Annotated in this window: 57 protein-coding genes, 13 tRNA genes and 1 riboswitch (1 of these 71 only partly in view); of the genes, 52 read left to right on the forward strand and 18 right to left on the reverse strand. The window is 72.8% G+C overall.

The genetic code is table 11. The features are described 5' to 3' along the window. The first annotated feature begins 872 nt into the window (after positions 1-872). The 10 genes from D7193_RS15750 to D7193_RS33460 all read left to right on the forward strand — a co-directional run bounded on the left by D7193_RS15750 (position 873) and on the right by D7193_RS33460 (position 1659). A tRNA-Lys gene (locus D7193_RS15750) sits at positions 873-944 on the forward strand. Between the two features lie 6 nt (positions 945-950). After that, positions 951-1023 (forward strand) — tRNA-Arg (locus tag D7193_RS15755). A 6-nt stretch (positions 1024-1029) separates the two neighbouring features. Continuing rightward, positions 1030-1101: transfer RNA gene (locus tag D7193_RS15760), tRNA-Lys, on the forward strand. A gap of 2 nt (positions 1102-1103) precedes the next feature. Then, positions 1104-1178 (forward strand) — tRNA-Met (locus D7193_RS15765). A 2-nt stretch (positions 1179-1180) separates the two neighbouring features. Beyond that, positions 1181-1252 (forward strand) — tRNA-Val (locus D7193_RS15770). Positions 1253-1257: 5 nt separating this feature from the next. Beyond that, a tRNA-Glu gene (locus D7193_RS15775) sits at positions 1258-1331 on the forward strand. A 1-nt stretch (position 1332) separates the two neighbouring features. Then, positions 1333-1409, forward strand: a tRNA-Asn gene (locus D7193_RS15780). Between the two features lies 1 nt (position 1410). After that, a tRNA-Val gene (locus D7193_RS15785) sits at positions 1411-1482 on the forward strand. A gap of 20 nt (positions 1483-1502) precedes the next feature. Beyond that, positions 1503-1576: transfer RNA gene (locus D7193_RS15790), tRNA-His, on the forward strand. 1 nt (position 1577) lies between these two features. Beyond that, positions 1578-1659, forward strand: a tRNA-Tyr gene (locus D7193_RS33460). On the opposite strand, the gene D7193_RS33250 is transcribed toward D7193_RS33460, so the two are convergent. Then, entirely contained in the window at positions 1625-2197 is a 573-nt protein-coding gene (locus tag D7193_RS33250) for a hypothetical protein (RefSeq protein WP_147434409.1), read from the reverse strand. The genes D7193_RS33460 and D7193_RS33250 overlap by 35 nt on opposite strands. A gap of 336 nt (positions 2198-2533) precedes the next feature. On the opposite strand from D7193_RS33250, the gene D7193_RS15800 reads away from it, so the two are divergent. The 3 genes from D7193_RS15800 (at position 2534) to D7193_RS15810 (ending at position 5484) form a co-directional block, all read left to right on the forward strand. Continuing rightward, positions 2534-2606: transfer RNA gene (locus tag D7193_RS15800), tRNA-Arg, on the forward strand. Between the two features lie 5 nt (positions 2607-2611). Then, a tRNA-Cys gene (locus tag D7193_RS15805) sits at positions 2612-2685 on the forward strand. Positions 2686-2886: 201 nt separating this feature from the next. Further along, on the forward strand, positions 2887-5484 hold the full coding sequence (locus D7193_RS15810) for an MXAN_6230/SCO0854 family RING domain-containing protein (RefSeq protein WP_147434410.1): 2598 nt from the start codon (positions 2887-2889) through the stop codon (positions 5482-5484). 199 nt (positions 5485-5683) lie between these two features. On the opposite strand, the gene D7193_RS33255 is transcribed toward D7193_RS15810, so the two are convergent. Beyond that, the gene (locus D7193_RS33255) at positions 5684-5938 is read right to left on the reverse strand and encodes a hypothetical protein (RefSeq protein ID WP_147434411.1); all 255 of its coding nucleotides are present in this window, start codon (positions 5936-5938) and stop codon (positions 5684-5686) included. 677 nt (positions 5939-6615) lie between these two features. Here D7193_RS33255 and D7193_RS33465 point away from each other — a divergent pair. Continuing rightward, positions 6616-6774 (forward strand): hypothetical protein, encoded by a 159-nt coding sequence (locus D7193_RS33465; protein WP_158674813.1) that lies wholly within the window; start codon positions 6616-6618, stop codon positions 6772-6774. A gap of 260 nt (positions 6775-7034) precedes the next feature. Here the strand turns inward: D7193_RS33465 and D7193_RS15815 are convergent, their stop codons facing one another. Further along, a complete protein-coding gene (locus D7193_RS15815; protein ID WP_158674814.1) occupies positions 7035-8381 on the reverse strand; it encodes an alpha/beta fold hydrolase in 1347 nt (448 codons plus the stop codon). A 326-nt stretch (positions 8382-8707) separates the two neighbouring features. Between D7193_RS15815 and D7193_RS15820 the strand changes: the two genes are divergently transcribed. The 15 genes from D7193_RS15820 (at position 8708) to D7193_RS15875 (ending at position 15136) form a co-directional block, all read left to right on the forward strand. After that, entirely contained in the window at positions 8708-8962 is a 255-nt protein-coding gene (locus D7193_RS15820; protein WP_120780204.1) for a hypothetical protein, read from the forward strand. Next, positions 8959-9444 (forward strand): hypothetical protein, encoded by a 486-nt coding sequence (locus D7193_RS15825; protein ID WP_120780205.1) that lies wholly within the window; start codon positions 8959-8961, stop codon positions 9442-9444. Before D7193_RS15820 ends, D7193_RS15825 begins: the two co-directional genes overlap by 4 nt. Beyond that, positions 9441-9776 carry a hypothetical protein gene (locus tag D7193_RS15830; protein ID WP_120780206.1) on the forward strand — a complete coding sequence of 112 codons (336 nt, stop codon included), beginning with the start codon at positions 9441-9443 and terminating at the stop codon, positions 9774-9776. The genes D7193_RS15825 and D7193_RS15830 overlap by 4 nt, the downstream gene beginning before the upstream one ends. Continuing rightward, positions 9776-10378 carry a hypothetical protein gene (locus D7193_RS15835; RefSeq protein WP_120780207.1) on the forward strand — a complete coding sequence of 201 codons (603 nt, stop codon included), beginning with the start codon at positions 9776-9778 and terminating at the stop codon, positions 10376-10378. The genes D7193_RS15830 and D7193_RS15835 overlap by 1 nt, the downstream gene beginning before the upstream one ends. Next, positions 10375-10854 carry an AAA family ATPase gene (locus D7193_RS15840; RefSeq protein WP_120780208.1) on the forward strand — a complete coding sequence of 160 codons (480 nt, stop codon included), beginning with the start codon at positions 10375-10377 and terminating at the stop codon, positions 10852-10854. The genes D7193_RS15835 and D7193_RS15840 overlap by 4 nt, the downstream gene beginning before the upstream one ends. Before the next feature lie 172 nt (positions 10855-11026). Then, positions 11027-11149 (forward strand): hypothetical protein, encoded by a 123-nt coding sequence (locus D7193_RS34600; protein ID WP_277749907.1) that lies wholly within the window; start codon positions 11027-11029, stop codon positions 11147-11149. A 5-nt stretch (positions 11150-11154) separates the two neighbouring features. Next, the gene (locus D7193_RS15845; protein WP_120780209.1) at positions 11155-11466 is read left to right on the forward strand and encodes a hypothetical protein; all 312 of its coding nucleotides are present in this window, start codon (positions 11155-11157) and stop codon (positions 11464-11466) included. Next, entirely contained in the window at positions 11463-11828 is a 366-nt protein-coding gene (locus tag D7193_RS15850) for a hypothetical protein (protein WP_120780210.1), read from the forward strand. Before D7193_RS15845 ends, D7193_RS15850 begins: the two co-directional genes overlap by 4 nt. Before the next feature lie 273 nt (positions 11829-12101). After that, positions 12102-12608, forward strand: coding sequence for a hypothetical protein (locus tag D7193_RS15855; RefSeq protein ID WP_120780211.1), 507 nt, complete (start codon positions 12102-12104; stop codon positions 12606-12608). Then, positions 12605-12808, forward strand: a complete 204-nt coding sequence (locus D7193_RS15860) for a hypothetical protein (protein ID WP_120780212.1) — start codon at positions 12605-12607, stop codon at positions 12806-12808. The genes D7193_RS15855 and D7193_RS15860 overlap by 4 nt, the downstream gene beginning before the upstream one ends. After that, complete coding sequence (locus tag D7193_RS33260) at positions 12805-13026, forward strand: hypothetical protein (RefSeq protein ID WP_147434413.1); 222 nt, start codon at positions 12805-12807, stop codon at positions 13024-13026. Before D7193_RS15860 ends, D7193_RS33260 begins: the two co-directional genes overlap by 4 nt. Further along, positions 13026-13169 (forward strand): hypothetical protein, encoded by a 144-nt coding sequence (locus tag D7193_RS33470; RefSeq protein WP_158674815.1) that lies wholly within the window; start codon positions 13026-13028, stop codon positions 13167-13169. Before D7193_RS33260 ends, D7193_RS33470 begins: the two co-directional genes overlap by 1 nt. Next, positions 13169-13489 carry a hypothetical protein gene (locus tag D7193_RS15865; protein WP_120780213.1) on the forward strand — a complete coding sequence of 107 codons (321 nt, stop codon included), beginning with the start codon at positions 13169-13171 and terminating at the stop codon, positions 13487-13489. Before D7193_RS33470 ends, D7193_RS15865 begins: the two co-directional genes overlap by 1 nt. A 187-nt stretch (positions 13490-13676) precedes the next feature. Then, a complete protein-coding gene (locus tag D7193_RS15870; RefSeq protein ID WP_147434414.1) occupies positions 13677-14426 on the forward strand; it encodes a hypothetical protein in 750 nt (249 codons plus the stop codon). Between the two features lie 152 nt (positions 14427-14578). Next, the gene (locus tag D7193_RS15875) at positions 14579-15136 is read left to right on the forward strand and encodes a hypothetical protein (protein WP_120780215.1); all 558 of its coding nucleotides are present in this window, start codon (positions 14579-14581) and stop codon (positions 15134-15136) included. Here the strand turns inward: D7193_RS15875 and D7193_RS15880 are convergent. The 8 genes from D7193_RS15880 to D7193_RS15915 form a co-directional block, all read right to left on the reverse strand. After that, positions 15133-16074 (reverse strand): tyrosine-type recombinase/integrase, encoded by a 942-nt coding sequence (locus D7193_RS15880; RefSeq protein ID WP_120780425.1) that lies wholly within the window; start codon positions 16072-16074, stop codon positions 15133-15135. The genes D7193_RS15875 and D7193_RS15880 overlap by 4 nt on opposite strands. Positions 16075-16338: 264 nt before the next feature. Then, positions 16339-16410, reverse strand: a tRNA-Val gene (locus D7193_RS15885). 85 nt (positions 16411-16495) lie between these two features. Next, the gene (locus D7193_RS15890) at positions 16496-16963 is read right to left on the reverse strand and encodes a peroxiredoxin (RefSeq protein ID WP_120780216.1); all 468 of its coding nucleotides are present in this window, start codon (positions 16961-16963) and stop codon (positions 16496-16498) included. A 112-nt stretch (positions 16964-17075) separates the two neighbouring features. Continuing rightward, on the reverse strand, positions 17076-17513 hold the full coding sequence (locus tag D7193_RS15895; protein ID WP_120780217.1) for a DUF3052 domain-containing protein: 438 nt from the start codon (positions 17511-17513) through the stop codon (positions 17076-17078). Positions 17514-17625: 112 nt separating this feature from the next. Further along, the gene (locus D7193_RS15900) at positions 17626-20190 is read right to left on the reverse strand and encodes a thiamine pyrophosphate-dependent enzyme (protein WP_120780218.1); all 2565 of its coding nucleotides are present in this window, start codon (positions 20188-20190) and stop codon (positions 17626-17628) included. A gap of 51 nt (positions 20191-20241) precedes the next feature. Continuing rightward, a complete protein-coding gene (locus tag D7193_RS15905; protein ID WP_120780219.1) occupies positions 20242-20721 on the reverse strand; it encodes a MarR family winged helix-turn-helix transcriptional regulator in 480 nt (159 codons plus the stop codon). Positions 20722-21138: 417 nt separating this feature from the next. Then, positions 21139-21543: a YjbQ family protein gene (locus D7193_RS15910; RefSeq protein ID WP_120780220.1), complete on the reverse strand. Its 405-nt coding sequence runs from the start codon at positions 21541-21543 to the stop codon at positions 21139-21141. Between the two features lie 26 nt (positions 21544-21569). Further along, entirely contained in the window at positions 21570-22037 is a 468-nt protein-coding gene (locus tag D7193_RS15915; protein ID WP_147434415.1) for a hypothetical protein, read from the reverse strand. Positions 22038-22372: 335 nt separating this feature from the next. On the opposite strand from D7193_RS15915, the gene aceE reads away from it, so the two are divergent. After that, entirely contained in the window at positions 22373-25117 is a 2745-nt protein-coding gene (aceE, locus tag D7193_RS15920; RefSeq protein ID WP_120780222.1) for a pyruvate dehydrogenase (acetyl-transferring), homodimeric type, read from the forward strand. Between the two features lie 217 nt (positions 25118-25334). On the opposite strand, the gene D7193_RS15925 is transcribed toward aceE, so the two are convergent. Then, the gene (locus D7193_RS15925; protein ID WP_120780223.1) at positions 25335-25781 is read right to left on the reverse strand and encodes an SRPBCC family protein; all 447 of its coding nucleotides are present in this window, start codon (positions 25779-25781) and stop codon (positions 25335-25337) included. 183 nt (positions 25782-25964) lie between these two features. On the opposite strand from D7193_RS15925, the gene D7193_RS15930 reads away from it, so the two are divergent. The 3 genes from D7193_RS15930 to gltX are packed head-to-tail and all read left to right on the forward strand — an operon-like array spanning position 25965 to position 30026. Further along, positions 25965-27293, forward strand: a complete 1329-nt coding sequence (locus tag D7193_RS15930) for a GH1 family beta-glucosidase (RefSeq protein ID WP_120780224.1) — start codon at positions 25965-25967, stop codon at positions 27291-27293. Next, positions 27290-28567: an MFS transporter gene (locus tag D7193_RS15935; protein ID WP_120780225.1), complete on the forward strand. Its 1278-nt coding sequence runs from the start codon at positions 27290-27292 to the stop codon at positions 28565-28567. The genes D7193_RS15930 and D7193_RS15935 overlap by 4 nt, the downstream gene beginning before the upstream one ends. 49 nt (positions 28568-28616) lie before the next feature. After that, positions 28617-30026, forward strand: coding sequence for a glutamate--tRNA ligase (gltX, locus tag D7193_RS15940; RefSeq protein ID WP_120780226.1), 1410 nt, complete (start codon positions 28617-28619; stop codon positions 30024-30026). A gap of 105 nt (positions 30027-30131) precedes the next feature. Here gltX and D7193_RS15945 read toward each other — a convergent pair whose 3' ends face one another. After that, positions 30132-30755, reverse strand: a complete 624-nt coding sequence (locus tag D7193_RS15945) for a copper resistance CopC family protein (protein ID WP_241562992.1) — start codon at positions 30753-30755, stop codon at positions 30132-30134. Between the two features lie 241 nt (positions 30756-30996). Between D7193_RS15945 and D7193_RS15950 the strand changes: the two genes are divergently transcribed. Beyond that, a complete protein-coding gene (locus D7193_RS15950; protein WP_120780228.1) occupies positions 30997-31650 on the forward strand; it encodes a hypothetical protein in 654 nt (217 codons plus the stop codon). 15 nt (positions 31651-31665) lie between these two features. Here the strand turns inward: D7193_RS15950 and D7193_RS15955 are convergent, their stop codons facing one another. Continuing rightward, positions 31666-32007 (reverse strand): hypothetical protein, encoded by a 342-nt coding sequence (locus tag D7193_RS15955; protein ID WP_120780229.1) that lies wholly within the window; start codon positions 32005-32007, stop codon positions 31666-31668. 208 nt (positions 32008-32215) lie between these two features. On the opposite strand from D7193_RS15955, the gene D7193_RS15960 reads away from it, so the two are divergent. The 8 genes from D7193_RS15960 to D7193_RS15995 all read left to right on the forward strand — a co-directional run bounded on the left by D7193_RS15960 (position 32216) and on the right by D7193_RS15995 (position 40762). Further along, positions 32216-33409 (forward strand): sensor histidine kinase, encoded by a 1194-nt coding sequence (locus D7193_RS15960; protein ID WP_120780230.1) that lies wholly within the window; start codon positions 32216-32218, stop codon positions 33407-33409. Then, entirely contained in the window at positions 33406-34107 is a 702-nt protein-coding gene (locus D7193_RS15965; protein WP_174242625.1) for a response regulator, read from the forward strand. The genes D7193_RS15960 and D7193_RS15965 overlap by 4 nt, the downstream gene beginning before the upstream one ends. Before the next feature lie 83 nt (positions 34108-34190). Continuing rightward, positions 34191-35441 (forward strand): PucR family transcriptional regulator, encoded by a 1251-nt coding sequence (locus D7193_RS15970; protein ID WP_120780231.1) that lies wholly within the window; start codon positions 34191-34193, stop codon positions 35439-35441. An 87-nt stretch (positions 35442-35528) separates the two neighbouring features. Further along, entirely contained in the window at positions 35529-36698 is a 1170-nt protein-coding gene (locus D7193_RS15975) for an acyltransferase domain-containing protein (RefSeq protein ID WP_120780232.1), read from the forward strand. A 118-nt stretch (positions 36699-36816) separates the two neighbouring features. Then, positions 36817-37761: a beta-ketoacyl-ACP synthase III gene (locus D7193_RS15980; RefSeq protein ID WP_120780233.1), complete on the forward strand. Its 945-nt coding sequence runs from the start codon at positions 36817-36819 to the stop codon at positions 37759-37761. Positions 37762-37846: 85 nt separating this feature from the next. Then, a complete protein-coding gene (locus D7193_RS15985) occupies positions 37847-38086 on the forward strand; it encodes an acyl carrier protein (RefSeq protein WP_074474691.1) in 240 nt (79 codons plus the stop codon). Positions 38087-38088: 2 nt separating this feature from the next. Continuing rightward, complete coding sequence (fabF, locus tag D7193_RS15990) at positions 38089-39315, forward strand: beta-ketoacyl-ACP synthase II (RefSeq protein WP_120780234.1); 1227 nt, start codon at positions 38089-38091, stop codon at positions 39313-39315. Positions 39316-39373: 58 nt separating this feature from the next. After that, on the forward strand, positions 39374-40762 hold the full coding sequence (locus D7193_RS15995; RefSeq protein ID WP_446686245.1) for an acyl-CoA carboxylase subunit beta: 1389 nt from the start codon (positions 39374-39376) through the stop codon (positions 40760-40762). A 58-nt stretch (positions 40763-40820) separates the two neighbouring features. Here the strand turns inward: D7193_RS15995 and D7193_RS16000 are convergent, their stop codons facing one another. Beyond that, positions 40821-41039 carry a hypothetical protein gene (locus D7193_RS16000; protein WP_120780236.1) on the reverse strand — a complete coding sequence of 73 codons (219 nt, stop codon included), beginning with the start codon at positions 41037-41039 and terminating at the stop codon, positions 40821-40823. 95 nt (positions 41040-41134) lie between these two features. On the opposite strand from D7193_RS16000, the gene D7193_RS16005 reads away from it, so the two are divergent. Both D7193_RS16005 and D7193_RS16010 read left to right on the forward strand, forming a co-directional pair. After that, positions 41135-42046 carry a helix-turn-helix domain-containing protein gene (locus D7193_RS16005; RefSeq protein WP_120780237.1) on the forward strand — a complete coding sequence of 304 codons (912 nt, stop codon included), beginning with the start codon at positions 41135-41137 and terminating at the stop codon, positions 42044-42046. Positions 42047-42114: 68 nt separating this feature from the next. Further along, complete coding sequence (locus tag D7193_RS16010; protein ID WP_158674816.1) at positions 42115-43929, forward strand: NAD-binding protein; 1815 nt, start codon at positions 42115-42117, stop codon at positions 43927-43929. 15 nt (positions 43930-43944) lie between these two features. On the opposite strand, the gene D7193_RS16015 is transcribed toward D7193_RS16010, so the two are convergent. Together D7193_RS16015 and D7193_RS16020 are read right to left on the reverse strand one after the other, a co-directional pair. Then, a complete protein-coding gene (locus D7193_RS16015; RefSeq protein ID WP_120780239.1) occupies positions 43945-45684 on the reverse strand; it encodes a glycoside hydrolase family 3 protein in 1740 nt (579 codons plus the stop codon). Positions 45685-45798: 114 nt separating this feature from the next. After that, on the reverse strand, positions 45799-46290 hold the full coding sequence (locus tag D7193_RS16020; RefSeq protein ID WP_120780240.1) for a DUF3145 domain-containing protein: 492 nt from the start codon (positions 46288-46290) through the stop codon (positions 45799-45801). Positions 46291-46607: 317 nt separating this feature from the next. On the opposite strand from D7193_RS16020, the gene D7193_RS16025 reads away from it, so the two are divergent. The 6 genes from D7193_RS16025 (at position 46608) to D7193_RS16050 (ending at position 53345) form a co-directional block, all read left to right on the forward strand. Continuing rightward, positions 46608-46937 (forward strand): hypothetical protein, encoded by a 330-nt coding sequence (locus D7193_RS16025; RefSeq protein WP_120780241.1) that lies wholly within the window; start codon positions 46608-46610, stop codon positions 46935-46937. Between the two features lie 186 nt (positions 46938-47123). Beyond that, entirely contained in the window at positions 47124-48077 is a 954-nt protein-coding gene (locus D7193_RS16030; protein ID WP_120780427.1) for an alpha/beta fold hydrolase, read from the forward strand. A 124-nt stretch (positions 48078-48201) separates the two neighbouring features. Further along, positions 48202-50319, forward strand: a complete 2118-nt coding sequence (locus D7193_RS16035) for a HelD family protein (RefSeq protein ID WP_120780242.1) — start codon at positions 48202-48204, stop codon at positions 50317-50319. A gap of 111 nt (positions 50320-50430) precedes the next feature. Next, a complete protein-coding gene (locus tag D7193_RS16040; RefSeq protein WP_120780243.1) occupies positions 50431-51345 on the forward strand; it encodes a cation diffusion facilitator family transporter in 915 nt (304 codons plus the stop codon). 139 nt (positions 51346-51484) lie between these two features. Further along, a riboswitch (cyclic di-AMP (ydaO/yuaA leader) is annotated at positions 51485-51616 on the forward strand. A 13-nt stretch (positions 51617-51629) separates the two neighbouring features. Next, positions 51630-52688 (forward strand): coiled-coil domain-containing protein, encoded by a 1059-nt coding sequence (locus D7193_RS16045; RefSeq protein ID WP_479680916.1) that lies wholly within the window; start codon positions 51630-51632, stop codon positions 52686-52688. A gap of 141 nt (positions 52689-52829) precedes the next feature. Then, positions 52830-53345, forward strand: coding sequence for a hypothetical protein (locus D7193_RS16050; RefSeq protein ID WP_120780245.1), 516 nt, complete (start codon positions 52830-52832; stop codon positions 53343-53345). 74 nt (positions 53346-53419) lie between these two features. On the opposite strand, the gene D7193_RS16055 is transcribed toward D7193_RS16050, so the two are convergent. Next, positions 53420-53890, reverse strand: coding sequence for an SRPBCC family protein (locus D7193_RS16055; RefSeq protein WP_120780246.1), 471 nt, complete (start codon positions 53888-53890; stop codon positions 53420-53422). 163 nt (positions 53891-54053) lie between these two features. On the opposite strand from D7193_RS16055, the gene D7193_RS16060 reads away from it, so the two are divergent. Together D7193_RS16060 and surE are read left to right on the forward strand one after the other, a co-directional pair. Next, positions 54054-55034, forward strand: a complete 981-nt coding sequence (locus D7193_RS16060) for a PfkB family carbohydrate kinase (RefSeq protein ID WP_174242626.1) — start codon at positions 54054-54056, stop codon at positions 55032-55034. Beyond that, a protein-coding gene (gene surE, locus D7193_RS16065; RefSeq protein ID WP_120780247.1) for a 5'/3'-nucleotidase SurE crosses the window boundary here: on the forward strand, positions 55031-55076 show its beginning. The gene runs 779 nt beyond the window's last position; only the first 46 of its 825 coding nucleotides appear in the window; its start codon is at positions 55031-55033; its stop codon lies off the right edge, out of view. Before D7193_RS16060 ends, surE begins: the two co-directional genes overlap by 4 nt.

A 55076-nucleotide genomic window follows, 5' to 3' on the forward strand; every position in this document is an offset into this window, starting at 1 on the left:
AGGCAGATCAACGCCCGATCGACGGCTCCACAGCGGCGCGACTTCAACCACGGCCGCAGTTCCGGGAGCAGTTCGCGCAGCTCGTTGATGCGGCACACGTTCCACGTCGCGGTTGGACGCCACTTCTCGTTCCGTGACGGCCGCTCATAAACGCGCCCCATGCCGGTCGCTGAGTGAAGCCGAACGATGGTGTCTAGATCGGTCGAGTTCACTCCGAGAGACACGTCACCTCGGGCGGAGACGCTGATGCAGCCCTCACCTTCGACGATGCCGGCGACCCACGGGATGTGTTCGGCAGACGTCAACTCCCGCCGGGCGGGGAAGGTGGCGACTGGTTGCCCTCCGGCTAACCAGAGGCCGACGGCAGCCGAACGGCGACGATGACCGAGTAGCGGTGCGACTTCCGCGACCAGCCAAGCCGTGTGCGAATGAGCGTTGACGGTCCAGTACCACGAGGGCTTATGTGCACGGTTCCTCGGTGTGTACGCATTGACCGTACCTACCCCCGTCATCTGGTGGGCGTCGCTGATGACGTCCTGGTCCGTCATCTGGACCCGGACGCGGGGTGCACCCTCCTTTACCAGGAAGGTCCCTTCGCCTTCGAGGAGCCCAGCCAGCCACGCTCGCTGGTCTGCACGTAGTTTCTGCGGGGCTGGTCGCTCGCGGTTGCAGGTCGCGCACTGTACTGACTTGCGGTCCATCGGTGCGCCACACGCGCACCGCCACTTCAGCTTCAGACGCTGGTAGCGGCAGGGCTCGCATTCACGCCGCCGGTCAGCTGACCAGTAAGGCTTGCCGCAGGTAGCGCATCTGGGCTGGTTTGTCACCCATACACAATACCCTATGCGTGAGGGCCTTTCCCTCTCCGCCAAGCCTCCGTAGCTCAGAGGAAGAGCAACCGACTCTTAATCGGTGGGCCGGGATTTCGAAATTCCCCGGAGGCACAGTACGCCCCGCTAGCTCAGGGGATAGAGCAGCAGTTTCCTAAACTGCGTGTCGCTGGTTCGATTCCAGCGCGGGGCACAGCACGGGCCGCTAGCTCAGTGGTAGAGCTGCCGACTTTTAATCGGAGTGTCCAGAGTTCGATCCTCTGGCGGCCCACTTGCGGGATGGCGCAGTTATGGAAGCGCGCTGGGCTCATAACCCAGAGGCCGCCGGTTCGAATCCGGCTCCCGCTCCCGCCCCGGTAGTTCAGTGGGAGAACGCCGCCTCGACAAGGCGGAGGTCGCTGGTTCGACACCAGCTCGGGGCACGCAACGCGCGTTCGGTTATGGGTAGGCCCTGGGTCTTTCAAGCCCATGAAGCGGGTTCGAGTCCCGCACGCGCGACCATTCCGGTGTCGCCCAATCGGTAGGGCAGCGGACTGTTAATCCGTACAGGTACAGGTTCGAGTCCTGTCGCCGGAGCCAAGCCCGTGTAGCTCAGCGGCAGAGCACCGCTCCCACACAGCGGGTCGCCCTGGTTCGAGTTCAGGTACGGGTACTGGCCTTCGGGCCGCAGTTGTGGCTGTAGCTCAATGGGAGAGCGGCGGGTTGTGGCCCCGCAGATGCCGGGTCAGTACCGGCCAGTCACCCCAAGCGCGTCGTGAGCGGCTGGTCGCTCCCCCGTCTGTAAAACGGGCGCCTTACGGCACGCCTGGTTCAAGTCCAGGGACGCGCACCGAGACCAAGCGATCGACAGCGATCGTCCGGCGAGACAGCATCCACGGCCGGATGGCGTCGAGGAAGGGCAGGAGGAGGCCCTTTCGATACAGCTGCCACCTGTGCGCGGGTCGGTGGTTCTCTTTGCCCCGCTTCGCGGCCGTGATCGAGCCACCACCTGCGAGCTGCGCCAGCCGCTCAAGGACGTCGAGGTCGGTCGACGTCACCTCCAGGTAGGGCGGCCCAATCCACCCCTCGCCTTCGACCAGCCCGGCCGCCCATGCCGCCCCCGCCGGATCACTTAGGGTGTACGGCCACGAAGGGCTGGGCAGGGTGGGCGGGTTAGTGAAGTTGCTGACGAGGAGCGTTGCAGCCTCCCGTCGTCGTGCGGAGAGCAGCGGACAGATCTTGGTCACCAGCCAAAAGAGGTCGTCGCGCCGCTGAACGGTGAGGATCCACGACGGCTTGTGATGGTCAACCTTCGGGGTATACGGCCGGACCCGGGGAGCAAACGGCAAGTGCTCGGCCAGTGTCTCGATCACGTCGAGGTCGGTCATCTGAACGCGGACTACGCCTCCTCCGGACCGCCTCCGCACGAAGGTCCCCTCGCCCTCGATCAGACCAGCAATCCAAGCCAGCCGGGCCTGATCGGGCTCATCGACAATCGGCGTACTCCCGTACGCGCACGACCGGCACTGCTTGGCCTTCAGAGACTTCGGTGACCCGCACGAGCACGGGGCCTTCGCCTGCTGCCTTCGGTACTCACAGGCACTGCACAGGCGGTGCCTGCTGGTGCGGATGAATCGCCGAGAGCAGCCGTCGCAGACTCGCGTGCCGATTGAGTCGACCATGGAATCACTATAGGCGCAGCAGGTCCCCTTCGCCTGCACCATGCCCTCGTAGCTCAGCGGATAGAGCACCGGCTTCCGGAGCCGGCGGTCGGCCGTTCGAATCGGTCCGAGGGTGCGTACGGTCGCATGCCCGAGTGGTCAGGGAGCCGCCTGCAAAGCGGCGCACCGGGGTTCGAGTCCCCGTGCGGCCTCCACGTGATGCCATCCGCTGTGGACATGCAGCGTAAATCGATAGACGCAACCTCTACCGAGCTGCTATCGTCAGACCTGCGGGGCCGGCTCCCGAGTGTGCTTCCTTCTAACCCTTTCAAATGGCTGAGAACTAGCGCGCTCAATCACCGGCCCCGCACTCATGTCCACGTCCAGATCACCCCGACGAAAGGCCGGTGACCGGCATGGCGACCCAGACCCGCACCCAGACCGCCCGGACCCGGCCGGCCACCCTCGTCCGGGTGCTCCTGCGCCGCCGAGGCACCGTCTACGTACCCGCCGGCACCGACCAGTTCAACCCGGACGCGCGGCCGGGCGTGACCCTGCTCGAAGCCGACCTGGCCGAGCGGGGCTGGCTGCTGTCCCAGCCGCTGCGCGACGCCCTGCTGCGTCTCGACACCGTCGACCTCACTGCCCTCGGCTCTCGGCTGCTCGCCGACTGCGACGAGCTGGTAGGCGGCGGCCGTGACCACACGCCGCTGTTCCGGCGCTTCCCCGACCGGGTGCCCAACGACACCCTCGGCCTGTTCGTCGACCGGATCCTCACCGCCTGGTTCCAGGAGCCCACGCAGCCCTGCGTGCTGTGCTTCGCGGCCGGCACCGTCCGGCCGGTCAACCCGTGCGGGCACCTGGTGTGCGGTGACTGCTTCCGGCCGGCGGACTACTCGGCCTGCCCGATCTGCTACCGGCAGCTCGACCCGGCGGACCCGTACCTGGCCGCCGGCGAGCCGGCCGTCGAGGACCGGCCGCGCGAGCCGCGCGAGGTGACCGGCCCCGCGCCGGCACGCCTCCGGGTGCTGCACCTCGGCGGCGGCCTGCTCGCCCAGGTGCGCGCCGAGGTGCTGTCCCTGCTCGCCCGCCCCACCGCGCTGCCGCCGGCCGACGCCGACGACCTGGCCGTCATGCTGGCCGGCCTCGACCGCACCGACGTGTCGTGGCTGCCCGCCGCCGTGCCGGGCCGGGAGACGAAGGCCCGCCTGCTGGCGTGGCTGCTCGCCGACCCGGTCGACCCGGCCGTGGTGGAGGCGCACGTCACCGCGCTGGTCGACACCGCCACCGACGTGCTGCGGTTCCTCGTCGCCCGTTCGGGCGGTGAGTCGCTGATCGACCGGCCGCGGATCGCGCCGGTCGCCCGGCCGCTGCGCCGGGTGCTGCTGGCCGCCCTCGACCGGATGGGCGTGGTGCAGCTCGTCGAGGACATGCGCCGGCACCGTCGGGCGTGGATCGCCGTCGGTGAGCGGCTGCACCCGGGCGAGCACGCCGGCCGGTGGCCGAATGTTGCGCTGGCGTTCGCCGCGCTGCGCGGCACCACCCTGAACCAGGTGCAGGCCGCAGCGCTCATGCTCAACGACCGCACGGCGAGCGCGGAGCACGTTCATGTCCGTGACGGCCGGGTGCTGATCGCCGTCCGGGCCCGCCGGGTCGAGGAAGCCCTGGCGGCCCGTGACCTCACCGCCGCTCTGGGTGCCCTGCGCGCCCGTCCGGGTGAGCTGCTGCGCCGCGCCGACCACCTGCTGCGCATCGGCGCCGGCCGTCACAACGCGCTGGTCGAGGAGATCGGCCGCGCGGCCCGGCAGGCCGCCCCGGCGGTGATCCTGTCGGCCCTGGGTGAGATCCGCACCCGCGCGGTCGCCCACGACCAGCGGGTGTTCTTCCCCGCCGGCCGCACAGGCACCGCGCACGTCGTCGAGGACGCTCGCTCGCCGCTGGCCCCGCACCTGGTCGGGCAGGCGGAACGGGCGCTGAAGGCCGCCCTGTTCGAGCGTGCCGCTGCGCTGCCGGCCGTCGACCGGGCCGTGGTCGACACCGACTTGGAGGGCATCATCGCCCCGTTCACGGAGCGCACCGCCGCCCGCGCCCTGGTCACCCTGGCCCGCGGTTCGGTCCTGCCGATCCCGGCCGGCCAGGTCGTGCGTCTGTTCCTGCACTGGATGGAGTCGGAGCAGCGGGTCGACCTGGACCTGTCGGTGGCCGTCTACAGCAAGACGTGGGAGCACGTTGGCACCTGCGACTTCACCAACCTGCGGCTGCCCGGGGCCGTGCACTCGGGTGACTTCACCAGCGCCCCGGCACCGCGCGGCGCGTCGGAGTTCATCGACCTGGACGTGGACGTCCTCGCCAAGCAGGGCGGCCGGTACGCGGTCATGTCGGTGCTCAGCTACAACAACGTGCCGTTCCTCGACATGGCGGAGGCGTTCGCCGGGTTCATGGTCCGCGACCAGCTCGGCGGCCGGCGGGAGCCGTTCGACGCGCGTGCGGTGGAGCAGCGGTTCGACCTGACCGGCCCCGGCAAGGTCACCATCCCGTTCGTCGTCGACCTGCACGCTCGGACGATGCGGTGGCTCGACGTCGCCGCGAAGGTGACCGGCACCAACCACGCGGTGCACCGCCACGCCGACCAGTTCTCCACCGTGGCGCGAGCCTTGGTGGCCTCGTTCGAGGCGGGCGGCCGGGTCACCCTCGGGGAGCTGGGCCGGTGGATCGCCGCCGCCCGCGCCCGCGAGGTGATCGTGCGCAGCCCCGCGGGCATGACGCTGTTCCGGCGGGCCGACCACGAGTCGGTGTCGACATTCGCGCTGCGGCTGCGCACCGGGCTCAGCTCGTCGCCGGCCACGGCGGAGGACGCCGCGTCGGCCGCGTTGCAGTTCGTGGCGCGCGGTGACCTGCCGACGCCGGACGGCGCGGAGGTGTACGCGCTGCACCCCGGCCAGCTCGACGCGGGCCGGGTGCGGCTGCTGGCCGCACCGGACGTGCCGGCGATGCTTGCCCCTCCGGGGCCGTAGTCCTGCTCCTGAAGGAGTTCGTTGCTCTCGGCCGGGGCCGCGCGAACGGCCGCAGTTCTGCGGTCAGCGCGTGGCGTTTCGGGTCGATGAGGGGTGAACATTAGGTCCCTGCCCGGAGCCGCCGGCTCGATGATGACGTTGGCGAGCGGGTTGGACGAGGGTCGAAGAAGCTCAATCGGCCCTCGTCCAACCCCGGTCGCTATCGCCGCGCCCTGGCCGATCGGCGCCGCAGCACAACCACGATTCCGCCGACGGCGCTGGCCGCGACCGTGCCGATCGCAGGGATCGCGACCGGAGCGATGCTGGCGATGGCCGGGCCGGTGGCCAGGGCGATCCAGAGCGTCGCCCCGATGGCGGTCAGAGCCACCAGCACAAGGGCCCCGATCAGGGCATAGTCCGTGCTGCCAGCAGCCCCAGTGTCGCGCCGCGGGGTAGCTCTCGTTACCGTTGTCACTTGGTCTCGTTCCTCCTGTTGTTCGGTCCATACGCGGGACTTGCAGTGGGCGTGACCGTTCAAGGCGGCCCCGGGGAGTGACAGTCCCCGGGCGCCAGCCGCCCTTGGCCGAGGTGCCGGCCGATCACGTGTGCCGATGCACCGTATCCGGCACCTTCGACGAATGTGGCCGGAACCCAAGGAAAATTCGGGTCCGGTCTTTTGGAGCTTGAGGCGCACGGGCATGACTCCCGAACCGCCTGGGCGGCACGCGAGCAATGCACCTTGCCCCGGGAGCCCAACGGGTGGTTCGCAGCGGGGTTACCGGTACGGCCACCCGCCCGCGTTCCCGCCGGTAGGCGGGTGCCGCGGGGGGCAGTGCTACGGAATCACACGGACCCGACGGGGAGCCCGGCGTGACTCTCGATAAGCATGCGGGCGTGGTCTGAAGGACTGACGCTTTCGCACCGACACTGTGAGCTAGCCGACCGCGCAGGTGAGCAATGCGGGCAACGACCGACATGGAGGTCTTGCTCGGCCCAGTGCTGTATCGCCAGCTCAGACCGGTAGTTGGCGGCGGACGTGGCACCACCAGCGCGCGGGCGTTCAGGAACCGATCCATCTCGGTGAAGTCGTGTACGGAGAGGGCCCTATGCCGTATCTTGATAGTTGTAATCGCTATTGAGATAGGGGATGCGGTGACGAGGATCGAGTACGACGAGATGGACGACGAGTTCTACTACATCTGCCACGAGCCGAAGTGCCCCCGCCGCACCGGCAAGGGCTGGATGCGCTGGAACGCCGCCAACCGCGACGCCGACTACCACGAGCAGCAGCACGCGGACGGGGTGATCTGACATGCTCGGCGTCGCGACTCTGGGCACCTCGGCAGAGCAGCACATTGAGAATCGGAGAACGGCGAGGCCGGGCATCCCGGTGCTCGGGCGCCCTGTCGGCGCCCTGTCGGCGACCGCGACAAGGCTACTGACGCCTGCTCGCAGGCGTCGCTCCCCGGCTCGTGTCGGATACCGCCTCCGCCGTTCAGCCGTCATCCTTCGGGCGGTACCGACGGCGGGGTTTAGCGTGGTCGTCCCCTGGTCGAACGATTAGACCACTTTTACGGCGACGAAAGCCGGAGGTCCCGATAAAGGCGCAACGACGACGAGGTGGTCGCTGGGCCCTCCCACGGTTGGGGTGGCCCACCGTTCCGGGGGACGAGGTATCGTCCCGACCCGCCATGCGGAAGGCGTACCGGCGTATACGCGGGGCTGTTCACGGGACCGACGTAGTTGGCGAAGCCCCTTATCCACTCGATGGATAGGTCGTGGAGTTTGTGACGGGATGGATCCTGCCACACGATATTGTGCCCGGCGCATTCGATGTCGTACATCATTGCTTTACCTCGTCCGGCAATGGCCCGATAGAGGTGGTCCACCGAAAACGGTCCTCGGCCGTCAGTAGAATCCGCCTTCGCGCGAATGAGCACGTCCTCGGTCCCGGCGATGATGAGTACGGGAATGCCGATATCGGAGGTGGGGGCACCGCCCAGCGGTTCTTTTCCGAGTTGCGGATTTGTTTCTACAAGTTTCTGGTTCCAGCCCCACCAGAACCGTGTCGGGTACAGGGCGATTTCTCCCTGGCCTGGGACTAGATTGGGGGTGCGCTCGTTCGCCATCATGGCGGCCCATAAGTCGTCAATGACGTAGTCGTTCCGTTCCGGAAGGCAGCCCTGCGGCTGCGGCACCGGCGGCTCCGGCCAAATTGTTTTCTTGGTGTGGACTCCCATCGGGGCGCCGTAGAACCTATCCGTGCGGGAAGGATCTGGCGCAGCGAATGGTCGTGGTAGGTCTGCGGGGCCGTTGGGCGGGAATATCGGCGCGAGCAGCAGAAGGGCCCACACCTTTCCCGGGTTCTGCATGGCGTAGGGGCCAACGACATAGGCTCCAGCCGAGTACCCGATCAGAATGACCCGTCCGGCACCTTCGCTGTACCAGTTCGGGTTTTCCTTTATTGCTTCGCTTCGGACATGGTCGACAACGGCGTCGAGTTCCTGCCACTCTGAATCTGAATCGTTGAGATGATAGGGCCAGTTCGGCCCGTATAGCACTCGCCCGAAGGCTTTGATCTGTTCACCCTTCAGGATGTTGGTGAAGTCGGACATCGCATACACGCGGTTGGAGGCACCCATGCACTGTACTTCCATGATCCAAACCTCGGCCTGGCACCTGTCGGCAATCTCCCGCGCCCAGCTGTAATGCCCATCGTTAGCATTGCTCAACAGGTCGAAGGAAACGCGAGCCGGAATCGTCCTGCCGGCCACCATGACAATTTGGGCGGTCGGGGGCTTGCCTGGAGGAAGCGTTGAAGGCCGAATCCGCCGTATCGCGATTTCGGCGGTCCCCCCGTAATTGGATCGATTCTTCGAATTAAGCACGTATACGGAGCTGTCAGTGCTGGTCGCCATGCCGGCCTCCTTGGATCCCGGCGATGTCTCGCGGACGCGGGAGATTTCCCACTGGCGTCGCTCGTATGCGCGCATTGGAAGAGCCGGGCCGCCGCACCCGCGGCGGGCCTGCGGCCCAAAACAGACCCGCCGGTTCGCGTTGAGCAACGCCATCCCGACCACCGGGAGTAGGGCGCCGACCAGCGGGAGCGGGTGGCGCCGCCGCAGGCGCAGTCGATGCTGCCGATCGGGTGACCCTCGCGGGGATTTTGATAGAAGTCATGACTATCAAGCCACGGTGTCGTATCTTGGTAGTTGTAACCGCTACCGAGATCACGGAGGACGTCATGGCCGACTACGCGACCCTCGCCGCCGCCCACCGCGCTGCCGTCTCCCGTGCGGCCGACGCCGGCAAGGCCCTGACGCTGGCACGGCACAGCCTCAACGCCGCAGGCGGCGCGGCCATCGACACCGTCCGGGTCCGGCAGCTCGCCAATGCCGCAGGCCGCGCCGAAGCCGCCTACCGGCAGGCGTGCCGCGAGGCCGACGAGGCGAACGCCGCCGCGACCGCGGCCAACCCGAACGCGGAGCCCCGCCGGTGACCGCGCTGACCTTCCCGGCCGTCGACCTGCGTGCGCTGGACGACGCCACCCTGACCGCGCTCGCCGCCTGGCACGCCGAAGGCGCCGCCGCGACCGCCGCCGAGCAGGCCCGCCGCGCCGCCGTCGCCGAGCGGGTCCGCAAGGCCGCCGCGTGGCGGCTCGCCGACGAGGCCGGGGACGACCCGCGGTGGACACCGCAGCAGTGGGATGGGGCGCGGATCTGCGTCGGCCCGAGGCGCGGGTTCCGAGGCTTCATCGTCGGCCGCTGCACCGACGGCTGCGAGCAGGTTGACGGTCGCCCCCACTGGCAGCTGTACCAAGGGGCGAGCCTGACCCGCGTCGACTGCATCCCCCGCGAGCACCTGCGGCCCGTCCCGACGGTGCGCCGTGCCGGCGGGCCGGGCCGCGTCCGCTGCGACTACCCGTGCCGCTGCTGCATGGGCGACCCCCGTACACGAAAGACCGAGAGGACACGAGCATGACCCTCACCGAACCCGCCACGACCGACATCACCCCGCAGACACCTGCCCTGATCGGACCGCTAACCGCCGAGGAATGGTGCGCCTTCCGGATGCGCGACGACGACGACCTGTTGCAGTGCTGCGGCGTCACATCGTCGTTCCGGGACGCCCTGTTCTACCTGCTGCGGATGGGCGGCGGCCGGGAGCACGCCCGGGGGTACTTCCGGGAGGAGTGGCAGGCCATGGAGGAACACGACTTCCCGGTGGGCGATGAGGTGACGCCGTTGCTGGACAAGCTGCGCGCCTACTACATCGACCCGCCGTCGGCGACAGCCGGATCGGCGGGTTCGTGATGGGCGGGCTCGACGAGGACGGCCAGCCCACCGACGACCTGTTGATGCACTGGGCCGAGCACAACGCCCACGCCGACGGTGAGCGTCCCGACCCGGCCGACGGCGAGCACCCGATCCTCGGCGAGCTGTCCGCCCTGGTGGACCTCCTCGCGTCCGGGAAGGTACCCACGCCGCACGGCATCCACCTCAACTTCGAGGCGGGCGAGGCCGCCTGGGTGCGGGTGATCGCCGCCAACCCGGCGGTGGTCGAGCAGGTCGGGTTGCGCCCGCAGGTCATCGTCGCCGCCGGCCGGGTCTTCAACGGCACCGAGCACGTCGAGGTGCGCCTGTCGTGGGTGGCCGACCAGGACATCCCCGACCAGGGGCGGGTGGTTGCCGCGGTGCGGGCCCTGACCGGGCTGCTGCTGGCCGGTGGGATGCCGGTGCCGCTGCGGGTGGACGCGATGCACGCCCTAACGCGCGTGGGGCTGATGGCGCAGCGGATCGTCGACCAGACGGCCGCGGTCCTGGACGAGCGGCCGACGTGGCACATGGGGTCGGTGTTCGTCGTCAAGCGGCTCGGGCGGTGGGTGTCGTACACGATGCACGGGTTCCTGCGATGAGCGGCCCGTTGGAGCTGCTGGCCACCCGCGGACTCCCGGGGTCAGGCAAGACGTTTTTCTCCGCCGGCTGGGTGGCCGAGGACCCGGCCGGCCGCGCCCGGGTCAGCCGGGACGACACGCGGAAGATGCTGCACGGCGGCTGGCTGGGCACGGCCCGGCAGGAACGGCAGGTAACCGTCGTGACGCACGGGGCGATCCTCGACCTGCTGCGGCTCGGGGTGTCCGTGATCGAGGACAGCACCAACCTGGTCGACGAGCACCTGTTCGGGTTGTGGGACATCGCGCAGCGGGCGGGAGCCCGGTTCCGGGTGGTGGACCTGACGCACGTCCCGTTCGAGGTGTGCGTGGACCGGGACGCGCGGCGGGAGGGCCCGGCGCGGCTGGGCCGGGCGAAGATCCACGCGATGTTTGAGCGGCATATGCAGGGCCGGCCTCGGCCGCTGCCGCTGCCCATTGGGCTTCGGCCGGCTGGCTGAAATTCGGTAGAAGTCGTGACAGCGGCCACCCCGTAACGTAGCTTGATAGATGTAACCACTACCAAGATTCGAGGGGGCGTCATGGTCACCGCAACGCGCATTGGCCCCGCCGACTACGTGCTCCACACCCCCCCGCGTCGAGCAGGGCACCCGATTCACCGCGCACGGCGCGATGTTCGAGGTCGTCAGCGAGCCGATCACCGTCGGCTGGAACTCCGCGACCGCCCGCGTCCGCGAGGTCGGCGGCACCCACGACGGCAACGAATTTCCTGCCTACCTGCGAACGAGGAGCTGACCGCCATGGCCCGCCGCGAACGCACCCCCCGCCGGATCGCCCTCGACGTGCTGCGCTCAGTCAAGAGCGACGTCGGTTCGCTGATCGCGCGCTGGGACGTCACCGGGAAGGTCTACCTGCACCCGCACGAGCGTGAGGACCCCAGCAGGTGGTTCCGGCCTCGCCAGCCGCACGAGTACCCCGAGAACGACCCGCAGGCGTGGACGCAGCTCGCGGCCGACGCCGAGGAGGTCGCCCGGACCGCGATGGCGCTGCGCCGGTTCGCGCTCGACCAGAAGGCGGACCTGCTCCGAGCGCGGCGGGGTGGCCAGCAATGACCACCCGCACTGCCGAGACGGTCACGCTGAACCCCCGCTACGCGGTTCCGCTCGGCACCGGCCGGATCGCCTGCACTCAGGTCCCCGCCGGCATGTGGGCCGTCAAGGTCCGCCAGCGCGGCGACCACACCATCGCCTACGTCGTGCCCCGCTACAGCACCGCCGGCAGGGCGTTCGTCCTCGCCGTCGGCGACGACCAGCGGGCCGTGTTCGGCGCGGCCATCCGCTGGACCGGCCAGGCCAAGACCCTCGCCTGCCACATCGACCGGGTCGTGTTCGCCGGCTACGGCGACGCCACCTACGAGCAGTTGAGCGACCTCGACGGCCTCCCGGTCGTCTTCGACAGCCAGGAGGCCCGATGAGCCTGTACCCGACCAAGACCCGACTGCGGCTGCTCCGCGACGTCGCGGACGGCATGGTGTGGTTCTCCCCGCACCAGAACGCCGTACACAACCGAGCCACCACACCGGCGGCCAACGTGCTCTCGGCTACCGCCGAGCAGCGGGAGGCCGGCTGGATCACCGCGGACATCCGCGACAGCTCCGACACCCTCGGCCACTACCCGTACTCGCCCACCGCCGCCGGGCTGGAACCTCCTCGCCAAGCACCTGCCGGACGCCGGCCCCATCCCGCCCGTGTGGCTCCTGGATGTGGACGGCGTCATCAACGCGACCAGCCCGCAGTGGGGTGTCGAGCCCAGTACCGGTAAGGCCCGCGCCGCCGGCACCACCTACCGCCTGCGCTGGGCCGCGCCGCTGGTCGACCGCATCCGCGAGCTGCACACCACCCACCAGGTCGAGGTTCGCTGGTGCACCACCTGGTGCGCGTACGCCGACGAGCTGGAACGGCTGTGGGACCTTCCCGCGCTGGGCCGCGCGTTCTGGGAGGACGTCAACGGCTACGCGGCGAAGGTGGCGAAGCTAGCCGCCGCGCGGCAGGTGCTCGCCGACGGCCGCCGCCTGATATGGACCGACGACACCGAGGTCCCGATGTCCGGCCCCGTGTCGGACGAGCTGACCGCCGACGGGAGGTCGCTGCTGATCCGCCCGGACGAGTGGTACGGACTACGGCCGGTCGACCTCGACGCGATCGAGGCGTTCGGCCGCGAAGCGCTCGAAGCGATCAAGGCGAGGACGGCGTGATCGTCTTCCTGTGCCCAGACCGGGCCCGCCGCCGCCACCGCTGCACGGCGACGTTCCCCGTCCCGACCCGCGACCCGGACGCCGCGCTGACCGAGGTGATCGCGCACCTCACCGGCGACCCACACCGGCACGAGCTGGCCGACGCGATGCGGCTGCTCACCAACGTCAAAGAGATCAAGACCGCGCGGGAGGCGGCGTGAACGTACCGGAATACCTGCTCGGCTTGGCCACCCTGCCGGCCGCCCTCGGCGCCGGCTGGCTGCTGTGGCGGCTCGCCCGGCTGGTCAACCGAGTTGGCGACGACCTGCTCCGGCGGCTTCCCGTCGGCAGGCGCAGGAGCGGGCCGGGTTCGCGTCTTTCGCCGCATGCGCCCGCCGCTGCCACGTCGTCGCGTTCGGCGGGGTGGCCGTCGCGGTGATGGCCGGCTATGACAGCGGCGAGCGGCAGCAGGTCTACAACGCGGTCTACCCGGTGCTGGCCGAGCCCGCCCGGGTGCGGCTTCGGCGGCGGGCGGCTGGCCCGCAGGACCCGGGCATCGACTACACCGATCAGGAGGCGTGATGTCCGATTTTTGGCTGGGGGTGCTCGCCGCCTTCGGGGTCGTCGGTGGCCTGGTCGTGGCGCTCGGCCTGGTGTGGTTGGTCGTGGTGATGCTGCCCGAGGGTGTGTGGTGGACGGTGAAGCGGCTGCCGCTGCACGACGAGTTCACGCGGGACCGGACAGCTGCGCTGGTGGCGTCGGCTCGGCGGGCGTACACCCTGCGCATCCCTCAGGGGGTGCGGCTGACGTTGACGCTCGGGGAGAACCGGGAGGGCATGCTGGATTTGCTGGATGACCTGGGCAGAAGCCGCCGGGCGGCCCGTGTGGAGGGGCGGGAGTAGAACTGGCCAGCGAATCCGAGCGACACGGTAAATGCCTCATGTTCGCTCTATTTGACGCTTTTGCCCCGTGAAAGTTGCACACTGAAAACGTTCAGGGAACATCCATTCCCCGACCGAGCAACATCAACTCAACCCGAACGTCGCCGACCCGCACCCGCACGGCACCGGATCCAATGGGGAGGATCAGATGCCCACCAGGCACCAACGCCGCATACGGTTGCTGCTGCTCGGCGTGGCGGCCGGCCTGGGGACCCTGATCGCGCTCGGCCACTCGGAAGACGCGCACGCCGCCGACAGCACCCCCTACCCGACAGCGGACCACATCGGCGACGTCGAGCCCGCACGCGCCGCCCTGGCCGGGATCAAGTCGCACCCGCGGGCGGTGGCCACGCAGCCGGTCCGACGTCTCATCGAGACCACGGCAGCGATCGAGGGCACCACCGTTCGCCCCACCATCAACCGACTCGTCGGCGACACGGTCTCGGCGCGGATCCGTCTTCTGGACGCGGCACCGCGCGAGCCAGCGTTCGTGCGGGCCCGACCGCAGGCTCCACCGCCCCCGGCTGCCGACCCGAGGCACGCGCCAGCCAAGACGCAGCCGGCGCCCGCCCGCGCCCGCGTGAAGCCCGCCGGCACCCTTCACCTCGCCGGCCACCGCCGCCCGGCCGCCGCTCATCCACCGGCCGAGGGGGCGGCCCGCCGTCTGCCACCGCCCGTTCCGCACGCGGCGGCTCTCACCCCCGGGGACTCCGGCTCGCACAGCCACTGGATCAACAGCGTCAGCAGCGACGATGCCGCGACGGCACCCGCGGCCAAGCCGTTCGACGCCACTACCACCGGAGTGTGGACGCCCCACAGCCTGCCTGACCGGCCGCTGAGGGGCCGCGACCAGCACCACGACGGCCGCACCCATCCCCCGTCGCCCCCGTTCGGCTGACTCTCACCGTCGCCTCGGGCACCAGCCAGCAGCACTGGCCGGCGCCAACCGCCGCACGCCTACCCGAGGGCTCTGCGGCGGGGAGACAGCAAAGCCCCCACGCGGTGCTGCGCGTCTCCGATCACCCGCAACTAGATCGGAGCACCACCACCATGACGCACAACCTGAGCTACCCCCGCGATCTGAACGACAACACGGAGCGGGAGATCCACGCGGCCCGTAAGCAGCGAGAACGCCGGATCTGTCGGCTCCTCGCGGAGCGGAGGCAGATGCGGCCCCCTCGGATCTACACCCGGGCCACCGTGATCGCCGGCATCGCTGCGGTCCTGGACTGGGTGATGGTCGCCTTCCACACCGCCAGCGTGCGAGGCCGCGCGCAGGACCCGATGATCGGCACCCATCAGGCGCTCGTGGCGACGCTCTCCATCATTGCCGCGTGCCTCGCGATCGGCTGGGCCATCATGGAGATGCAGCGCCGGTTCGAAGTCAAACGAGACGAGATCGAGGATCTGCGCCATCAGGACCGCACGGCGCTGGCCGAGTGGGCGATGGTCGTGGCGAGCAACCGGGAGTGGCAGAGCTACGCCGTCGGTGTGCGGGAGGGGCAGGGCTACAACCGCAACGCATCGACCGATCCGCACAACGCCGTCGTGCCGCTGTCGCAGCGCACCGCCGGCAGCCGGCAGCCCGGCCACCGGTACTACAGCTAGACGCCGCGCATCACGTCGATGTTGTCGTAGGCGCGCTGTGCCCGTCGTCCCCGGGCGGCCGACCCGTAGTGCAGGAGCATCTGCCTGGACTCCCACCCGTTGAGTTCCATCAGGTCGCCCTCGGCGCCGCCCGCGTCCAGCCAGTTGTGGGTGAACGTGTGCCTGAACAGGTGCGGGTGGACCTTCAGGCCGATCCGTGCACCTCGCCGCTTGACGATCTGCCGCACCCCTGACGGCGTCATCGGCACGTTCCGGCGCACGCCGATCCACAGGGCTTTGGTGAGCTTCGCCGCCGAGTGCTCGGACCGCTTCCGCAGGTACCGGTCGAGGGCGAGGGCCGCCTTGGCGTCGAACTTGACGGTGCGTGTCCTGCCGCCCTTGCCGGTAACCACGGCGGTCCGCTTCGCCACGTCGACATCGTCGAGGTCCAGGCCGGTGATCTCGGCGAGTCGGCAGCCGGTCGCGGCGAACAGCCTCATGAGGGCCGCATCGCGGCGGTCCTCATAGGTCTTGCCCTTCTCCGCGTCCTTGATCAGCGCGGCGAGCTGTTCGGTCTCGATGATCGGCTTCGGCTCGGCGCCAACCTTGACCGGCGGCGGGGGCTTGAACTTGTCGAACGGGTCGACCGTGTCCTCTTCCTCGGCGTACCACTTGAAGAACGCTTGCAACGCGCGGCCGATGTTGTTGCGGTAGCCGCGGGCGTACTCGATCTCCTGCATGTGGGCGAAGAACTGGCGCAGCTCGTCGCGGGTTACCTGCGCCCACGACCGGATGTCGGTTTCGCGCAGCAGCCAGCCGGCGAACCAGGATGCCGCGTCGGTGTAAATCTCCCTCGTGCGTTCTGACCGTTCGGCGACTTGGAGTGACAGCCGGAACGAGGCGATCCACGGGGCGAACGAGCCGAGGTCTTCTGGTAGGTCACCGCGCCGGCTGGCCATCTTCTCCACCTCCACACAGCACTCGCGTGCAATCCGTAGGGCCCCCAGCTACGGCCTGTGAGGCCGCGATGGACGCCGGTAGGGACCGCCGGGGGTAGTCCGGACACCGGCGGGGGTGGTTTCGGCCCTCAGGGGCCTTCTGGTGGGGTCGGCGTTGGCCGGAACCCGCTTGGAGACGATCGCGTAAGCGACTGCTCTGTGAGCGGCTAAGCGTACCGATCGTGCTGGCTGCCACCGGCGTTTCCGCAGGTGGGAGGGGGTTTGTGGGCGCGGCAGGTTTCGAACCTGCGACCCCTCGCTTGTAAGGCGAGTGCTCTCCCACTGAGCTACGCGCCCGGAACGCCCGTACGGCGGGCCGGTGGCTGGCAAGCTTACCCTGCTCGCCTCCGGCCCGGGCGCACGGCGTGGCCGGGTCAGGGTTTCAGGATGCGGCCACCTCGGCGAGCGCCTTGCGCCAGCCCTGCTGGTCGCGGGCCTCCCCCGGCATGGTCATCTCGGCGAACCGCACCACGCCGGTCTTGTCGATCACGAAGGTGCCCCGGTTGGCCACCCCGGCGGTCTCGTTGAAGACGCCGTACGCCTGGGCGACCGCCCCGTGCGGCCAGAAGTCCGCGAGCATGGGGAACTGGTAGCCCTCGCGGTCGGCCCAGACCTTGTGGCTGTAGACCGAGTCGACGCTGACGGTGAGGACCTGCACCTCGTCGTTGACGTACGCGTCGAGGTTGTCCCGCACCTCGCACAGCTCGCCCTGGCAGATGCCGGTGAAGGCCAGCGGGTAGAAGACCAGCAGCACGGTGCGCCGCCCCCGGAAGTCGGAGAGCCGAACCTCCTGGTTGTTCTGGTCCTTCAGCACGAAGTCGGGTGCCTCGGCGCCAACCTCGACGGGCATGCGGAAGCTCCTTGCGTGGGGGTCGGAAACGGCACCAGCGTGCCACACCCGGCGGCGACCCCGCCGGGCGACCATCCGGTTGCCCGCCCCCTCGGGGCGACGGGCGACCGGGCTACTTCTTGCCCTTGGCCCCTCGGCGCAGGACGAGGCGGGCACCGCTCCAGTCCCGGCCGGCGTTGACCGTCGAGGTCTGCTGGAGGCCGGCCGTGGGAGCGGACTCCGCGATCTCGCTCGGCTCGACGTGACCCTCGCGCCCCGCCTTGGGCGTGAGCAGCCAGACGACCCCGTTGTCGGCCAGGGGGCCGAGGGCGTCGACGAGGAGCTCGAAGAGGTCACCGTCGCCGTCGCGGTACCAGACGAGCACCGCGTCGACCACCTCGTCGGTGTCCTCGTCGACCAGCTCTCCGGAGCGGTCAGTCAGGGCGTCGCGGAGGTCGTGGTCGACGTCGTCGTCGTACCCCATCTCCATGACGACCATGCCCGGCTCGATTCCGAACCGGTCCGCCAGGCTGCGTACCCCGTCGGCGGCCTGACCAGCGGTCGCGCTCACTGTCGCGTGCCTCCTCATCTCGTCCCTGCTCGCGGCGCCTGGTCGGCGCCGTCAGGCAAAGTCCACACAGTTGTGGCCCCCCGCGCAAGTGGCGCACCGGGTGGAACGGAATTTACCGTGCCAGGAGCGTGCGGGCACCCTGGGTAATGGCTTCCTCTGAGACCAGAACCTGACGCGCGGCCGGACCTAATGGTACAAACGAGTCAACTCCGGCTACTCGTCGCGCCGCACCGACATATCCGGCATCGACCAGTGCGGCGATCACCCCCTCGCCGACCCCGCCGGACCGGCGGGTCTCGTCCACCACCAGCACCCGCCCGGTCGCCGAGGCCTCCCGGATGATGTCCGCGACGGGCAGCGGCGCCAGCCAGCGCAGGTCCACCACCCGGGTCCCCACCCCCTCCTCGGCGAGCGCGGCGGCCGCCCGCAGCGACATCCGTACGCCGTTACCGAAGGTGATGATCGTGAGGTCCTCGGCCGAACCCACCCCGTACACGCGGGCCCGGCCGACCGGCACGTGGCCGCTCGCCCAGCCGCCCGGCTCCGCGTAGCTTGCCATCCACTCGCCGTCGCCGTCGGCGTACAGGTCCCGGGTGTGGTAGAGCGCGATGGGCTCCAGGAACACGCACACGCTGCCGTCCACCGCCGCGCTCGCCAGGCAGGTCCGCAGCATGGGCGCGGCGTCGTCCGGCCGCGCCGGCACCGCGATCACCAGGCCCGGCACGTCCCGGAGTACGGCCACCGAGTTGTCGTTGTGGAAGTGACCGCCGAAGCCCTCCTGGTAGGCGAGGCCGGCGATGCGCACCACCATCGGGTTGCGGTAGGCCCCCTGCGAGAAGAACTGCATGGTGGCCGCCTCGCCGCGCAGCTGGTCCTCGGCGTTGTGCAGGTACGCCAGGTACTGGATCTCCGGCACCGGCAGCATCCCCGCGAGCCCGGCGCCCAGGCCCAGACCGAGGATCGACGTCTCGTCGAGCAGGGTGTCGAAGACCCGCGCCGGCCCGAACCGGTCGCGCAGGCCCTTGGTCACCCCGTACACGCCGCCCTTGGCGGCCACGTCCTCGCCGAAGACCGCCATCCCCGGGTGGTCGAGCATGCCGTCGGCCAGCGCGGCGTTGATGCTCTGCGCGAGGGTCAGCGGGCCGCCCAGCTCGGGCGGTTTGCCGCCGAACGCCTCGGCGCGCGCCGCCGCGCCGGGACCGGCCGCCCGGGCCGCCGCCTCGGCGACCGCCCGGGCCACCCGCGCCGGTCGCCGGGGCGCCAGCGGGGCCACCACCTCGGCCGCCGCGGTGAGCTTCGGCTCGCCGATCGCCTCCTCGGCGAGCCGGCGTACCTGCCAGCCGATGTCGTCGTACCGGGCCAGCAGCTCCTCGCCGGTGGCGACCCCCGCCTCCACGAGCACGCGCGCGGTGGCGACTAGCGGGTCCCGGTCCAGGTCGGCGGCGATCTCCGCCGGGCTGCGGTACGCGGTCTCCGCGTCCGCCCCGGCGTGCCCCATGAGCCGTACCGTACGCAGGTGCAGCACCGCCGGGCGGCGGTGCCGCCGCACCCAGCCGGCGGCCTCCTCGGCCGCCGCGTACGCCTGCACCGGGTCGCCGCCGTCGGCCGCGAAGTAGCGGATGCCCGGCCGGGACCGCAGCGCCGTCTCCACCCAGCCCTGTGGAGTGCGGACGCTGATGCCGAGGCCGTTGTCCTCGCAGACGAAGAGCACCGGGATCCGCAGGCCGGTGTGGTCGTACCAGCCGGCGGTGTTCAGCGCGGCGGCGGCGCTCGCGTGGTTGATCGAGGCGTCGCCGAAGGAGCACACCACGATCGCGTCGGGCGGCCAGGGCGCGGCCGACCCGTCCGTCTCCCCGGCCCGCGCTCCGCCCCCGGCCCGGCGGGTCTCCAGCCGGCGCAGCCGTTCGACGGCGAGCCCCATGCCGACCGCGCGGGGCAGGTGCGAGGCGATGGTCGAGGTGGTCGGCACCACGGCGAGATCGGGATGGCCGAAGACCTTGTGCCGGCCACCGGCGATCGGCTCCCGCGCCGAGGCGGCCATGCCGCGCAGCACGTCTCGTGCCGCCGCCGCGTACGCCCACGGGCGCTCCGGCCGGGACGGTGCGGAGGGGTGGCCGTCCGGGGCGCCCACCGGGGTGCCGTCGGCCGGGTCGCCGTCGGCCGGGCGCTGCTCGACCTCCTCGGCGTTCGGGCCCCGCCCGGCGGGGACGGACGCTGCCGGGGTCCTGTCGGGGCCGTCCGGGGCTTCCGGTGCCCCGTCCCCGTCCCCGGGTGCCGCGGCGGCGTCCGCCGTCTCGCGGGCGTCGTCGGCGGGCTCGTCCGGGCCGGGTACGGCGGCCTGGGCAGCGCGCACGCAGTAGAACGCGCCCGAACGGTAGTGCAGCAGGGCCGGGTCGGTGGGGCGCAGCACGGCGGCGACCAGGGCGTTGGCCTCGTGCCCGGCCGAGCCGATCGTGTAGTAGCCCTCGCCGAAGCTGCGCAGCCAGCGCCCGGCCAGGTCCAGCTGCCGGCTGGTGACCTGCGCGTCGAAGAGGTCCAGTGCCCGGGCGCCGGTCAGCGTCGCGCCGTCGCTGAGCGGGTCGGCCGGGTCACGCCGCTGCCCTGGGTCGGCCAGCGCGGCCAGTGTCTGCCGGAACCGGTCGTCGAGATCGTGCGGGGTGGTCACGTCGGACAGCATTACCGACGAGGGCCAGTCGCGCCCACCCGGACACACACCGCCCGGCGGCGCTCAGGACGCCGCGTGCTCCTCCGGGCAGCCATCGTCGGAGACCTTCCACACGAGGTCACGCAGCGCGGCCACCTCCACGGTGGTGAGCCCGGCGAGCTGCCGCGAGTCGGACATCACGTCGTGCACCCGCTGCCGCATCCGCCGGCCGGCCTCGGTGACCATGAGCGTCTTCTGCCGGCGGTCGGCAGGGTCGACCCGGCGCTGCACCAGACCCGCCTGCTCCAGCTTGTCCACGAGGGCCGTGACGTTGGACCGGTCGCACTGCAACTGCTCGGCCAGGTCGCGCGCCGGCAGCGGCCGGTCCGGGTCGAGTTCGTACAGCGCGCGGGCGACCGCCGGCGTGAGGCCCAGCTCGGCGATCTCGACGTCCTGCCGGTGCCGGATGGCCGAGGCCACGTGCATCATCCGGCGTACGGCGTCGGCCGCGAGCCCGCCACGATCCCCCGGCTCGGGACCGTCGGTGCCGGCACGCTGGCTCATGCCAGCCAGTCTACGTGCGGAAACCGGCAGTTGATCACTGCTGGGCAGTCGGGTGATCGACTCGACGTCCTTGAAGTCGCGGGGTCCACCGGGCCCGGACACCCCGACATCCACGCAACCCGTGTCGATCACGCGCCCGGCCGGCCTCGGCGAGCGCTTCCGACGCGCCTACAGCCGGCGCGCACAGCCGCCCGGGACGCACACCCGCATGATCCACACCAGATCGCCGAGAACGCGGCATCCCACCCGCCCCGACCCCGCCATATCGGCGAAACGGAGTCGATCACGCGCGCCAGACGGCCCCGCGCCGTGATCGACTCGACTTCCTTGAAGTCGCGGGGTCCACCGGGCCCCGACACCGCGACATCCACGCAACCCGTGTCGATCACGCGCCCGGCCAGCCCCCAGGCGAGCGCGTCAGCCGGCCAGGAACGAGAACCGGACCTGCCGGGTGGGGTTGTCGCCGTTGGTGTCGACGAGGCAGAGCGACTGCCAGGTCCCCAGGGCCAGCCGGCCGCCCAGCACCGGCAGGGTGGCGTACGGCGGCACGAACGCGGGCAGCACGTGGTCGCGGCCGTGGCCGGGCGAGCCGTGCCGGTGCCGCCAGCGGTCGTCGCCGGGGAGCAGGTCGCCCAGCGCCGTGAGCAGGTCGTCGTCGGAACCGGACCCGGTCTCGATGATCGCGAGCCCGGCGGTCGCGTGCGGCACGAACACGTGCAGCAGGCCGTCGCCCTGACCCGAGACGAAGCTCTGCGCCTCGGCGGTGATGTCCCGGACGGCCGGCCGCGAGCCGGTCTGGACGGTGATCACGTCACTACGCATACGTCGCATTCTGCCCCAGCGGGCGGTCAGTAACCGCCGCCGCCCGAGTCCCCGCCGGACCAACCGCCCGGGTCCGACCAGCCACCGGAGTCCGCGCCGGACCAACCGCCGGAGTCCAGGCCGGACGAGCCGGACGCCCCGCCGCCCGGACCGAGCCCGGACGACCCGGGCGGGCCGCCGCCCGAATCGGCCCCGGACGGGCCGGCGGAGTGCCGCCCATCGCGGTCGGGCCGGTCGGCGTCGGGGTCCGTCCCCGCATCGCCGGTCGGCGGGTAGAGCAGCACCCCACCGGTGTCGGCGCGCCGCTGCCCGGTCGGCCGCGGGCGCCGGAGGTCGCGCAGGAGGCCGACGCCCAGCAGGGCCACTGTCGCGCCGAGCGCCGTGATCATCAGGGCCGCGGGAGACGCGAGCCAGGCGGTGAGCGCGCCGGCCCCGGCGCCCACGACGCCCACCGCGGTCATCGCCGTGCCGAGCGCCCTCGGTCCCCGCCTCATGGCCGGCAGGGTAGGCGGACCGCACAACCGGTCCCGGGCGGGGCGGACCGCACAATCCATCCCGGGCGGCCGGACAGGACAACCGGTTCCGGGCGGGCGGGCCGACGACCCATCCCGCGCGGGCGGACCGCACAACCGTCCCGGCGGGCGGACCGACAACCCATCCCGCGCGGGCGGACCGGACAACCCAACCCGGGCGGGCCGACGGTCGCACAAAGTTACCGGCGGGTACCTGTGTTGAGCGTCGCGTCCGGGGGACCAGACGTGACGCCAGGTGCCACGAGGGGGCAGGATGGCGCTAGAGACCTATCCCACACACAACCGAGGGACCGCCTGTGGCTACGGAACGCAAGCGCCCGGTGATCACCGCCGGCCTGCCGAGCCAGCTTCCGGACATCGACCCAGAAGAAACCAGTGAATGGGTCGAGTCGCTCGACGGGGTCATCGACGAGCGCGGAACCAAGCGCGCCCGCTACGTGATGCTGCGCCTGCTGGAGCGCGCCCGCGAGCGCCAGGTCGGGGTTCCGTCCCTGACCACCACGGACTACATCAACACCATCGCACCGGAGCGCGAGCCGTGGTTCCCGGGTGACGAGCACGTCGAGCGACGGATCCGGGCCTACATCCGGTGGAACGCGGCGATGCTCGTGCACCGGGCGCAGCGTCCCGAGATCGGCGTCGGCGGGCACATCTCCACCTTCGCCAGCTCGGCCTCGCTCTACGAGGTGGGCTTCAACCACTTCTTCCGGGGCAAGAACCACCCCGGCGGCGGCGACCACATCTTCTACCAGGGGCACGCCTCCCCCGGCATGTACGCGCGGGCGTACATGGAGGGCCGGCTCACCGAGGACCAGCTCGACGGGTTCCGGCAGGAGCTGTCGCACCCCGGCGGCGCGCTGCCGTCGTACCCGCACCCGCGGCTGATGCCGGACTTCTGGGAGTTCCCCACCGTCTCGATGGGGCTCGGCGGTCTCAACGCCATCTACCAGGCCCGCTTCAACCGCTACCTGCACCACCGCGGCATCAAGGACACCTCCGACCAGCACGTCTGGGCGTTCCTCGGTGACGGTGAGATGGACGAGCCGGAGACGCTGGGCGCGATCGGTGTGGCGGCCCGCGAGGAGCTGGACAACCTCACCTTCGTGATCAACTGCAACCTGCAGCGGTTGGACGGCCCGGTCCGCGGCAACGGCAAGGTCATCCAGGAGCTGGAGGCGTTCTTCCGGGGCGCCGGCTGGAACGTCATCAAGGTGGTCTGGGGCCGCGAGTGGGACCCGCTGCTCGCCGCGGACACCGACGGCGCGCTGGTGAACCTCATGAACACCACGCCCGACGGCGACTACCAGACCTACAAGGCGGAGTCCGGGGCGTACGTCCGGGAGCACTTCTTCGGGCGCGACCCGCGGACCCGCAAGATGGTCGAGCACCTCAGCGACGACGAGATCTGGAACCTCAAGCGGGGCGGCCACGACTACCGCAAGCTCTACGCGGCCTACAAGGCGGCCGTGGAGCACACCGGGCAGCCGACCGTGATTCTCGCCAAGACGATCAAGGGCTGGACGCTCGGCTCGCACTTCGAGGCCCGCAACGCCACGCACCAGATGAAGAAGCTGACGCTGGAGGACCTGAAGACCTTCCGCGACCGCCTCTACCTGGACATCCCGGACTCGGCGCTCGAGGAGAACCCGTACCTGCCGCCGTACTACCACCCGGGCGAGAAGTCCGACGAGATCGCGTACCTCAAGGAGCGGCGGTCCCAGCTCGGCGGCTACCTGCCGACGCGCCGGACCACCGGCAAGCGCCTGGCCATCCCCGGTCCGGAGCGTTTCGCCGACGTGAAGCGCGGCTCCGGCAAGCAGAAGGTCGCCACCACGATGGCCTTCGTCCGTCTGCTCAAGGACGTGATGAAGGACAAGGAGTTCGGCAAGCGCTGGGTGCCAATCATCCCGGACGAGGCCCGCACCTTCGGTATGGACTCGCTCTTCCCGACGCAGAAGATCTACTCGCCGCACGGCCAGCGGTACACCTCGGTGGACCGGGAGCTGTTCCTCTCGTACAAGGAGGCGATCGGCGGGCAGATCCTGCACGAGGGCATCAACGAGGCCGGTTCGGTCGCGTCGTTCACCGCCGCCGGCACGTCGTACGCAACGCACGACGAGCCGATGATCCCGATGTACATCTTCTACTCGATGTTCGGGTTCCAGCGCACGGCGGACGGGCTCTGGGCGGCCGCCGACCAGATGGCGCGCGGCTTCCTGCTCGGCGCCACCGCCGGCCGTACCACGCTCAACGGTGAGGGTCTGCAGCACGAGGACGGCCACTCGCACCTGATCGCCGCCACCAACCCGGCGGTGGTCGCGTACGACCCGGCGTTCGCGTTCGAGATCGCGCACATCGTGGAGAACGGCCTGCACCGGATGTACGGCGAGGGGCAGGAGAACGTCTTCTACTACCTGACCGTCTACAACGAGCCGATCTTCCAGCCGGCCGAGCCGGAGGGCGTGGACGTCGAGGGCATCGTCAAGGGCATCTACCGCTACTCGCCGGCTCCGAGCGTGGAGGGCGCGGCGCCGAAGGCGAACATCCTGGCCTCCGGCACCGGCATGCAGTGGGCGCTCAAGGCGCAGCAGCTGCTCGCCCAGGACTGGGGGGTGTCCGCCGACGTCTGGTCGGTGACCTCCTGGACCGAGCTGCGCCGCGACGCGGTGGAGTGCGAGGAGCACAACCTGCTCAACCCGGGCAGCGAGCAGCGGGTGCCGTACGTGGCGCGGAAGCTGGCCGACGCCGACGGGCCGAAGGTCGCGGTCAGCGACTTCATGCGCGCGGTACCGGACCTCATCGCCCGCTGGGTACCCGGCGACTACACCTCGCTGGGCACCGACGGGTTCGGCATGTCGGACACCCGGCACGCGCTGCGGCGGCACTTCCACGTCGACGCCGAGTCGGTGGTGGTCGCAACGCTGCGGCAGCTCGCGCTCCGCGGCGCGGTGCCGGCCACGGTGCCGGCCGAGGCGGCCAAGAAGTACGCGATCGACGACGTCACCGCGGCTCCGGTCGGGGAGACCGGCGGCGACAGCTGACCGTTCGACACAAGGGGCCCGGCGCGAGTGCGCGCCGGGCCCCTTTCACGTCGATCACGCACTTGTGGTGCCCGGGCGATGGGGGTACGCCGTATTCATCCCCCACCACAACTGCGTGATCGACGCGCGGAATGGGGGCTGACAGCGACGATGGTCCGGCGTCCCTGGCGGGGACGCCGGACCATCACCATCGCGGGCGACGCCGGGACAGGTCCGGTCAGCCGACGGCGGCCAGGTCGGTCAGCCGGGCCAGGGACTCCTCCAGGTCGGCACCGACCCGACGCAGGCCGAGCCGGAGCAGGGCGGCCTTGACCGGCCCGGCGGGCCACCGTACGACGATGAGCCGCACGATCGTCCCGCCCTCCTCCTCGTCCGGGGTCAGCTGTACGTAGATCTCGGTGCGTGCCTCGGCCCGGGCGCCGGCGCCCTTGGCCCGCTCGCGCCACCCGATCAGGGTCGGCTCCTGATAGGCGATCACCTCGGCCTCGTGCGCCGCGCCGCGCCCGGCCTGGACGCGTTGTCGCCGGCCGAATCCCTCCCCCGAGAGGACCTCGGCCGCGCGGACCCCCGCCAGCCAGGCCGGCAGCTGCTCAGCCCGCTGGACGACGTCCCAGACCGCTTCCACCGGCGCCGCCACGTGCGCACTGCGTTCCACGAGGATCATTTCCGTCTTTCCCCCACTAAGGACATCCGCGATATTCCGCACTGTATGCGCAAAATCGGACGTACTCGGACGGGTTCGGAAAAGACACGCCGAAAACCCTTGCGCCAGCCCTCCGTCGGGCCTATGGCGCATCATCGATTCGCGTCCTAGAGTCCCGAACACGCTTCATGTTTGGGAGGGCGAATGACCACCGCGCCGATGCCCGACTTCCCGCCCGGCTTCCGCTGGGGGGTGTCCACGTCCGCGTACCAGATCGAGGGAGCGGTCACCGCCCACGGCCGGGGAGCGTCCATCTGGGACACGTTCGCCCACTCCCCGGGGCGGATCGCCGACGGCAGCACCGGCGACGACGCGTGCGACCACTACCACCGGTACGCCGAGGACGTCGGGCTGCTGGCCGGGCTCGGGGTGTCCGCGTACCGGTTCTCCATCGCCTGGCCCCGCGTGCAGCCCACCGGCGCCGGCGCGGCCAACCCGGCCGGGCTGGACTTCTACGACCGCCTCGTCGACGCGCTGCTCGACGCCGGCGTCGACCCGGTCGCCACGCTCTTTCACTGGGACCTGCCGCAGGCCCTCGAGGACGCGGGCGGCTGGCTGCACCGGGACACGGCCGCCCGCTTCGCCGAGTACGCCGACCTGACCGCCGCCCGCCTCGGCGACCGCGTGAAGCTCTGGATCACCCTGAACGAGCCCTTCATCCACATGAGCCTCGGGCACGCGATGGGCGTGCACGCGCCCGGGCGGGCACTGCTGTTCGGCGCCTTCCCCGTGGCCCACCACCAGCTGCTCGGGCACGGCCTCGCGGTCGCCGCGCTGCGGAGCCGCACCACCAGCCCGGTGGCCATCGCCAACAACTACTCGCCGGTCCGGCTCGCCGGGGACTCCGACGCCCACCGGGCCGCCGGTGAGGCGTACGACGCGCTGCACAACCGGCTCTTCACCGACCCGCTGCTCGGCCTGGGCTACCCCGAGGGGACGGACCTGGACCCCGGGCTGGTACGCGACGGGGACCTGGCGGCGATCGCAGCCCCGATCGACGTGCTCGGGGTGAACTACTACAACCCGACCGGCGTCCGGGCCGCCGAGGAGGGTTCGCCGCTGCCGTTCGAGATGGTGCCGCTGGACCGCTACCCGCGTACCGCCTTCGACTGGCCGGTGGCCCCGGACGGGCTGCGCGAGTTGCTGCTCCAGCTCCACCACCGGTACGGCGACGCGCTGCCGCCGATCCAGGTCACCGAGAGCGGCTGCGCGTACGACGACGAGCCGGACGCCGACGGGCGGGTGCACGACCCGGAACGGATCGCCTACCTGGACGGGCACGTCCGGGCGGTACGCGAGGCCATCGACGCCGGCGTGCCCGTGACCGGGTACTTCGTGTGGTCGCTGCTGGACAACTGGGAGTGGTCCGAGGGCTTCACCAAGCGGTTCGGGCTCGTGCACGTCGACTACGGCACGCAGCGGCGTACACCTAAGTCCTCGTACGCCTGGTTCCGCGACCTGGTGCGGCGATGACCACGGTGGACCCGACGCCGGCCTCGCTGCCGGCGGCGCTCGCCGAGCCGACCGTGCCGGTCCGGCGCGGCTGGATCGCGTTGATCTTCGCGGCCAACCTGGGCGTCTGGATGGCCTTCTTCACCCCGATCCAGGTGCTGCTGCCGCAGCAGATCGAGCGGATCGCGCCCGGCGACAAGGAGGCGATGCTCGCGGTCGTCACCGGCCTCGGCGCGCTCGCCGCGGTGCTGGCCAACCCGCTCGCCGGGGCGCTGTCCGACCGGACCGTGCTGCGGCTCGCGAACCGGCACCTCGGCCGGCGGCACGTCTGGACGGCCACCGGGGCGGTGGTCGGCGCGTTCGCCCTCGTGGTGCTGGCGCGGCAGGACACCGTCGCGGGGGTGGCACTCGCCTGGGTTGCCGCCCAGGTCTGCTTCAACGCGATGCTGGCCAGCCTCACGGCGGCCGTACCGGACCGGGTGCCGGTGGCCCAGCGCGGCGGCGTCTCCGGCTGGGTGGGCATCCCGCAGGCCCTGGGGCTCGTGGTCGGCGCGGTGCTGGTCACCGCCGTGGTGACCGGCAACGCGGCCGGGTACGCGGCCATCGCGCTCGCCGTGCTGCTGCTCGCGCTGCCGTTCGCGCTGCTCACCGAGGACGACCCGCTGCCCCGGGAGCACCGGGCGCCGCTGCGGCTGCGCGCGCTGCTCGCCTCCATGTGGATCAGCCCGCGCCGGCACCCCGACTTCGCCTGGGCCTGGTTCACCCGGTTCCTGGTCCAGACCGGCAACGCCCTGGGCACCCTCTACCTGCTGTACTTCCTCACCGACGGGGTACGGGTGGCCGACCCCGAGGGCGCGCTGCTGGTGCTGATCCTGCTCTACACGCTCGGCATGATGCTCACCGCCGTGATGGCCGGGCGGCTGTCCGACCGGTCCGGGCGGCGGAAGGTCTTCGTGATCGTCTCCGGGCTGATCATGGCGGTGGCCGCGCTGCTGCTGGCCGTGGCGCCCACCTGGCCGATGTCGGTCGTCGCCGCGTTGCTGCTCGGCGCCGGCTACGGGGTCTACCTCGCGGTGGACGCGGCACTCATCACCCAGGTGCTGCCGGCCGCCACCGACCGGGCCAAGGACCTCGGGGTGATCAACATCGCGAACTCCGCGCCGCAGGTGCTCGGCCCGGCCCTCTCCGCCCCGATCGTGGTCCACCTGGGCGGCTACCCCACCCTGTACGCGGTCACCGCGGCCGTCACGGTGCTCGGCAGCGCGCTCGTACTCAAGATCAGGTCGGTGGCCTGAACCGGCCCCCTGCCGGAATGCGGTGGCGGGCCGCCGTAGGCTGGAGGACGTGACGGTACGTGTGCGCTTCGCCCCATCCCCGACCGGTATGTTCCACGTCGGCGGCGCCCGGTCGGCGCTGCAGAACTGGATCTACGCCAAGCAGCAGGGCGGGGTGTTCGTGCTGCGCATCGAGGACACCGACGCGGCGCGCAACAGGCCCGAATGGACCGAGGGCATCCTGTCGGCGCTCGACTGGATCGGCATCGCCCGGGGCAGCTACGAGGGCCCGTACTTCCAGTCGTCGTACGCCGGGGAGCACCGCGCCGCCGCGCAGCGCCTCTACGAGAGCGGCCGGGCGTACTACTGCGACTGCACCCGCGAGGACGTGCAGGCGCGCACCGGCTCCCAGTACTCCGGCTACGACGGCTTCTGCCGCGACCGAGGGCTCGGCCCCGGCGAGGGGCGGGCGCTGCGCTTCCGTACGCCCGACGAGGGCGAGACCGTGGTGGTCGACCTGATCCGCGGCGAGCCGACGTTCGAGAACAAGCTCATCGAGGACTTCGTCATCGCCCGCGGCAACGGGTCGCCGGTCTTCCTGCTCGCCAACGTGGTCGACGACATGACCATGGGGATCACCCACGTGATCCGGGCCGAGGAGCACCTGCCCAACACCCCGAAGCAGCAGCTGCTCTGGGACGCCCTCGGCGTCAAGCCGCCGGTCTGGGCGCATGTGCCGGTGGTCGTGAACGAGAAGCGGCAGAAGCTGTCCAAGCGGCGGGACAAGGTCGCCCTGGAGGCGTACCGGGACGAGGGCTACCTCGCCGAGGCGATGCGCAACTACCTGATGCTGCTCGGCTGGGCCCCTTCCGGCGACCGGGAGATCGTGCCCTGGTCGGTCATCGAGGAGGAGTTCCGGCTGGAGGAGGTGAACCCCTCCCCCGCCTTCTTCGACGAGAAGAAGCTGCGCGCGTTCAACGGCGACTACATCCGGGCGCTCTCCGTCGAGGAGTTCGTGGCCGCGTGCCGGCCCTGGCTCACGGGCACCGACACCATCGCGCCGCCGCCGTGGCAGCCCGAGGAGTTCGACGCCACGGTGTTCGCGGCCGTGGCGCCGCTGGCGCAGACGCGCATCGCGGTGCTCAGCGAGATCGTGCCGAACGTCGACTTCCTCTTCGTGGCCGACCCGCTGATCGACGAGGCGGCCTGGGCCAAGGCCATGAAGGAGGGCTCCGCCGAGCTGCTGGACGCGGCCATCGCCGCCTTCGACGCGCTGCCGACCTGGGACGCGGAGTCGATCAAGGCGACCCTGGAGGCGGTGGGCACCGAGCGCGGGCTCAAGCTCGGCAAGGCGCAGGCGCCCGTGCGGGTCGCCGTCACCGGCCGCACCGTGGGCCTGCCGCTGTTCGAGTCGCTGGAGGTGCTGGGCCGGGAGCGTACGCTCACCCGTTTGCGCGCCGCCCGCGTCCGCCTGGTCTGACGGCCCCGGCCCGGTCCGCCGGGCGTGATCGACCGCGTTCTCGCCGGTGTGACGGTGTCGGCTACGCCGGACGCCGCCACACCGGCGATCCGGTGTGGAGCGAGCTCAGCGGCGGGCGGAGCGGCGGCGCAGCAGGAAGCCGGCGGCCAGTGCGGCCAGCAGCACGAGGGCGCCGGCCGCCCAGAGCCAGCCGCTCGTCTCGTCCCGCTCGTCGGCCGCCGGGACGGCCACGGCGCTCGGGCTGGCGGCGTCCGGGCCCGCCGTCTCCGGCGCGGGCCCGCTCGACGGGCTGGCGGCCGGGCTCGACGCCGTCGGTGCCGCGCCGCCGCTCGGCGACGCCGAGGCCGACGGGTCGGCCGGCGTGCCGGAGGTCAGCGTGAATCGCACCTCGCCCTTCACCGGGTGCCCGTCGCCGGAGGCGACCTCGTAGCCGATGATGTAGAGCCCCGCCCTGCCCGGCTTGAACGGCACCCGCACCCGGCCGCCGTCGAAGCTCGGGGCCCCGCCCGCGGCGGCCACGTTGTCCGGCCCGGTGACTGTGATCTTCGTCGTACCCGGGTCCAACCGGGACAGGAAACGCAGCTCGATCCGCGCCGGCGCGGTCGCGATCCGGGCGCCGTCGCGCGGATCGCTGCCGGTCAACGAGTTGTGGGCGGCAGCCGGTTTCGCCGGCAACGCCAACGACACACCGAGCGCCACGCCGGATACCGCTAGCACGAGGCGTGCCACACGTGCGACCCTGCCCCCCATGAACCCCTCCGTAAAGGTACGATCCGCCCGCTGATCAACGGCTGCTCATTGGTCGGGCCGAGATCGCAGATAGTTCCAATTACTGTTCCACGTGCTGCAACCAATCACCATTCTGCGGAGTCTTGAGGTGGGGCGTCCGGCCGCTCGGGTCCGGTCACCCTCGCCGACCGACGCGGCGGGCGCAGCGAAGCCACCCATCGAACGGGGCGAGGAGGCGGCGATGGTCCGACAGGTGAGACGACTGGTCGCCGTACTGGCCACCACGCTGGCGGCGGCACTGTCGGTCGGCTTCGCCGGCGCGGCGCACGCCGCGCCCAAGCCGCCACCGCCGCCGCCCGGGGTCGACATCTCCGGCACGGGGCTCGCCGAGCCGCTGCGGCTGCGCACCGACACCCAGCCGTCCCTGGTCAACGCCGTGATCGACCAGGTCAACTTCCTCGGACGCACCGCCACGGCCACCGCGCCGAAGAAGGCCGACCTCGGTCCGAAGTACACCGTCGTGGTGCTGGCCGGGAACACTCCGAAGCAGACGTACGACCTCTACCCGAAGGCCGTCGGCGGGCCGCGGGTCTACCGGCCCGCCAAGCAGCCGGACTCGCGCAAGGTCACTGCCGCCTGGTTCCTCGGCCGACTGTCCATGTCCGAGACGCTGCGCACCGCCGGCGTCCCGCTGGAACGCGAGTTCGACACGGTGAGCGGCGGCATCGGTGGCGGCGAACGGGTGATCCCGGAAGACTCGCTCAACCCCGGCCGGGACATCGACGAGGCATTCGGCGAGCTTCAGCGGCTGCTGCTGCTCAACGTGGCCGTGGTCCTGATCATCACCACCGGCCTCGCCGGGATCGCGCTGCTGATCCGCCGCCGCACCCGCTGACCCGCCCCGCGCGGGTCAGCACCAGCGGCGCGGCGGTCGCTCCCGACGGCTGCCCCGCTGCGGTGGGCGGACCGGCCCGTGCCGGTGCGCGCCGGCCCAGCCCGGGAGGTCGCTGCGGCACCCCACGTCGCCGACCGGGTCTTCCGGTTCCACCGGCACGACCGGGTCCCCGGCCCGCTGGCGGGGCACCGCCACGTCGTCCTCGGCCCGCTCGACCGGCCGGGCGCCCGCCGGATCCGCCGGGTACGGCATGCCGCCGACCGGGCGGCGATGCTTCGCGGACGCCTGCGGGTCGTGCTGAACCGGCCGGCATGGCTCCCCCTGGGCGCAGCCGTGCTCGGCCTCCCCCTGCGCCATTCCGGTCTCCTCACGCTCGCGTCGCCCGCCAGCGGTCGCGCTGACGTGCCCTGTCACCGTACTGGCCGGGCCCGACGGGCCGTGCAGGGTGTACCGGGTCGGCGGGACGGGCGGACGGTCCGCGTACCTCCTTCGACGGAGGCGGGGCCGGGGCTGGCTCCTCCCGGCGAGGGACGGCGACGAGGCGCCGGTGTGGTGGGATCGGGCCATGCGACTGCCGCCGTGGCTCGCCTCGGGCACCCGGGGCCGGGACCTCGCCCTGGCCGCCACCGCGCTCGTCGGCGGCCTGGTGCTGTTCGGGCTGGGCACCCAGCCGCAACTGTCCTGGCGCTCGACCCTGCCGGACACGCTGTTCCTCCCACCGCTGGTGGCGGCGTGCGTGGCGGTCGGCCTGCGCCGGGTGGCCAGCCGGGCCAGCCTGGCGCTCGGCACCGCCGCGGTCACGGCCGACCTGCTGCTCGGCGGCTCGCTGGGGACCGTGCTGGTCTACACCCAGGTCCTCTACGACGCGTGCGTGTACGGGCCGCCCCGCACCTGGCGGTGGCTCCTGCGGGTCACCGTCGTGCTGAGCGTGCTCGGCGCCGCCCTCGGCGTGCTGCTCCTCGGCACCTGGCGCGGTGTCGGCGTCGGTACGCCCGTGGCGCTCGCCGGGTTGGTGCCCGTGCTCACCGGGATCAGCGTCCGGCAGTACCGCGACCAGGCGGCGGCCGAACGGGCGCGGGCCGAGCAGACCGCCCGCCTCGCCGAGCTGGACCGGCGGCAGGCCGTCGGGGCAGAGCGCTCGCGGATGGCCCGCGAACTGCACGACGTGATCGCCAACCACCTGAGCGCCGTCGCCATCCACGCCACGGCCGTGCTCTCCGTGCCCGGACTCGACCGGACGCAGGTCGACGCGGCGCTGCGCGTGATCCGCGAGAACAGCGTGCAGGGCCTGGCCGAGATGCGCCAGATGATCGGCGTCCTGCGGGCGCCCACGGATCCGTCCGACGCCGACGACGATCCCGACGGCCCGGTCCCGGCCCGGCTCGGCGAACTCGACCGGCTGGTCGAGCGGGCGCGGGCCGCCGGGCTCGCGGTGCGGGTGAGCACCAGCGGCGAGCCGGAGGGCCTGCCGGTCGGTGTGGACCTCGCCGCGTACCGGATCGTCCAGGAGTCGCTGACCAACGCCCTCAAGCACGGCGGCGGGGAGGCCGACCTGGCGATCGCGTACCGGCCGGCGGAGGTGGTGGTGACCGTCGAGAACCCGCTGCCCGCCCGCCCCGGCGGGGTTCCCGGAGCCGGCGCCGGCCTCATCGGGATGCGGGAACGCGCCGTGCTGCTCGACGGCCGGTTCGCCGCCGGCCCGCACGACGGCCGCTGGCGGGTCCGGGCGGCCCTGCCCACCGCCCGGCAGGCCCCGTGAGCGGCCCGGACGCCGGCCCGGCGAGCCCCGGCGGCACGACGATCCGGGTGGTGCTCGCCGACGACCAGCCGGCGGTGCGCGCGGGGCTGCGCCTCATCCTGACCGCCGCCCCCGACGTCGAGGTGGTCGGTGAGGCCGGCGACGGCGAGGAGGCCGTCCGACTGTGCCGGTCGTCGCGCCCCGACGTCGCCGTGCTCGACGTACGCATGCCGCGCCTCGACGGGGTCGCGGCCACCCGGGAGATCGTCGGCGACGGGCTGGCCGACGTGCTGGTGCTCACCACGTTCGACCTCGACGAGTACGTCTTCGGGGCGCTGCGGGCCGGCGCCGCCGGGTTCCTGCTCAAGGACACGGACGCGGCCGGGCTGCTGACGGCGGTGCGCACGGTGGCCCGGGGCGAGGGCTTCATCGCCCCGGCGGTGACCCGGCGGCTCATCCGGGCGTTCGCGGCCACCACGCCGGCCGCACCGGACCCGTCCCGGACGGCCGTGGACGCGCTCACCCCGCGGGAGCGGGACGTGCTGGCCTGCCTGGGGCTCGGCCTGTCCAACCAGCAGATCGCCGACCACCTCGCGATGGCGGAGAGCACCACCAAGACCCACGTCAGCCGGATCCTCGCCAAGCTGGAGCTGCGCAGCCGGGTGCAGGCCGCGATCCTGGCCCAGGAGCTGGGCCTGCCCGCTCCCCCGGCGGCGTGACCGCGGCCCTGGATCCCGCCGCCCGGGCCACGCGCGGTGACGGGCCGGGCAGCGCTGGTCAGGCGGTGTGTCAGGCTGTGGGAATGGGGAACGAGCCGGGCGACGGGGAGCTGAGCGCGACGCTGCGCCGCATCGAGCGGGCGGCGGGTGCCCTCGCCACGGCGAGCGTGGCGCGCATGGACGAGACCCTGCCGTGGTTCCGCGCCCTCCCGGCCGACCAGCGCTCCTGGGTCATGCTCGTGGCCCAGGCCGGCGCCCGGTCCCTGGTGCAGTGGCTGCGCTCCGGTGGCGGCGGCGCGGACAGCACCCAGGAGGTCTCCGACGAGGTCTTCGCGGCCGCACCGCAGGCGCTGGCCCGCTCGATCACCCTCCAGCAGACCGTGGCGCTGATCAAGGTGACGATCGACGTGGTCGAGGAGCAGGTGCCCCACCTGGCCGCCGAGGGCGAGGAGCAACGGCTCCGCGACGCCGTGCTGCGCTTCTCCCGGGAGATCGCCTTCGCCGCCGCCCGGGTGTACGCCCGCGCGGCCGAGTCGCGTGGCGCGTGGGACGCCCGCCTGCAGGCGCTGCTGGTGGACGCGCTGCTGCGCGGGGACTCGCCGGACGTCCTGGCCAGCCGGGCGGCCGCGCTGGGCTGGGCCGACGCCCCGCCGGTCGCGGTGGCGGTGGGGCGTTCTCCCGGCGGGGAGGTCTCCGCCGTGCTGCACACCGTCTACCGGCAGGCCCGGCGGATCGGCGTCGAGGTGATCGGCGGCGTGCACGGCGACCGGCTGGTCATCGTGCTGGGCGGCGCCGCCGACCCGGTGGCCGCCACCGGAAAGCTGCTCGGCGCGTTCGGCGACGGGCCGGTGGTGGTCGGACCGGCCGTGCCGAGCCTGGACGGGGCGACCGAGTCGGCCCGTGCCGCGCTGGCCGGTTTCCGCGCGGCCCCCGCCTGGCCCGGCGCGCCCCGGCCGGTCCCGGCGGCCGACCTGCTGCCGGAGCGGGCGCTGGCCGGCGACGCGGAGGCCCGCCGGCGGCTGCGACACGACGTGTACGCGGCACTGGTCCGCGCCGGCGGGGAACTGCTGGAGACGCTGGACGCGTTCTTCGCCGCGGGCGGGACCCTGGAGAGTGCGGCGCGGGCGCTCTTCGTCCACCCGAACACGGTGCGGTACCGGTTGCGCCGGATCGCCGAGGTGACGGGCTTCTCGCCGCTCGCGCCGCGGGACGCGTTCGCGCTCCAGGTGGCCCTCACCGTCGGCCGGCTCGACCCACTCGCCCCGATGGTCCCGAGCCAGACAATGGCCCCAGCCGTCGCCAAAACGTCACAGACCGGTGATGATCACCGTTGATCTTTGTAGGATCCCTCCAAAGGTCCTAGTGCGGTTTGGTCGGGGTCGGCACAGCGCTACCCACGCGTATCCGGGAGAGTCATACACGTGCTCGCCGTACTCTCTCCCGGACAGGGTTCCCAGAAGCCCGGTTTCCTGACCCCCTGGCTCGACCTGCCCGGCGCCGAGGCGCGACTGCGCTGGTGGTCGGCCCTGGCCGGCGTCGACCTCGTGCACCTGGGCACGGTCGCCGGCGCCGACGAGATCAAGGACACCGCCCGCACCCAGCCGCTGCTGGTCGCCGCGGCCCTGCTCGCCGCCGAGCAGCTGCCGATGCACGACGTGGCCGTCACCGCCGGGCACAGCGTCGGCGAGCTGGGCGCCACGGCACTGGCCGGTGTGCTGCCCGCCGAGTCCGCCATCACCCTGGCCGGCGTACGCGGCCGCGAGATGGCCGCCGCCTGCGCGCTGGAGCCGACCGGCATGGCCGCCGTGCTGGGCGGCGACCCCGACGAGGTGCTCGCCGCCATCGAGGCACACGGGCTGCACCCGGCCAACCGCAACGGCGCCGGCCAGGTCGTGGCCGCCGGTGCGGTCGACAATCTCGACAAGCTGGCCGCCGAACCGCCCGCACGGGCCCGGATCATCCGGTTGCAGGTGGCCGGCGCGTTCCACACCCCGTACATGGCGCCGGCCGAGGCCGCGCTCGCCGCGGTGGCCGGCGGGATCACCCCGGCCGACCCGTCCCGGATCCTGCTGTCGAACCTCGACGGCGCGGCCGTGAACCACGGGCGGGAGATGGTCCAGCGGCTGGTCCGCCAGGTCACCGCCCCGGTCCGCTGGGACCTCTGCATGCGTACGCTGGCCGACCTGGGCGTCACCGGCGTGATCGAGCTTCCCCCGGCCGGCACCCTGGCCGGCCTGGTCAAGCGGGAGCTCAAGGGCGCCGCCGCCCCGGAGATCGTCACCCTCAACACGCCGGACGACCTGGCCGCCGCCCGCGACCTCATCGCGCGCCACGGCGTGGCGCCGAGCCACGAGCCGACCATCTCCTTCCGGGTGGTGGTCGCCCCGTCCGCCGGCACCTTCGCGCCCGCGCAGGACCTCGCCGAGGGCGAGACGGTCCGGGCCGGGCAGGTGGTCGGCCACGTGGCCACCCGGCAGGGGCCGGTCGAGGTGACGGCGCACGACGGCGGCGTGCTCACCGAATGGCTCGCCCACCACGACGATCCGGTGGCCCCGGGTCAACCGCTCGCCCGCATCGGCGGACAATCGTGAACGCGAGGAACGAGCCGGGTCCGCGGGTCCCGCAGTCGCGAACAATAGACGTCACCGTGAACGCGAGGAACGAGCCGGGCCCGCGGGTCCCGCTGTCGCGAACGAAAGGCATGAACTGATGGCCGGAAGCCGGATCGTGGCCCTGGGGCACTACCAGCCCGCCCGGGTGGTCACCAATGACGACCTCGCCCGGATGGTCGACACCAACGACGAGTGGATCCGCGACCGGGTCGGCATCGTCACCCGACGGATCGCCGACGAGGAGACGGTGGCCGACATGGCCACGGCCGCCGCCGGCAAGGCGCTGGCCAACTCCGGCCTCACCGCCGCCGACATCGACCTGGTCGTGGTCGCCACCTGCACGTCGGTGGACCGCAGCCCGAACGTGGCCTGCCGGGTGGCCGCGAAGCTCGGCATCACCGCGCCGGGCGCGTACGACATCAACACCGCCTGCTCGGGCTTCTCGTACGCCCTGGGCACGGTGGACCACGCGATCCGGGCCGGGGCGGCCCGCAACGCGATCGTCATCGGCGCGGAGAAGCTCTCTGACTTCACCGACTGGACCGACCGGTCGACCTGCATCATCTTCGGCGACGGGGCGGGTGCCGCGGTCGTGACCGCGACCGCCGACGACGAGCCGGCGGGCGTCGGCCCGGTGCTCTGGGGCTCGGTGCCGGAGAAGAGCGAGGCGGTGCGGATCGAGGGCTGGCGGCCGTACGTGCAGCAGGAGGGGCAGGCGGTGTTCCGCTGGGCGACGACGTCGCTCGCCCCGCTGGCCCTGCAGGCCTGCGAGCGGGCCGGGGTGGCCCCCTCGGAGCTGGCCGCGTTCGTGCCGCACCAGGCGAACGCGCGGATCATCGACGGCATCGCCAAGCGGCTCGACATCCCGGACGCGATCATCGCGAAGGACATCGTCGAGTCGGGCAACACCTCGGCGGCGAGCGTGCCGCTGGCCCTGTCGAAGCTGGTCGAGCGGCGGGAGGTGCCCTCCGGCGCCCCGGTGCTGCTGTTCGGTTTCGGCGGCGGCCTGACCTACGCCGGCCAGGTCGTCCGCTGCCCGTGAGACCCCCTCGGGCGCGAAGCGCCGAGGAGTGACGGCCGGCATCGTCGGCCGTCGAGAAACCCCCGATGGAAGGGAACCAAGCGCAATGACCCGTGACGAGATCACCTCCGGCCTCGCCGAGATCCTCGAAGAGGTCGCCGGGGTGAACCCGGACGACGTGGCCGAGGGGAAGTCCTTCACCGACGACCTGGACGTCGACTCGCTCTCCATGGTGGAGGTCGTGGTGGCGGCCGAGGAGAAGTTCGGCGTCAAGATCCCCGACAACGAGGTGCAGAACCTCAAGACCGTCGGTGACGCGGTCAGCTACATCGAGGCGCAGTCCTGATCATGACTCGCCCCGACGTCGTCGTCACCGGGCTCGGCGCGACGACCCCGCTCGGCGGGGACGTCGCGTCGACCTGGGACGCCATGGTCGCCGGCCGCTCCGGGGTGAGCCCCCTCACCCAGGAGTGGGCGGCGCAGCTACCGGTACGGATCGCCGCGCAACTCGCGGTCGAGCCGTCCGAGGTGCTGGATCGGGTACGGCTGCGTCGGCTGGACCGCTCCGAGGCGATCGCCCTCGTCGCGGCGAAGCAGGCCTGGGCGGACGCCGGGCTGGCCGACTCGGGGCTCGACCCGGAACGGCTCGCGGTGAGCGTCGGGTCGGGCATCGGCGGCGCCACCACCCTGCTGGCCCAGGACGACATCCTCGAGGCCTCCGGGCCGCGCCGGGTGTCCCCGCACACCGTCCCGATGCTGATGCCGAACGGCCCGGCGGCCTGGGTCGGGCTGGAACTCGGCGCCAAGGCCGGCGTGCACTCCGTGGCCAGTGCCTGCGCGACCGGCGCGGAGGCGATCGCGCTCGGCCTGGACATGATCCGGTCCGGCCGCGCCGACGTGGTGGTGGCCGGCGGCACGGAGGCCGTCATCCACCCGCTGCCGATCGCCGGCTTCGCCTCGATGCGGGCCATGTCGACCCGCAACGACGAACCGGAGAAGGCGTCCCGTCCGTGGGACAAGGGCCGCGACGGCTTCGTCCTCGGTGAGGGCGCGGGCGTGGTGGTCCTGGAGCGGGCCGAGCACGCGGCGGCCCGGGGCGCCCGGGTGTACGCCCGGCTCGCCGGCTCCGGCATCACCTCGGACGCGTACGACATCGTGCAGCCGCACAACGAGGGTGAGGGAGCAATCCGGGCGATCGCGAAGGCGATCGCCGACGCGGACATCGCCAAGCGGGACATCGTGCACGTCAACGCGCACGCCACGTCGACCCCGATCGGCGACATGCTGGAGATCGGCGCGCTGCACAAGGCGCTCGGCGATCACCCGGTGCTCGCCGCGACGAAGTCGATGACCGGGCACCTGCTCGGCGCGGCCGGCGCCCTGGAGTCGATCGCCACGATCCTCGCCATCCGCGACGGTGTCGTCCCTCCGACGATCAACCTGGACGACCCGGACGAGAACCTCACGCTGGACGTGGCCGCCCACAAGGCGCGCCACATGGAGATCCCCGCGGCGCTGAACAACGCGTTCGGCTTCGGCGGGCACAACGTGGCTCTCGTCTTCGCGCGGGCCTGAGACCACCGCCTTGGAGGCTCACGTGACCACCACCGCCGTCGGCGCGGACGCCGCGGGCCTGGACCATCGGGATCCCGAGGTCCGCCTGCGGGCTCTCGTCGACGCCGGCTCCCTGCGCCTGCTGGCGCCCCGGGACAGCTCCGGGGTGATGTGGGCGCGCGGCGAGATCGAGGGGACGCCGGTCGTCGCGTACGCGACGGACGCGACGCGGATGGGCGGCGCGATGGGCACCGAGGGGTGCCGGCACATCGTCGACGCCATCGACACCGCCGTCCGGGAGCGGGTGCCGGTGCTCGGCCTGTGGCACTCCGGTGGCGCCCGGCTGGCCGAGGGCGTGGTCGCGCTCGACGCCGTCGGGCAGGTCTTCGCCGCCATGGTCCGGGCCTCCGGCCGGGTGCCGCAGATCTCCGTGGTGCTCGGCCCGGCGGCCGGTGGCGCGGCGTACGGGCCGGCACTGACCGACATCGTGGTGATGAGCGGTGCGGGCCGGATCTTCGTGACCGGCCCCGAGGTGGTCCGCAGCGTCACCGGCGAGCAGGTCGACATGGCGCGTCTCGGCGGCCCCGAGCCGCACGGCCGGCGCTCCGGCGTCGTGCATGTGACGTGCGCCGACGACGACGCGGCGTTGGCCGAGTCGCGCCGGCTCGCCGCGCTGCTCGGTCGGCATGGTCGCCTCTCCCCTGCCGACGTCCCCGACGGCGGCGGGGACGGGCACGACCTCGCCGCCCGGATGCCGGCCGAGGCCAACCGGGCGTACGACGTGAAGCCGGTGGTCACGGCGCTGCTCGACGCCCCCGGCGTGGAGCTGCACGCCAAGTGGGCGCCGAACGTCGTCACCACCCTCGGCCGGTTCGCCGGGCGGACCGTCGGCGTGATCGCCAACAACCCGCTGCGGCTGGGCGGCTGCCTGGACGCCGCCAGCGCCGAGAAGGCGGCCCGGTTCGTGCGGATGTGCGATTCGCTCGGCGTGCCGCTGATCGTGCTGGTCGACGTCCCGGGCTACCTGCCCGGTCTCGGGCAGGAGTGGGACGGCGTGGTACGCCGGGGCGCCAAGCTGCTGCACGCCTTCGCCGAGGCGGTGGTGCCGCGGGTGACCCTGGTGACCCGCAAGGCGTACGGCGGGGCGTACATCGCCATGAACTCGCGCTCGCTCGGCGCCACCGCGGTCTTCGCCTGGCCGAACGCGGAGGTCGCGGTGATGGGCGCGAGCGCCGCCGTGAACATCCTGCACCGCAAGCGGCTCGCCGCCGCCCCGGTGGAGGAGCGTGAGGCGCTGCGCGCCCAGCTGATCGAGGAGCAGATCCGGGTCGCCGGCGGCGTGAACCGGGCGCTCGAGATCGGCGTGGTCGACGACGTGATCAAGCCGGCGGAGACCCGCCGCCGGATCGCCGAGGCGCTGGCCGCGGCCCCGGCCGCGCGGGGCGTGCACGGCAACATCCCGCTGTAGCGGCCGATACGTGCCGAAGGGCCCGTGCTCGTCGAGCGCGGGCCCTTCCGCATGCCGGTCACCCCTGGTTGCGCGGGTGGCGCTTCGCGGTCCGCTCGTTGCCGCGGCGGTAGTTGCCGGTCCACCGCGCCATCACCAGTTGCGGCTCCTCGCCGACCTCGGCGAGGAACTGGGCGGCCCGGCCGCCCCGCAGGGTGGCGGCGACCCGGCCGTGATGCGTGATCACCACGACGCCGTCGCCTCGTTCGACGTACCGGAATCCCTGGGCCGCTCCCATGCGGCGAGGGTGCCAGGGCCGGGCGGGCCGGCGCGAGCCGATTTCCGGGCGGCCGGGTTGACTCTCCAGCGGCTGGAGACGGGAGGCTGACCGTCGTGAACGACCGCACCGACCGCACCGCCCTGTTCAGCATCGGGCAGCTCGCCCGCCGGACCGGCCTCACGGTCCGGACCATCCGCTTCTGGTCCGACGAGGGCCTGCTGCCACCGACCGCCCGGTCGGCCGGCGGCTACCGGCTCTACGACGCGGCCGCCGTGGCCCGGCTGGAGCTGCTGCGCAGCCTGCGCGAGCTGGGCATCGGTCTGGACGACGTACGGCGGATCCTGGACCGGCAGGCCACCGTCACGGACGTGGCGCGGGCGCACGTCCGCGCCCTGGACGCCGAGATCCGGACGTTGCGGGTGCGCCGGGCGGTGCTGCGGTCGATCACGAGACGGGGCAGCACGACCGAGGAGTGGAGACTCATGAACGACCTGGCCCGCCTCTCCGCGCGGGAGCGGCAGCAGATCATCGACGACTTCGTGACGGAGGTCTTCGCCGGCCTCGACGGCGGCCCGGAGTCCGGCATCGCCCAGGCCATGCGGGCGATGCCGGCGGAACTGCCGGACGAGCCCACCGACGAGGAGGTGGACGCCTGGCTGGAGCTGGCCGAGCTGGTCGCCGACCCGGACTTCCGCCGCCGCGTACGCGAGATGGCGGTGGCCGGCTCGGCGGGCGAGGCGGGGCCGCCGCCGGAACCGCTGCGGTCGATCGAGTCGGCCCGGGCCGCGCTCGCCGCCGGCGTCGCACCGGACTCGGCGCAGGCCCGGACGGTGCTGGACGAGATGGTGGACCCGGCGCTGTCCCCGGAGGAGCGACGGAGGCTGGCCGACGACATGGCCGCCTTCACCGACCGCCGGGTGGAGCGGTACTGGCAGCTGATCGGCGTGCTCAACCGGCGGCCGCCGTTCCCGCCCGCCGTACCGGCCGTGGAGTGGCTGATCGCCGCCCTGCGCGCGGCCTCCTGAGCCGAGAGGGCCCGCGCCCGCCGGGGCGCGGGCCCTCTCCTGTGGAGTCCGGCCGCTACGATCCGGACGTGTCCGACGAGGCCACGCCGGCGACGGAACCGTCCCCGGCGCGATTCGTGGTCTGCGGCGACAGCACGCTGGCCCGCCGGCTGGTCACCGAGCTGGTCGACCGGTACGGCGTCCCGGTCACGGTCGTGCTGCCGTCGCTGACCGGCAACCACGCGCCCGACATCGCCGAGTTCCGGCCCGAGACCGGGGACCCGGCCTTGCGGCCCGAGATCCTGGTGGCCCGCCGGCTCACCGCGGACGTGCTGGACCGCGCCGGGGTGCGCGACGCCGCGGCGGTCGCGCTCGTCGGGGCCGACGACGTCGCCAACGTGGACGCCGCCATGATCGCGCGGGAGCTGGACCCGGACGTCCGCCTCGTGGTGCGCCTGTTCAACGCGGTGCTCGGCGAGGGCGTGGCCAGCATGCTGGGCGACTGCGCGGTGCTGTCCGGCTCGGAGATCGCCGCGCCGGCGTTCGTGGCGGCCACCCTCGACGACGAGGCCCCCACCTACCTGCGGCTGGCCGACGACGAACTCGTCCGGGCCACCAGCCGGCGTGCGGTCGAGGGCACGGCCGCCGACGTCGTCTGCGCGCTCGCGGACACCGGCGGCCCCGAGCCGGTCACCCTGCCGGCCGACGAGGAGGGCGCCGACCTGGTGCTCGTTCGGGAGTACGGGCGGCGCGGCGACCCCGAGCCGCAGCGCCGGCGGCCGCACCTGCTGCGTACGACCGGTCTGCTCTTCGGGCGCACCCTGCGGCTGGCGCTCGGCGGCATGGCCGTGCTGTTCGCCGTCGCCGCTGCGGTGCTCGCGTACGCCCGGGACCTGGGGCCCACCGACGCCGCCTACCTCGTCCTGCTCACGGCGCTGGGCGGCGCCGACGCGGACCCGGCCGCCTCGCCGGTCGAGAAGGTCATCGCGGTGGCGCTGGCGATCGCGGGGGTCGCGCTGGTGCCGACGGTGACCGCGCTGGTCGTCGACGCGCTCGTGCACGCCCGGCTGAAGGTGGCCGCGGGCGGGCTCGCCGATCCGGTCGACGACCACGTGATCGTGGTCGGCCTGGGCAACATCGGCACCCGAGTGCTCCAGGAGCTGCACGCGTTCGGCAGGACGGTGGTCGGCGTCGACCGGACGGAGTCGGCGCGCGGCGTGGCGGTCGCCCGGGAGCTGGGGGTGCCGGTGGTGATCGGCGACGCGACGAGCCCGGAGACGCTGCGCGCCGCGTCGGCGCGGACCTGCCGGGCGCTCCTGGTGCTCACCGCGGACGACGTCACCAACCTGGAGACGGCTCTGCTGGGCCGCTCGGTCCACCGGTCCCGCGGCACGCCCGGCCGGCCGGACGGGACGCTGCGGGTCGTGCTGCGGCTGTTCGACGACGGTTTCGCCCAGCGGGTGCAGCGCACCTTCGGCCTCACCCGGTCCCGTAGCGTGTCCTACCTCGCCGCCCCGGCGTTCGCCGCCGCCATGATGGGCCGCGAGGTGATCGACACGATCTCGGTCGGCCGCCGCGTCCTGCTGGTCGCCGAACTGCCCATCGGCGCGGGCTCGGACATCGAGGGGCGGTACTGCCCCGACATCTCCGTGCCCGGCGAGGTACGGGTGATCGCCATGCGCACCGGCCGCGCGGGCCAGACGATCTGGTCGCTGCCGGACCGCCGCCCGCTGGTGCGCACCGACCGGCTCCTCGTGGTGGCGACCCGGGCCGGCCTGGCCGCGCTGCTTCCCCGTACCGTGCCGAGCGCCGACCCGCCGCCGCTGGCGGAACCGGCGCCGTTGCGTCTGCTCACCGCGCCCGCCGGGCGGGCGGACCGGCCGGAGTCCGAGCGGCCGGCCTGACCGCGACGCCCGGGGTCAGGCCGTGCAGGTGGTGGCGGGCAGGCCCGACACCGCGACCGGGGACCGGCCGCCCGGGCGGGCCTTTCCGGCCAGGACGCCGGCCAGCGCGGTCATCGACGCCCGGCTGGAGGAGTAGGTGGCCAGCAGCGTCGGCGACTTCGCGCCGGACAGCACGTACGGGGTGTCCATGGCGACCGTGACGGCGGCGTCGGGCCGCAGGTCACCGGCGCCGTCGCCGTAGCCGACGAGGTGCACGACCGTCCCGCCGCTGGGAACCACCGTCACGCCGGCGGCCTTGAGGGCGTCGGTCAGCAGGGCCCGGGTCCGGTCCCGGCCGCCCGACGAGGTGACGGTCACCGGGCCGCGGACCGGCGTGGTGCCGCAGGTGCCGCGCAGCACGGTCACGGCGGCGGCGGCCAGGGCGTCGGCGGCCTTGCGGTGCGCCGGGGAGGCGAGCGTGGACATCGCCGGCGCCGGCTGGCCGGCCAGCCGGAACTTCATGGTCAGCACGCGGGTCACCGCGTCGACCAGACGGGCCCGGGGCAGGGAGCCGTCACGCACGGCGGCGAGCAGCCCGTCGTACGCCTGGCCGACGTTCGGGGTCATGAGGATGAGGTCGTTGCCCGCGTTCAGCGCCCGTACCGCGGCCTCCCCCGGCGACCAGCGCTTCGCGGGCGCCATGTTCATCCCGTCGGTGATCACGACGCCCTGGAAGCCCAGCTGGCCGCGGAGCACGTCGGTGAGCAGCTTGTGCGAGAACGTGGCCGGGGTGCCCGGGTCGACCGCCCGCACGTCGAGGTGGGCGGACATGACCGCCATGGTGCCGGCGTCGACGCCGGCCTTGAACGACGGCCACGCCCCGGCCTCCAGCGCCGCCCGCGACTGGGTGAGCACCGGAAGTTCCTCGTGGGAGTCGTCGGCGCTGTGCCCGTGGCCGGGGAAGTGCTTCAGGGTGGCCGCCACGCCCGCGCCCTGCAGGCCCCGGACGGCGGCCTGGACCTGCGGGGAGACCCGCTTCGGGTCGGCGCCGAAGGACCGGGAGCCGATCACCGTGCTGCGGGTGGCGAGCACGTCGGCCACCGGGGCGAAGTCGAGGTTGATCCCCATGGCGGCCAGCTCCCCGCCGGCGGCCCGCCAGGCGGCCTCGGTGAGCGCCGGGTCACCGGCGGCCCCGGCGGCCAGGGCGCTGGGCAGCACCGTCACGCCGTCGGTGATCCGGGTGACCACGCCGTACTCCTGGTCGGTGCCCACGAGGAACGGCGCGGCCCCGGTGGGCAGCTTCGCCGCGGCCTCGCGCAGCCCGGTCGTCAGCTTCCGGACCTGGTCGGGGCTGTCGACGTTCGTGGTCTCCTGGTTGCCCTTCGTGGGGTCGTCGGCGCTGAAGCCGACCAGGATCAGCCCGCCGAGCCGGTACTTGGCGATCATCTGGGCGGGGGTGTCCACGCCCGCGAGGGCCTGGTTGCCGGCCGCCGAGCCGGGCGAGACGCTGGTCGCCGCGCTGCCGTACGCGTACGGCATCAGCACCTGGCCGACCAGGTCCTCGTCGCCGAGCGTGCCGACGAGGGCCGCGGCACGGGCCGCGGGGTCGTCCGAGGGGGCCGCACCCGGCGTCGACGCCGCCGTGGACGGCGTAGCCGGCGTGGAGGGCGCCGGGCCCGGGCGGTCGGCGCTCCCGGAGCAGCCGGAGACGAGCAGGGCGGTCAGGGCGGCGACGGTGACGGCGGCGCGCCGCGGGCGAAATGACACGCCGCCCATCCCACCAGTTCACCGCGTATCGGGGCAACTTGACCTTCCCCACTCGGGCGCGGCCGCCGCCCCGGGCGCGGCCCGCGCCACCTGCCCCGCCGCACGTCGGCGCTGGCGAGTCGGTCAGCCGACTCGCGTGAGCAGGGTCACCGGCGCACCGTCTCCGGCATACCGGTAGGGCTCCAGCTCGGCGTCCCACGCCGTGCCGAGCGCCTTGTCGAGGGCGTGGGCGATGGCCTCGGGGGCGCGGGCGGTCGCCAGGATGCTGCGGAGCCGGTCCTCGCCGAGCTGGATGTCGCCGGCCGCGCCGACCGTGGCGCGGAACAGGCCCCGGCCCGGGACGTGCATGAACCGCTCGCCGTCGGCGCCCGGACTCGGCTCCTCGGTCACCTCGAAACGCAGCATGGGCCACTGCCGGAGGGCAGCAGCCAGCTCGGCGCCCGTCCCCGGGCGACCGGTCCACCCGCACTCGGCCCGGCGGGCGCCGGGATCGACGGGTTGTGGGGTCCACTGCAGGTTGACCGGCGCGGCGAGGACGCGCGCGATCGCCCACTCGACGTGTGAGCACACGGCGAGCGGGGTCGAGTGGACGTATACGACGCCACGCGTTGGCACGGTGACCTCCCGGAGAGCGAGGTGCGTCTTCCCCTACGACCTCGATCACCGAGTGGTTCCTGGAACACATGATGACTGGTGTGACGGATGGTGCGCCAGAGAATCGGAAAATTGCCAGGCGGAAGTCGCCGGAATAGCCGGACGGGTGGTGGCCGTTGGAACCCCTGACGGCGCGATGACCAGCCAGGGATCGTGGTCGTGTACAGTTCCATCGGCGGCTTGTGCCGCGCACGTCTTTCGCGGGCTCATCCATCCGGTGTCGCCCGCACAGCCCCCGGACGTCCAGTCCTCCCGTACGTCTTGCAAGGAGTACCTCCGTGGCGAGCAACACCTCTAAGACCGCGCGCGCGTCCGTCCGGGCCGGCCAGGCTGGCCAGGGTGGCGCCCTCAGCGTGCTGGGCGAGTTCAAGTACCTCATCCCGCTCAACGGCGGCAAGCACGCCTACGTGCGGAACCTGACCAACGGCAAGACCGCGCACCTGCGCACCGACTCCGAGGCCTTCGTCGAGGAGATCCGGACGCTGGCCGCCGCGGGCCACGCCGCCAAGATCCGGGCCGAGCTCAACGTCCTGGCCGAGGCGCACCCCGGCGACGGCTGGGACGCGACCGAGAAGCGCCTGGTCGAGGCCGGCGTCTTCGAGGGCTGAGCCCTCCCCGAGCAACTCCGCGAACCGCCCGTCGGGATCACCCGGCGGGCGGTTCCGTGTCTGCGGCCCGTGCCCGGACGGTCGTGAATCTTCGCAACCGACGGTTGGCGTGGTGTCATGGCGGGTAGCCGGTGTTACCACCGGGTACCCCGGTGGCGGTTCCGGGCGACCCTGCGGGAGGTGACGATGCCGGAGCACTCGGAGCTCCGTCTCCCCGACGGGGTGCGCCTGCACGTCGAGACGACAGGTCCGGTCGACGCCGACGTCACCGTGATCCTGCTGCACGGCTGGACGCTCGACGGGCGCAGCTGGCACCGGCAGCTCACCGCCCTGCACGAGGCGCTCGGCGCGGCGGTCCGGCTGGTCGCGTACGACGCCCGCGGGCACGGCCGGTCCAGTTGCATGCCGCTGCGTACGGCCACCCTGGCGCAGCTCGGCGACGACCTCGCGGCGATGGTCGACGCGGTCGCCCCGACCGGGCGGGTGGTGCTGGTCGGGCACTCCATGGGCGGGATGACGATCATGGAGTACGCCCACCGGCACCCCGAGCACTTCGCGGCGCGGACGGCCGGGCTGGCCTTCGTCTCCACCACGGCCGAGGGGCACACGCACACGGTCTACGGGCTCACGCCGCGGATCGCCCGGCTGATCCGGCTCGCCGAGACCGCCGGCGCCGGCGTGCTGGCCCGCTGCGGGTCCTGGCGGCCGCCCCGGGCGCTGCTGCGGGCGCTGCGCCCGAGCATCCGGTGGCTGCTCTTCGGCGACCACTGCGACGCCACCGACATCCGCCTGGTCACCTCGGCGGTGGCGCGCGCCTCGCTCCGCTCGATCGGCGGGTTCCGCGCCTCCATCGGCGCCCAGCACCGGCTGGACACCCTGACGGCACTCGCGCACCTGCCGGCCGCCGCGCTCGTCGGCGACCGGGACCGGCTCACGCCGCCGCCGTGCGCCGAGTCGATCGCCGCCGCGCTGCCGACCACCGACCTGACCGTCTGCCCCGGTGCGGGGCACATGCTCATGATGGAGCGGCCGGACGTGGTGAACGGGGCCCTGCTCGGAGTGCTGGGCCAGGTGCTGGGCCACCCGGCCCCGGACCGGCCGGCCGGGAGCGGGCCCGTCGCGGCCGCGCCCGGCGCCTGACAGGTCGCTCCGTCGCACCTCCGACTCGGTATGGACGGCCGGGGCCGTACCCTCGTTCGGTTGGCCCGGCGCGCGGCCCGCGGTACACCGCGGTGCCCGCCGCCGACGGGGATCAGGAGCACGCGTGACCGACCAGACCACCCTGGAGCAGGAGATCGCCGTCGAGCAACGGCATCTCGACCGGGTGTACGCCCGACTCGCCGAGCTGCGGCGGTCGGCGGTCCGCGCCGAGAAGGAGGGCTACCGGCTGGCCCGGGTCGGCACCTTCGGCGCGCTGGTGGAGCGGGACGCGATGGTCTTCCACGCCGCCCAGCGGCGGCACGTCCTCGACGCCGAGCACGAGGGGCTGGTCTTCGGCCGGCTCGACCTGCGCGACCGCCAGGTGCTGCACGTCGGGCGGCTCGGCATCCGCGACGAGGACGCGGCCACCCTGGTGGTCGACTGGCGTGCCCCGGCCGCGGCGGCGTTCTACCAGGCCACGCCGGCGCAGCCGCTCGGCGTGGTGCGCCGCCGGATGATCCAGTCCAGCGGGGAGCGGGTCACCCGCATCGAGGACGACCTGCTCGACCCGGGCGCCGCCCCGCCGGACATGGCGGTGGTCGGCGACGGGGCGCTGCTCGCCACGCTGTCCCGCGCCACCGGCCGGGGCATGCGCGACATCGTCGCCACCATCCAGCGCGAGCAGGACGAGGCGATCCGCTCCCCCGGCTCCGGGGTGACGATCGTCTCGGGCGGCCCGGGCACCGGCAAGACGGCGGTGGCCCTGCACCGGGCGGCGTACCTGCTCTACTCCGACCGCAGCCGCTACGCCGGCGGCGGCATCCTCGTGGTCGGCCCGTCCTCGGTCTTCGTCGAGTACATCGCATCGGTGCTGCCCTCCCTCGGCGAGGACACCGCCACCCTGCAGTCACTGGGCACGCTCTTCCCGGGGATGAGCGCCACCCGTACCGACCCGCCCGAGGTCGCCGCCGTCAAGGGCTCGCTGCGCATGCGGCGCGTGCTGGAACGCGCGGTACGCGACGCGGTGCCCGACGGCCCGGGCGAGTTGCGCCTGCTCTACCGGGGCGAGCTGCTGCGGCTGGACCGGCGCGAACTGGACGCGATCCGGGACCGGGCCCTGACCCGGGGCGCCCGCCGCAACGAGGTACGACGCGCCGGCTTCGACGGCGTGTTCGCGGCGCTGTGGGCGCAGGCACGCCGGCTGGGCATCGGCCGGCTGCCCGAGCAGCCCACCTTCGAGGACGAGATCGCCGACCGGCCCGAGTTCCGGGAGTTCCTCAAGGCGTGGTGGCCCCGGCTGCACCCGCGGCACGTGCTCGGCTGGCTGGCCCGGCCGGGGCGGCTGCGCCGGTACGCGGGCGGCATCCTCTCGGGCGCCGAGATCCGGCTGCTGGAGGCCGCGTACCGGACGCTGGACACCGAGGGGCTGACCATCGCCGACATCGCGCTGCTGGACGAGCTGGACGCCCTGCTGGGCAAGCCGGTGCAGCCGGCCCGGTCGAAGCGGGACCCGTTCCAGCTCGCCGGCGGGGTGCGCGAGCTGAGCACGTTCGCCGACCGGCAGCGGGCCGCCCGGGAGGCGGCCCGCGAACGCCCGGCGGACTACCGGGACTACGCGCACGTCGTGGTCGACGAGGCGCAGGACGTCTCGCCGATGCAGTGGCGGATGATCGGCCGGCGCGGCCGGCTCGCGTCCTGGACGGTGGTCGGCGATCCGGCGCAGACGGCGTGGACCGGTGACCCGGCGGAGCTGACCCGGGCGCGGGACCAGGCGCTCGGGCGCCGCCGACGCCACCACTTCACCCTCACCACCAACTACCGCAACTCCGCGGAGATCTTCGCGGTGGCGGCCGCCGAGATCCGCCGCGTCGACCCGGACCTTCCGCTGCCCACCGCGGTCCGCACCACCGGGGTGGACCCCGTCGAGCTGACCGTGCCGGCGCAGGAGCTGGAGGCCGGTGTGGTGACGGCGGCGACCGCACTGCTCGGCGAGGTCGAGGGGACGGTCGGGGTGATCACCCCGGTCCCGCGCCGCGACGAGGTCGCGGGCTGGCTGGGCGGGCTCGGCGCGCCCCGCCTCCAGGTGGTCACCAGCCTGGAGGCGAAGGGTATGGAGTACGACGGGGTGGTGCTGGTCGCGCCCAGCGAGATCCGGGCCGACCGGGGCTCGGGCGTCCGGACGCTCTACGTGGCGCTCTCCCGCGCCACCCAGCGGCTCACCACGGTCGACCCGGCCGGCTGACGCACCGCGCCGCCCCGTCCCAGCCGTGGCGGTCGCGTGGCCAACAGTTGCATACATAGCGATGTGAACATATATTTGACCGGTCCGGGAAAACGGCGGAAGGGTGGGTCGGTGGGCGCAGGTCATGACCACGGGGGGTCGGTGGCGAACGCCGCCGCACACCACCGCGGCCGGCTCTGGGCGGCGTTCGGCCTGCTGGCCGCGCTCATGGTGGTCGAGGCGGTGGCCGCGTTCCGGACCGGCTCGCTCGCCCTGCTCTCCGACGCCGGGCACATGTTCACCGACGTGCTCGGCATCGGCATGGCCCTCGCCGCGATCACCGCGGGCCGGCGCGCCGGCACGGACCCGCAACGCACCTTCGGCCTCTACCGCCTCGAGGTGCTCGCCGCGCTGGCCAACGCGGTGCTGCTGTCCGGGGTCGCGGTCTACGTGGTGGTCGAGGCGGTCGGCCGGTTCGGCGCGCCACCCGAGGTGCTCGCCGGCCCCATGCTGGCCGTCGCCGTCCTGGGCCTGCTCGCCAACGTGGTCGCGTTCGCCCTGCTGCGCTCCGGAGCGCGGGAGAGCATCAACCTCCAGGGCGCGTACCTCGAGGTGCTGGGCGACCTGCTCGGCTCACTCGGCGTGATCGGCGCGGCCGCGCTCATCGCGGTGACCGACTGGTGGTGGGCGGACCCGGTCGTGGCCGTGGCCATCGGCGTGTTCATCCTCCCCCGCACCTGGCGGCTCGGCCGCGCGGCGGTGCGCATCCTGGTCCAGGCCGCACCCGAGCACCTCCAGGTGACCGCGGTGCACGACCGGCTGGCGGCGGTGCCCGGCGTGGCCGGCGTCCACGACCTGCACGTCTGGACGCTCACCTCGGGGATGGAGGTGGCCTCGGCGCACCTCACCATGGCCCCCGGCGCCGATGTGGGCGCCGTGCTCGCGGCGGCGCGGACCGCCCTGCGCGAGGACTTCCACATCGAGCACGCCACCCTGCAGACCGAGCCGGGCGCCACCCCGGGGATCTGCGGGCCGGCCGAGTGGTAGCTCTTTGCCCGTCTTTGGGCACGAGCACCCCACTTATCGGTCACCACACCGACACGTACCGTCACAACTGCTGCATCCGTCCCGTCCGTCCCGGTAGGCTCTGTCCCGGCCTCCGCCAGGCGGCACCCACCGGTGCCGGCGGCGGCCGTCGCCTAATCGCCCGTGCGGGCGAGCCGGGGAACCACGTTCCTGGGGTGCATCCGCGTCAGCGGTAGGGATCTTCCGTCCCGAACCCGTCAGCTAACCCGGTCGGCGGCTGACGGAAGGACATGTGCATGCCAGTAGTGGCACCCGTACGACGACGCGCCGCCCGCACGGCGGCCCTGATCGCCGCGACGCTCGCTCTCTGCGTCGCGATCACCTCCGGCGCCGCCGTGGCCGCTCCCCCGGCCGCCCTTCCCGCCGCGGCACCCGGGCAGGACCCGGAGGGCGGCACCCCGAGCCTGCGCGCCCAACTCGAAGCCGCCAGCAAGGGCTGGCTGGACGCGAAGAGCGCCCTCGCCCGCTCGGTCGAGCGGCAGAAGCAGCTCACCAACCAGCTCGAGGCGACCGAGGCGGAGCTGGCCGAGCGCAGCGGCAAGGTCGGCGAGATCGCCGAGGTGGCCTACCGCACCGGCCGTCTCGGCACGGTCTCCGCGCTGCTCAATAGCAACACTCCGGACGGCTTCCTGGACCGCGCGGCCGAGCTGGAGGTGGTCGCCGCCAAGGAGGACCGGGCGCTGCGCGACCTCCAGGAGACCCGGGAGGAGGTCAACCGCACCCGCACCGCGCTCGGCGGCGAGATCACCGAGCAGCGTAAGCAGGTCACGGTGATGGCCAAGCGCAAGGAGCAGGCCGAGCGCGCGCTCGAGGTGGCCAACGCCTCGGCGTCCGGTTCCTCCGGCGGCTCCAACCGGGGCACGTCCACCGCGAACGCGGCCCCGGCGCCGCGCAACTCCGACGGCTCGTGGCCGTCCGAGTCGTGCAGCGTCAACGACCCGACGCCCGCGTCCGGGTGCATCACCCCGCGCATGCTGCACGCGCTCAACCAGGCCAAGGCCGCCGGCTTCACCCGGTACGTCTCCTGCCACCGCGACGGCGGCTCGGGGGAGCATCCCAAGGGCCGCGCCTGCGACTTCGCCGCCCAGAAGGACGGGTTCGGCGGCGACGCGACCGGCGGCGACAAGACGTACGGCAACAACCTGGCCGCGTACTTCATCCGCAACGCCGACCGGTTGGCCGTGCTCTACGTGATCTGGTACCGGCAGATCTGGCTGCCCAGCAGCGGGTGGAAGTCGTACAGCGGGGCTGGTGGCGACCCTTCCAGCGACCACACCAACCACGTGCACCTCTCGGTGTACTGACGCCGCGACCCGGGTGGCCCGTCGGTGCGGCGGGCCACCCGGCGTACGCACCCGGGCCCCCTCCGGTACGTCCCGGAGCGTAGGCGCGGTGTCGTCGGTCGACCGACGATCCCCCGCCCGTCCGCCGGCAGCATCGGGGGCATGACTCGGACCAGACCCACCACGCGCAAGGCGTTGCTCACCCTGCACCTGGTCACCTCCCTGGGGTGGCTCGGCACCGACCTGGTGCTGCTCACCCTCGGCGTCGCCGTGCTGCGGGGCGCCGACCCGGCCACGGTCTACCCCGTCGCGGCGCTGGTCGGCACGGTCCTCTTCGCGCCGCTGAGCATCCTCACATGGGTCGTCGGCGTGGTCAGCGCGCTGCTCACACCGTGGGGGCTGCTCCGGTACCGCTGGGTGCTGGTCAAACTGCTGATCACCACGGTGATGGTCGGGCTGGTGCTGTTCCTGCTCATGCCGAACCTGCGCGCCGCCGGCGACCTCGGCGCGGCCCTGCCGCCGCGGGACCGGGCCGACCTGGTGATCGCGCCTGCCGTGTCGACCAGCCTGATGGTCGTCGCGACCGTACTCTCGACGTACAAACCGTGGGGGCGGACGCGGCGGGCCGTACCGGCCGCACCCCGACGGCCCGCCCCGGCCGGACGCGGCGCGGCCTGACGACGTGGCGGCCGGGCGTCGCTGCCGTCCCAGCCCGGCGCGGCGTGGCGGCGGTCCGCCCGCAGCGGGCGACCTCAGTCCCGCACGGCCGGGTCGTCGGGGTCGCGGTCGAGCACGGCGCCGAGCCGGGCCGCCAGCGCCAGGTGCGCGGCGCGGGCCTGCCGGAAGGCGTACGGGAACAGCGGCGCGGGCGCGGCCAGCGTGATCTCGACGTCGACCCGGACCAGCCCACCCGGCTCGGCCCGCAGCCGGGTGTGGTTGCGCACGGTCGTGGCCGGCCACTGCCGGGCCACGGTGACGATCTCCTCGGGAGTGGTGACCAGGACGTCGGCCCGGTAGCGCGTCGGGAAGCGAACCGGCCCGGCGGGAAGCCGGTCGGAGATGGTGTAGCTGGCCTGCGCGCCGGGCCGGGGCGGGAGCCGGCGGACCCGTACGATCAGCGGGTGCAGGTCGCCCTGCCGGCTCAGATCCGCGAGCAGCGCGGCCGCGTCGGAGAGCGAGCATCGCGCCTGGACGGTGTAACTGAAGGAATCCCGCCTGAGCACACCGTCTCCCGCCGCCGTCGGTCGCCCGATCGTCGCGTACGCCGACCGGGCTGGCAACGCCCCGCGCGGTCACCGATCGGATACCGCGCTTTCGGATACCGGTCGCATGCCGGTCATCCGTCGGGGAATCGTGACGGGTGACGGAGAGGCAGGGGGTACGCCGATGAGCGGGCACGTGATGGTCTTCGCTCCCACGCCGCTGCTGACGGTGACCGTGGACCAACCCACCGGCCAGCCGGAGATCCACCTGCATCCCGGCGGTCAGGGCGTCTGGCAGGCCCGGATGATCATGTCGCTCGGCGGCGAGGTGGTGCTCTGCACGGCGCTCGGCGGCGAGATCGGCCAGGTCCTGGAGCCACTGCTGGTGAGCGAGGGCGTGGACCTGAAGGTGGTGGTCCGGGACTCCGGCGGCAGCGGCGGGTACGTCCACGACCGGCGGGAGGGCTCCCGGCAGGAGATCGTCGACGTGCCCGGCCAGCCCCTGAGCCGGCACGAGCTGGACGAGCTCTACAACCTCGCGCTCGGCGAGGGCCTGCGGGCGCCCGTGAGCGTCCTCAGCGGGCCGAACGATCCCGCGCTGGTCCCGCCGGACCTGTACCGGCGCTTCGCCGCCGACCTCGGCGCCAACGGCGGCCGGGTGGTGGTCGACCTCTCGGGAGAGCACCTCACCGCGGTGCTCGACAGCGGCGTGTTCTTCCTCAAGGTCAGCCACGAGGAGCTGATCCGGGACGGCCGCGCCGCGGACGACGACGAGGAGCAGCTGTCCCGGGCCATGTACGACATGCACGCGGCGGGCGCCGAGAGCGTGGTGGTGAGCCGTGCCGACCGCCCGGCGCTCGCGCTCGTCGACGGGGAACTGTTCGAGGTGGAGATGCCCCGCCTCCAGGCGGCGGATCCGCGCGGCGCGGGCGACTCGATGACGGCCGGCGTCGCCGCCGTGGTGGCGGGGGGCGGTGACCTGCGCACGGCGATCCGGACGGGCGCGGCGGCGGGCGCCCTGAACGTCACCCGGCACGGCCTCGGCACCGGGCGGTCGGACTCGATCGCCGGGCTCGTCGACCGGGTGCGGCTCGTCCCGGCCGGCACGCGCCCGCAGGAACGGACCACTCCGGACGAGCTGGCCGACCGGGTGATCGAGCGATGACGACACGCGTACTGGTGACCAACGACGACGGCATCGGCGCGC

Origin of the sequence: Micromonospora costi, assembly GCF_003626655.1 — a bacterium.
In the GTDB taxonomy this organism is placed as follows: domain Bacteria; phylum Actinomycetota; class Actinomycetes; order Mycobacteriales; family Micromonosporaceae; genus Micromonospora; species Micromonospora costi.

Coding starts and splice junctions, on each gene's coding strand:
- D7193_RS33250 (WP_147434409.1), bottom strand. CDS start 2,197: ATGACCGACCTCGACGTGATCGAGACACTGGCCGAGCACTTGCCGTTT.
- D7193_RS15810 (WP_147434410.1), top strand. CDS start 2,887: ATGGCGACCCAGACCCGCACCCAGACCGCCCGGACCCGGCCGGCCACC.
- D7193_RS15815 (WP_158674814.1), bottom strand. CDS start 8,381: ATGGCGACCAGCACTGACAGCTCCGTATACGTGCTTAATTCGAAGAAT.
- D7193_RS15820 (WP_120780204.1), top strand. CDS start 8,708: ATGGCCGACTACGCGACCCTCGCCGCCGCCCACCGCGCTGCCGTCTCC.
- D7193_RS15830 (WP_120780206.1), top strand. CDS start 9,441: ATGACCCTCACCGAACCCGCCACGACCGACATCACCCCGCAGACACCT.
- D7193_RS15835 (WP_120780207.1), top strand. CDS start 9,776: ATGGGCGGGCTCGACGAGGACGGCCAGCCCACCGACGACCTGTTGATG.
- D7193_RS15840 (WP_120780208.1), top strand. CDS start 10,375: ATGAGCGGCCCGTTGGAGCTGCTGGCCACCCGCGGACTCCCGGGGTCA.
- D7193_RS34600 (WP_277749907.1), top strand. CDS start 11,027: ATGTTCGAGGTCGTCAGCGAGCCGATCACCGTCGGCTGGAACTCCGCG.
- D7193_RS15845 (WP_120780209.1), top strand. CDS start 11,155: ATGGCCCGCCGCGAACGCACCCCCCGCCGGATCGCCCTCGACGTGCTG.
- D7193_RS15850 (WP_120780210.1), top strand. CDS start 11,463: ATGACCACCCGCACTGCCGAGACGGTCACGCTGAACCCCCGCTACGCG.
- D7193_RS33470 (WP_158674815.1), top strand. CDS start 13,026: ATGGCCGGCTATGACAGCGGCGAGCGGCAGCAGGTCTACAACGCGGTC.
- D7193_RS15865 (WP_120780213.1), top strand. CDS start 13,169: ATGTCCGATTTTTGGCTGGGGGTGCTCGCCGCCTTCGGGGTCGTCGGT.
- D7193_RS15870 (WP_147434414.1), top strand. CDS start 13,677: ATGCCCACCAGGCACCAACGCCGCATACGGTTGCTGCTGCTCGGCGTG.
- D7193_RS15875 (WP_120780215.1), top strand. CDS start 14,579: ATGACGCACAACCTGAGCTACCCCCGCGATCTGAACGACAACACGGAG.
- D7193_RS15880 (WP_120780425.1), bottom strand. CDS start 16,074: ATGGCCAGCCGGCGCGGTGACCTACCAGAAGACCTCGGCTCGTTCGCC.
- D7193_RS15890 (WP_120780216.1), bottom strand. CDS start 16,963: ATGCCCGTCGAGGTTGGCGCCGAGGCACCCGACTTCGTGCTGAAGGAC.
- D7193_RS15900 (WP_120780218.1), bottom strand. CDS start 20,190: ATGCTGTCCGACGTGACCACCCCGCACGATCTCGACGACCGGTTCCGG.
- D7193_RS15905 (WP_120780219.1), bottom strand. CDS start 20,721: ATGAGCCAGCGTGCCGGCACCGACGGTCCCGAGCCGGGGGATCGTGGC.
- D7193_RS15910 (WP_120780220.1), bottom strand. CDS start 21,543: ATGCGTAGTGACGTGATCACCGTCCAGACCGGCTCGCGGCCGGCCGTC.
- D7193_RS15915 (WP_147434415.1), bottom strand. CDS start 22,037: ATGAGGCGGGGACCGAGGGCGCTCGGCACGGCGATGACCGCGGTGGGC.
- D7193_RS15925 (WP_120780223.1), bottom strand. CDS start 25,781: ATGATCCTCGTGGAACGCAGTGCGCACGTGGCGGCGCCGGTGGAAGCG.
- D7193_RS15930 (WP_120780224.1), top strand. CDS start 25,965: ATGACCACCGCGCCGATGCCCGACTTCCCGCCCGGCTTCCGCTGGGGG.
- D7193_RS15935 (WP_120780225.1), top strand. CDS start 27,290: ATGACCACGGTGGACCCGACGCCGGCCTCGCTGCCGGCGGCGCTCGCC.
- D7193_RS15950 (WP_120780228.1), top strand. CDS start 30,997: ATGGTCCGACAGGTGAGACGACTGGTCGCCGTACTGGCCACCACGCTG.
- D7193_RS15955 (WP_120780229.1), bottom strand. CDS start 32,007: ATGGCGCAGGGGGAGGCCGAGCACGGCTGCGCCCAGGGGGAGCCATGC.
- D7193_RS15960 (WP_120780230.1), top strand. CDS start 32,216: ATGCGACTGCCGCCGTGGCTCGCCTCGGGCACCCGGGGCCGGGACCTC.
- D7193_RS15970 (WP_120780231.1), top strand. CDS start 34,191: ATGGGGAACGAGCCGGGCGACGGGGAGCTGAGCGCGACGCTGCGCCGC.
- D7193_RS15980 (WP_120780233.1), top strand. CDS start 36,817: ATGGCCGGAAGCCGGATCGTGGCCCTGGGGCACTACCAGCCCGCCCGG.
- D7193_RS15985 (WP_074474691.1), top strand. CDS start 37,847: ATGACCCGTGACGAGATCACCTCCGGCCTCGCCGAGATCCTCGAAGAG.
- fabF (WP_120780234.1), top strand. CDS start 38,089: ATGACTCGCCCCGACGTCGTCGTCACCGGGCTCGGCGCGACGACCCCG.
- D7193_RS16000 (WP_120780236.1), bottom strand. CDS start 41,039: ATGGGAGCGGCCCAGGGATTCCGGTACGTCGAACGAGGCGACGGCGTC.
- D7193_RS16015 (WP_120780239.1), bottom strand. CDS start 45,684: ATGGGCGGCGTGTCATTTCGCCCGCGGCGCGCCGCCGTCACCGTCGCC.
- D7193_RS16030 (WP_120780427.1), top strand. CDS start 47,124: ATGCCGGAGCACTCGGAGCTCCGTCTCCCCGACGGGGTGCGCCTGCAC.
- D7193_RS16050 (WP_120780245.1), top strand. CDS start 52,830: ATGACTCGGACCAGACCCACCACGCGCAAGGCGTTGCTCACCCTGCAC.
- D7193_RS16060 (WP_174242626.1), top strand. CDS start 54,054: ATGAGCGGGCACGTGATGGTCTTCGCTCCCACGCCGCTGCTGACGGTG.